The organism is Campylobacter sp. RM12654, from assembly GCF_020137585.1.
In the GTDB taxonomy this organism is placed as follows: Bacteria; Campylobacterota; Campylobacteria; order Campylobacterales; family Campylobacteraceae; genus Campylobacter_E.
Genome location: NZ_JACGAR010000005.1, coordinates 57,672 through 109,239, shown reverse-complemented (window position 1 = coordinate 109,239; position 51,568 = coordinate 57,672). Strand labels below are relative to the sequence as shown.

General features: G+C 26.9%; 50 protein-coding genes and 1 tRNA gene (1 of these 51 running past the window's edge). 26 read left to right on the top strand and 25 right to left on the bottom strand.

The window, feature by feature from the left end; all coding sequences use genetic code 11:
- Positions 1-287: 287 nt before the first annotated feature.
- Complete coding sequence (locus AVBRAN12654_RS03095) at positions 288-1,745, top strand: hypothetical protein (protein WP_214120650.1); 1,458 nt, start codon at positions 288-290, stop codon at positions 1,743-1,745.
- Between the two features lie 176 nt (positions 1,746-1,921).
- Here AVBRAN12654_RS03095 and AVBRAN12654_RS03090 read toward each other — a convergent pair whose 3' ends face one another.
- From AVBRAN12654_RS03090 to AVBRAN12654_RS03080, 3 genes are all read right to left on the bottom strand, one after another.
- Entirely contained in the window at positions 1,922-2,164 is a 243-nt protein-coding gene (locus AVBRAN12654_RS03090) for a hypothetical protein (RefSeq protein WP_239802881.1), read from the bottom strand.
- A 518-nt stretch (positions 2,165-2,682) separates the two neighbouring features.
- The gene (locus AVBRAN12654_RS03085) at positions 2,683-2,913 is read right to left on the bottom strand and encodes a hypothetical protein (RefSeq protein ID WP_336613906.1); all 231 of its coding nucleotides are present in this window, start codon (positions 2,911-2,913) and stop codon (positions 2,683-2,685) included.
- A 455-nt stretch (positions 2,914-3,368) separates the two neighbouring features.
- Complete coding sequence (locus tag AVBRAN12654_RS03080) at positions 3,369-3,692, bottom strand: hypothetical protein (RefSeq protein WP_214120439.1); 324 nt, start codon at positions 3,690-3,692, stop codon at positions 3,369-3,371.
- A gap of 294 nt (positions 3,693-3,986) precedes the next feature.
- On the opposite strand from AVBRAN12654_RS03080, the gene AVBRAN12654_RS03075 reads away from it, so the two are divergent.
- On the top strand, positions 3,987-4,436 hold the full coding sequence (locus AVBRAN12654_RS03075) for a hypothetical protein (protein WP_214120438.1): 450 nt from the start codon (positions 3,987-3,989) through the stop codon (positions 4,434-4,436).
- 29 nt (positions 4,437-4,465) lie between these two features.
- On the opposite strand, the gene AVBRAN12654_RS03070 is transcribed toward AVBRAN12654_RS03075, so the two are convergent.
- Positions 4,466-4,954 (bottom strand): hypothetical protein, encoded by a 489-nt coding sequence (locus AVBRAN12654_RS03070; RefSeq protein WP_336613905.1) that lies wholly within the window; start codon positions 4,952-4,954, stop codon positions 4,466-4,468.
- A gap of 126 nt (positions 4,955-5,080) precedes the next feature.
- Positions 5,081-5,674, bottom strand: a complete 594-nt coding sequence (gene rdgB, locus AVBRAN12654_RS03065; RefSeq protein WP_214120436.1) for an RdgB/HAM1 family non-canonical purine NTP pyrophosphatase — start codon at positions 5,672-5,674, stop codon at positions 5,081-5,083.
- A gap of 34 nt (positions 5,675-5,708) precedes the next feature.
- Between rdgB and AVBRAN12654_RS03060 the strand changes: the two genes are divergently transcribed.
- Both AVBRAN12654_RS03060 and AVBRAN12654_RS03055 read left to right on the top strand, forming a co-directional pair.
- Positions 5,709-6,851 carry an aminoacetone oxidase family FAD-binding enzyme gene (locus AVBRAN12654_RS03060; protein ID WP_336613908.1) on the top strand — a complete coding sequence of 381 codons (1,143 nt, stop codon included), beginning with the start codon at positions 5,709-5,711 and terminating at the stop codon, positions 6,849-6,851.
- Positions 6,844-7,836: a pyridoxal phosphate-dependent aminotransferase gene (locus AVBRAN12654_RS03055; protein ID WP_336613904.1), complete on the top strand. Its 993-nt coding sequence runs from the start codon at positions 6,844-6,846 to the stop codon at positions 7,834-7,836. The genes AVBRAN12654_RS03060 and AVBRAN12654_RS03055 overlap by 8 nt, the downstream gene beginning before the upstream one ends.
- Before the next feature lie 22 nt (positions 7,837-7,858).
- Here AVBRAN12654_RS03055 and ruvB read toward each other — a convergent pair whose 3' ends face one another.
- Positions 7,859-8,869: a Holliday junction branch migration DNA helicase RuvB gene (ruvB, locus tag AVBRAN12654_RS03050; RefSeq protein ID WP_214117299.1), complete on the bottom strand. Its 1,011-nt coding sequence runs from the start codon at positions 8,867-8,869 to the stop codon at positions 7,859-7,861.
- A gap of 68 nt (positions 8,870-8,937) precedes the next feature.
- Here ruvB and AVBRAN12654_RS03045 point away from each other — a divergent pair, with 68 nt between their 5' ends.
- Both AVBRAN12654_RS03045 and AVBRAN12654_RS03040 read left to right on the top strand, forming a co-directional pair.
- Positions 8,938-9,357 carry an Hpt domain-containing protein gene (locus AVBRAN12654_RS03045; RefSeq protein WP_214117301.1) on the top strand — a complete coding sequence of 140 codons (420 nt, stop codon included), beginning with the start codon at positions 8,938-8,940 and terminating at the stop codon, positions 9,355-9,357.
- Positions 9,354-10,385, top strand: a complete 1,032-nt coding sequence (locus AVBRAN12654_RS03040; RefSeq protein WP_214117303.1) for an AI-2E family transporter — start codon at positions 9,354-9,356, stop codon at positions 10,383-10,385. The genes AVBRAN12654_RS03045 and AVBRAN12654_RS03040 overlap by 4 nt, the downstream gene beginning before the upstream one ends.
- Here AVBRAN12654_RS03040 and AVBRAN12654_RS03035 read toward each other — a convergent pair.
- Positions 10,382-11,371 (bottom strand): alanine racemase, encoded by a 990-nt coding sequence (locus AVBRAN12654_RS03035; protein WP_336613903.1) that lies wholly within the window; start codon positions 11,369-11,371, stop codon positions 10,382-10,384. The genes AVBRAN12654_RS03040 and AVBRAN12654_RS03035 overlap by 4 nt on opposite strands.
- Positions 11,371-12,333: a L,D-transpeptidase family protein gene (locus AVBRAN12654_RS03030; RefSeq protein WP_214117312.1), complete on the bottom strand. Its 963-nt coding sequence runs from the start codon at positions 12,331-12,333 to the stop codon at positions 11,371-11,373. The genes AVBRAN12654_RS03035 and AVBRAN12654_RS03030 overlap by 1 nt, the downstream gene beginning before the upstream one ends.
- A gap of 144 nt (positions 12,334-12,477) precedes the next feature.
- Between AVBRAN12654_RS03030 and AVBRAN12654_RS03025 the strand changes: the two genes are divergently transcribed.
- From AVBRAN12654_RS03025 to AVBRAN12654_RS03005, 5 genes are read left to right on the top strand one after another with little or no spacing between them, the layout of a single operon-like run.
- The gene (locus AVBRAN12654_RS03025; protein ID WP_336613902.1) at positions 12,478-12,903 is read left to right on the top strand and encodes a copper chaperone PCu(A)C; all 426 of its coding nucleotides are present in this window, start codon (positions 12,478-12,480) and stop codon (positions 12,901-12,903) included.
- Entirely contained in the window at positions 12,903-13,337 is a 435-nt protein-coding gene (locus AVBRAN12654_RS03020; protein WP_214120430.1) for a hypothetical protein, read from the top strand. The genes AVBRAN12654_RS03025 and AVBRAN12654_RS03020 overlap by 1 nt, the downstream gene beginning before the upstream one ends.
- 1 nt (position 13,338) lies before the next feature.
- Complete coding sequence (locus AVBRAN12654_RS03015; protein WP_214120429.1) at positions 13,339-13,869, top strand: SCO family protein; 531 nt, start codon at positions 13,339-13,341, stop codon at positions 13,867-13,869.
- A gap of 46 nt (positions 13,870-13,915) precedes the next feature.
- A complete protein-coding gene (locus AVBRAN12654_RS03010) occupies positions 13,916-14,335 on the top strand; it encodes a hypothetical protein (protein WP_214117318.1) in 420 nt (139 codons plus the stop codon).
- Positions 14,336-14,368: 33 nt separating this feature from the next.
- Positions 14,369-15,442 (top strand): SLC13 family permease, encoded by a 1,074-nt coding sequence (locus AVBRAN12654_RS03005; protein WP_336608385.1) that lies wholly within the window; start codon positions 14,369-14,371, stop codon positions 15,440-15,442.
- Between the two features lie 11 nt (positions 15,443-15,453).
- Here the strand turns inward: AVBRAN12654_RS03005 and AVBRAN12654_RS03000 are convergent, their stop codons facing one another.
- Positions 15,454-18,021, bottom strand: coding sequence for an ATP-dependent Clp protease ATP-binding subunit (locus AVBRAN12654_RS03000; RefSeq protein WP_336613901.1), 2,568 nt, complete (start codon positions 18,019-18,021; stop codon positions 15,454-15,456).
- Between the two features lie 155 nt (positions 18,022-18,176).
- On the opposite strand from AVBRAN12654_RS03000, the gene AVBRAN12654_RS02995 reads away from it, so the two are divergent.
- The 7 genes from AVBRAN12654_RS02995 to AVBRAN12654_RS02965 all read left to right on the top strand — a co-directional run bounded on the left by AVBRAN12654_RS02995 (position 18,177) and on the right by AVBRAN12654_RS02965 (position 25,515).
- Positions 18,177-19,472, top strand: a complete 1,296-nt coding sequence (locus AVBRAN12654_RS02995) for a S41 family peptidase (RefSeq protein ID WP_442862234.1) — start codon at positions 18,177-18,179, stop codon at positions 19,470-19,472.
- Positions 19,472-20,623, top strand: coding sequence for a hypothetical protein (locus AVBRAN12654_RS02990; RefSeq protein WP_336613900.1), 1,152 nt, complete (start codon positions 19,472-19,474; stop codon positions 20,621-20,623). Before AVBRAN12654_RS02995 ends, AVBRAN12654_RS02990 begins: the two co-directional genes overlap by 1 nt.
- Entirely contained in the window at positions 20,607-21,290 is a 684-nt protein-coding gene (locus AVBRAN12654_RS02985; protein WP_336613899.1) for a lysophospholipid acyltransferase family protein, read from the top strand. The genes AVBRAN12654_RS02990 and AVBRAN12654_RS02985 overlap by 17 nt, the downstream gene beginning before the upstream one ends.
- A complete protein-coding gene (crcB, locus tag AVBRAN12654_RS02980; RefSeq protein WP_336613898.1) occupies positions 21,287-21,652 on the top strand; it encodes a fluoride efflux transporter CrcB in 366 nt (121 codons plus the stop codon). The genes AVBRAN12654_RS02985 and crcB overlap by 4 nt, the downstream gene beginning before the upstream one ends.
- Positions 21,653-21,660: 8 nt before the next feature.
- Positions 21,661-23,478, top strand: coding sequence for a molecular chaperone HtpG (gene htpG, locus AVBRAN12654_RS02975; protein ID WP_336613897.1), 1,818 nt, complete (start codon positions 21,661-21,663; stop codon positions 23,476-23,478).
- Entirely contained in the window at positions 23,478-24,566 is a 1,089-nt protein-coding gene (locus AVBRAN12654_RS02970) for a DNA adenine methylase (protein ID WP_336613896.1), read from the top strand. The genes htpG and AVBRAN12654_RS02970 overlap by 1 nt, the downstream gene beginning before the upstream one ends.
- A 277-nt stretch (positions 24,567-24,843) precedes the next feature.
- On the top strand, positions 24,844-25,515 hold the full coding sequence (locus AVBRAN12654_RS02965; protein WP_336613895.1) for a hypothetical protein: 672 nt from the start codon (positions 24,844-24,846) through the stop codon (positions 25,513-25,515).
- 33 nt (positions 25,516-25,548) lie between these two features.
- Here AVBRAN12654_RS02965 and AVBRAN12654_RS02960 read toward each other — a convergent pair whose 3' ends face one another.
- Genes AVBRAN12654_RS02960 through fliP form a run of 4 tightly spaced genes read right to left on the bottom strand, consistent with a single transcriptional unit; the run spans position 25,549 to position 31,306 of the window.
- On the bottom strand, positions 25,549-28,566 hold the full coding sequence (locus AVBRAN12654_RS02960) for an efflux RND transporter permease subunit (protein ID WP_336613894.1): 3,018 nt from the start codon (positions 28,564-28,566) through the stop codon (positions 25,549-25,551).
- Complete coding sequence (locus AVBRAN12654_RS02955; protein WP_214117332.1) at positions 28,567-29,298, bottom strand: efflux RND transporter periplasmic adaptor subunit; 732 nt, start codon at positions 29,296-29,298, stop codon at positions 28,567-28,569.
- A gap of 8 nt (positions 29,299-29,306) precedes the next feature.
- Positions 29,307-30,563 (bottom strand): TolC family protein, encoded by a 1,257-nt coding sequence (locus tag AVBRAN12654_RS02950; protein ID WP_336613893.1) that lies wholly within the window; start codon positions 30,561-30,563, stop codon positions 29,307-29,309.
- 8 nt (positions 30,564-30,571) lie between these two features.
- Positions 30,572-31,306 (bottom strand): flagellar type III secretion system pore protein FliP, encoded by a 735-nt coding sequence (fliP, locus tag AVBRAN12654_RS02945; protein ID WP_214117334.1) that lies wholly within the window; start codon positions 31,304-31,306, stop codon positions 30,572-30,574.
- 73 nt (positions 31,307-31,379) lie between these two features.
- Between fliP and glmU the strand changes: the two genes are divergently transcribed.
- The 7 genes from glmU to AVBRAN12654_RS02910 are packed head-to-tail and all read left to right on the top strand — an operon-like array spanning position 31,380 to position 37,660.
- Entirely contained in the window at positions 31,380-32,666 is a 1,287-nt protein-coding gene (glmU, locus tag AVBRAN12654_RS02940) for a bifunctional UDP-N-acetylglucosamine diphosphorylase/glucosamine-1-phosphate N-acetyltransferase GlmU (protein WP_239802981.1), read from the top strand.
- On the top strand, positions 32,666-33,829 hold the full coding sequence (gene coaBC, locus AVBRAN12654_RS02935) for a bifunctional phosphopantothenoylcysteine decarboxylase/phosphopantothenate--cysteine ligase CoaBC (protein WP_214117336.1): 1,164 nt from the start codon (positions 32,666-32,668) through the stop codon (positions 33,827-33,829). Before glmU ends, coaBC begins: the two co-directional genes overlap by 1 nt.
- Positions 33,822-34,397 carry a hypothetical protein gene (locus AVBRAN12654_RS02930; RefSeq protein WP_214117337.1) on the top strand — a complete coding sequence of 192 codons (576 nt, stop codon included), beginning with the start codon at positions 33,822-33,824 and terminating at the stop codon, positions 34,395-34,397. Before coaBC ends, AVBRAN12654_RS02930 begins: the two co-directional genes overlap by 8 nt.
- Entirely contained in the window at positions 34,394-35,065 is a 672-nt protein-coding gene (gene uppS / locus AVBRAN12654_RS02925; RefSeq protein WP_214149817.1) for a polyprenyl diphosphate synthase, read from the top strand. Before AVBRAN12654_RS02930 ends, uppS begins: the two co-directional genes overlap by 4 nt.
- Positions 35,055-35,825 (top strand): prepilin peptidase, encoded by a 771-nt coding sequence (locus AVBRAN12654_RS02920; RefSeq protein WP_336613892.1) that lies wholly within the window; start codon positions 35,055-35,057, stop codon positions 35,823-35,825. Before uppS ends, AVBRAN12654_RS02920 begins: the two co-directional genes overlap by 11 nt.
- Positions 35,804-36,829 carry an LptF/LptG family permease gene (locus tag AVBRAN12654_RS02915; RefSeq protein WP_214117340.1) on the top strand — a complete coding sequence of 342 codons (1,026 nt, stop codon included), beginning with the start codon at positions 35,804-35,806 and terminating at the stop codon, positions 36,827-36,829. Before AVBRAN12654_RS02920 ends, AVBRAN12654_RS02915 begins: the two co-directional genes overlap by 22 nt.
- On the top strand, positions 36,830-37,660 hold the full coding sequence (locus tag AVBRAN12654_RS02910) for a 1-aminocyclopropane-1-carboxylate deaminase (RefSeq protein ID WP_336613891.1): 831 nt from the start codon (positions 36,830-36,832) through the stop codon (positions 37,658-37,660). It begins immediately after the preceding gene.
- Here AVBRAN12654_RS02910 and AVBRAN12654_RS02905 read toward each other — a convergent pair.
- The 11 genes from AVBRAN12654_RS02905 to mraY all read right to left on the bottom strand — a co-directional run bounded on the left by AVBRAN12654_RS02905 (position 37,657) and on the right by mraY (position 48,797).
- A complete protein-coding gene (locus AVBRAN12654_RS02905) occupies positions 37,657-39,024 on the bottom strand; it encodes an MFS transporter (RefSeq protein ID WP_214117342.1) in 1,368 nt (455 codons plus the stop codon). The two genes, AVBRAN12654_RS02910 and AVBRAN12654_RS02905, sit on opposite strands and share 4 nt — an antisense overlap.
- A gap of 725 nt (positions 39,025-39,749) precedes the next feature.
- A complete protein-coding gene (locus tag AVBRAN12654_RS02900; protein ID WP_214117343.1) occupies positions 39,750-40,352 on the bottom strand; it encodes a hydrogenase-4 component G in 603 nt (200 codons plus the stop codon).
- Positions 40,353-40,429: 77 nt separating this feature from the next.
- Complete coding sequence (locus AVBRAN12654_RS02895) at positions 40,430-41,596, bottom strand: amidohydrolase (protein WP_336613890.1); 1,167 nt, start codon at positions 41,594-41,596, stop codon at positions 40,430-40,432.
- Positions 41,596-42,360 carry a pseudouridine synthase gene (locus AVBRAN12654_RS02890; protein WP_214120204.1) on the bottom strand — a complete coding sequence of 255 codons (765 nt, stop codon included), beginning with the start codon at positions 42,358-42,360 and terminating at the stop codon, positions 41,596-41,598. Before AVBRAN12654_RS02890 ends, AVBRAN12654_RS02895 begins: the two co-directional genes overlap by 1 nt.
- Positions 42,360-43,283 carry a KpsF/GutQ family sugar-phosphate isomerase gene (locus tag AVBRAN12654_RS02885; RefSeq protein ID WP_214117346.1) on the bottom strand — a complete coding sequence of 308 codons (924 nt, stop codon included), beginning with the start codon at positions 43,281-43,283 and terminating at the stop codon, positions 42,360-42,362. Before AVBRAN12654_RS02885 ends, AVBRAN12654_RS02890 begins: the two co-directional genes overlap by 1 nt.
- Positions 43,284-43,292: 9 nt before the next feature.
- On the bottom strand, positions 43,293-45,197 hold the full coding sequence (locus AVBRAN12654_RS02880; RefSeq protein WP_239802988.1) for a ribonuclease J: 1,905 nt from the start codon (positions 45,195-45,197) through the stop codon (positions 43,293-43,295).
- On the bottom strand, positions 45,187-45,954 hold the full coding sequence (gene rsmA / locus AVBRAN12654_RS02875) for a 16S rRNA (adenine(1518)-N(6)/adenine(1519)-N(6))-dimethyltransferase RsmA (protein ID WP_214117348.1): 768 nt from the start codon (positions 45,952-45,954) through the stop codon (positions 45,187-45,189). Before rsmA ends, AVBRAN12654_RS02880 begins: the two co-directional genes overlap by 11 nt.
- A gap of 103 nt (positions 45,955-46,057) precedes the next feature.
- Positions 46,058-46,133: transfer RNA gene (locus AVBRAN12654_RS02870), tRNA-Phe, on the bottom strand.
- 45 nt (positions 46,134-46,178) lie between these two features.
- Positions 46,179-46,565 carry a hypothetical protein gene (locus AVBRAN12654_RS02865; protein ID WP_336613889.1) on the bottom strand — a complete coding sequence of 129 codons (387 nt, stop codon included), beginning with the start codon at positions 46,563-46,565 and terminating at the stop codon, positions 46,179-46,181.
- On the bottom strand, positions 46,558-47,745 hold the full coding sequence (murD, locus tag AVBRAN12654_RS02860; protein ID WP_214120201.1) for a UDP-N-acetylmuramoyl-L-alanine--D-glutamate ligase: 1,188 nt from the start codon (positions 47,743-47,745) through the stop codon (positions 46,558-46,560). Before murD ends, AVBRAN12654_RS02865 begins: the two co-directional genes overlap by 8 nt.
- 5 nt (positions 47,746-47,750) lie before the next feature.
- Positions 47,751-48,797: a phospho-N-acetylmuramoyl-pentapeptide-transferase gene (gene mraY / locus AVBRAN12654_RS02855; protein ID WP_214117351.1), complete on the bottom strand. Its 1,047-nt coding sequence runs from the start codon at positions 48,795-48,797 to the stop codon at positions 47,751-47,753.
- A gap of 97 nt (positions 48,798-48,894) precedes the next feature.
- On the opposite strand from mraY, the gene thiD reads away from it, so the two are divergent.
- Complete coding sequence (gene thiD / locus AVBRAN12654_RS02850) at positions 48,895-49,677, top strand: bifunctional hydroxymethylpyrimidine kinase/phosphomethylpyrimidine kinase (RefSeq protein WP_214117352.1); 783 nt, start codon at positions 48,895-48,897, stop codon at positions 49,675-49,677.
- A 23-nt stretch (positions 49,678-49,700) separates the two neighbouring features.
- On the opposite strand, the gene AVBRAN12654_RS02845 is transcribed toward thiD, so the two are convergent.
- Positions 49,701-51,568: the 3' portion of a hypothetical protein gene (locus AVBRAN12654_RS02845; protein ID WP_336613888.1), read on the bottom strand. 556 nt of this gene lie beyond the right edge of the window; 1,868 of the gene's 2,424 nt are visible here — the last part of the coding sequence; the start codon falls outside the window, past its right edge — the gene reads right to left on this strand; it ends in the stop codon at positions 49,701-49,703.

Sequence of the window (51,568 nt, the reverse complement as noted above, 5' to 3'; positions counted from 1 at the left end):
TTTCTAATAATATTTTAAAATATGCAAATAATTTAAACTCACTACTAGTTTTTCCAGCTTATTATTTATTAATTGATTGTATTTGTTTTGTATTAAAAAACTTTAACAAAATATATTGTAACAATTATGATATTTAGATAAAAATAACAATAATTTCTATTTTTACATAATATACTAAAAAGTATTAAACTAAATAATATTAATTTAATTAAATATTAATAATTTTTAACTTAAAATATGAAAGAAATAGCATTGAGCTATATAATATTTTAAAAAAAGGAAGTAAAATGAAAAAAACAATTTTATTATCAAGTGTTGCACTGATGTTCTGTGCTTGTGGAAAATATGGTGGGGTTTATAATATTCCTGAAATACCACAACCTACTAATAATCAAAGTTTTTCGGAATATTTAAATAATTATGAGTATCCAAATCCTTGCTTTGGACATGGTCCTCACTCATATTGCACTAAAAAACCTATAAGAACTATTTATTCTAAAGGCAATGAAGTATTATTACAATATGACAACCTTATTCTTAATGACCAATCGCTAAATTTATATCATCATGCTTACAGATATTGTCAAGGAATTGGTGGTAAAAGTGTAATTAAAAAAGAAGTTTTTAGCTCTATGTTAAGACATAATCCGGCATTATTTAATGATGATAAGCCACAAGTTGATGAGTTTGTAAAAATAAAGGATAATTATTCGCCTTATGAGATTTCTGATGGATATTTTGAATGCAAAGCAGGGGATAAATCATTTGAAATTACAAATAAATTTGGAGAATATTCTTTTATAGATGATAGTGATAGATTTATTGGCGAGTATAGAAAAGAAATTACTGCCTTATTTGTAATTAAATTCCACACTCCACAAAACGCTCCTTATGTAAATGGAGATGATTATTATCTTTACGGAGATGAAAGAGATAATAAAGTAGCTTGGGTAAAAAGAGATGCAGGTATTGACAGAAAAACAAATGATAAGAGATTTTATTATAGAATTTTACCACTATACCATATTTGCAAAGCTAGATATAATGGGACTCCTTATATTGTAGGAGATACTACTGAAAATAAAGTAATGCTTTTAGGAGATTATTTATTAGAAAGTGTTAAATATGGCAAAGGTATAAGCGAGTTCGGGGATTATACTATATCGTGTGTTTCTAATACTAAGCCATTTACTTTTAAAAAGACATTTAATGGGGAATTAGAAAGATATGTAAATGATCCTAAAAATTCATATTCAACTTATAACAATATGCCTTCTGCTTATTATGAAGTAGTTAGTAAATCTGAAGATTTAAGTCAATATGAAAAAATTCCGTTTGAACAAAGAGGCTATATAAATAAATTAATATACAAAGCATATCCTGAAAACTATGCACAAACAAGCAGTGTTTATCATGATATATCTGCTTATATATTAAGAACTCCTAATCATTCTAATGGATATATTGGTATTGTTATGTATGATAAGGTTAATAAGACTGATGATGCTTTACATACTTACAAAATAGAAGATAATCAAAAGCGTTATATAGGATTTGTTGGTGCAAAAGATATAGAAAAGGCTAAAGAAGTAGTTGAAAAAAATTCAGATACCATACTTAAAAACTGCTCTTTAAAATTAGAAGATTTTAAAATAGGTGCATACACATTAAATTGCAAAAATAATGTTATTTTTGTAAGAAAAGGGGATAAAATCCATTTTATAAATAAAATAAAAAATAATTGATATAAACATTTTATAAAAAGCTCTAAATTCTTTTAGATTTAGAGCTTAGATAAACATATTGAACATAAAGCTAAACAATGTATCATTATAAAAAATTATAAAGAACTTATTTTTGGTCTTTAGGGAGTTTAATTGCTATTAACATAGCTACTAGAAATATACATCCTACAATTAAATTAGTTAGTATTTCCATTTTTCTCTCCTTTTTCTAATTTATCAAATTCTTTAAATTGCTCTTTTGCAATCTGTGTAGTTTTAGATACTACATATAAGCTTATAGGCACAACTAATATAACACCCCATAATGATATTATATTCTGTGTAAAATACATAACTACTGGTGCAATAATTCCAAAATTAATTATGTTTTTACTTATATCTAAGTAATATTTACCTAACTCTTTTTTATATTCTTTCATATTTTTCCTTTACGAAATTATATATTCTAAAACATTAAAAATCAACCCCAAAAGGAAAATAACATACATAATATATTATATAGTTTATTTTATTGTATATATAATACATAATTTATAATATATATTTTTGCAATAAAAACATTTTTATATATCAAAAATATCAAAGATAATCTATACAGATATAAAACAAAGACACCTATTTATCAGAAATAAAATTAAGAAGTAGAACCACATATTAGCTATTATGTAGTTCAAGGTTAGAAACCTTTATTCTTTCCAAGTAATATAATTATATACATAAAAGGTAAATATATTTTGTAGATAAAAAAGCTGATTAAATCAAGCTATAAAAGTATGCTAGGTAGATACAATTAGTATAAAACTAATGTATCTTTGATACCTAGCCAAAAAAGAAACTTATTTTTGTTCTTGTTTTTTTGTTTTTAGGTAATTTAAGGCAAAAAGACCAAACACTGATAATCCTAAACCTATTATTCCTAGAAAAATCTGTATATTTGTCATTTTAAATCCTTTCTTATATTGTCAATTAATATTCCAATAAGGAATGCTAAAAAACTGATTATAACTGAAATACTCATTGTGAGTAAATCAAAATTTGTATCAGTTTTAACTCCAAACGCTACTATTATAGCTATTATTACGCCTATGCCTAATCCATAGCAACTTCTTGATACATTTTCTAAAACAAATTTGTTTGAAAATATACATTCTTCTAAAAGTTCTTTCATATTTTACCTTTCTTAGATTAATTTAAAAATAAACCAACCCCAAAAGGAAAAATAACACCCATAATGGGAATATTATTCCCATAGGGGCAACAATTTCAGACCTAAACCACGCCGTTATCGTGGAACACAGGTGTCTGACCTACCTTTTTTGTGTTTAAAAAGCTAGTGCTATACACCAACTACAAAACTTAGCAAACGCTAATCCAGTAGCTAGTGTTACGACACTAACTTTAAAGCAAAAATACAAAATTTCATTTGCCATTTTTTTCTCCTTAAAAATAAATTTAAATAAACTCATTTTTAGGAGAATAATTACCCATTGGGGTTTTTCTCTCCAAATGGGCTTATTTAAATTCATACCCAACACGACCGAAGTCGTGTGAGTAAAAAACTCCACTATACAAGCATTGACAATGCTAAAAAATGATTGAAAATAATTTGTATGTGGAAGAAAATTATCTAGCAATAACCTCAAGTGCTGAGTTTAAGAACTCAGTTCTTTCAAGGTTATTTAAATAACAACCTATTAAATATAGGATTGTTATAAATCCTATTCCTAAAAGAAATTGCAAATTAGGGTTATTTGTAACACCTAATATTTCTTTTTCTTTGGTTGCTTTTTCATTTTTTTCTTTATATGGCACTAAAGCCATATTTTTGGGAATATGTGTGCATAACCCATTTTTATCTATTAGCCAAGCTCTAGCTTTTGCTTCAGCTCTAGCTCTTCTAATAAAGGCAATTTGTTGCCTTGTTAAATTTTTTTCAAAATTTGCCATGATTTTTCCTTTCTGGTTCCGAAAGGGGTGGCAAAAATACAATATTCCTAGAGGATATTGTATCCCCTAAGGAACATAAAATAAACAAATGGTTTTTGTTTATAGATATAATGATACCTATATGGCAAGGTTGAACCATTAAACCTAACTTCTAAGAAGTTGCCATTTTTAAAAAAAATTGAATTATTATATCATATATTAAATAACTATTGTTTTAAAAACAAATGCTTATTTTATTTTAAGTAAATTTATACTATAATTATAGTATGAAAATAATTTTATGGAGTAAAATATATGAAAAAAACTATTTGGAAAAGTGAAGTAAGATTTTTTCAATTTAGCCTTTGGTGGTTAGCGTTCATACCTTGCTTATTTGTTTTTGCTTGGAATTTAGGACTTGCTTGTATTACTGATTTTATAAAATTAGGACATATTGATTTTAGCAATATAAGTGTTATTGATAATGCTATGAATACTTGTAAATATTATTTAGCTTTTATCGGTGTTATTTATGTAATTTTATCGTTTTTTATGTTATTTTTAAATGGTCTTAGAGATAAAATTAATGGTATTGTAGATTATGTATTTACGAAATTACCTATGTGGGATAATGAGCCTTTTAATGATAGTAAAAATAATAATTTACACGATTGTGATTGGCTTGAAGATACTAATTTTATAGACGACCCAATTACAGGTATTATTTTTGAAGATCTTCCAGGAAATATTTTTCATAAAAGTTGATATACCCAACCCTTTTTGGGTTGGTAATGTTATAAATTCTTATTAATTGCAAAGTTAGTCCATTCTTTAAGCTTTTCAGCCTCGCTACCTAATACATACCTTTGGTCGCCAACTTGTAGATATTTACCATTTATATCTCCTTTTTCATAGAATACCCATTGTCCTTTTTGCTCAATTTCTGCTCTACTATGAATTAATTTATCATTTTTATCGTAAAGTCCTTCAACTCCATTTACTGATTTTAATCTCATTCCACTATCTGCTAAATTTACTATATTTGTAGTGTCTTTTACATTAGTGTTTTGAATCTTTTTATGTTGATTACTAACCTCATTTTCTCTTCTTTCTACTCTTTTTTCTATTGGTTTAGTATCAACCATTTGAGTTTTATCTTCAACATTATCAATACCTGCTCCTAATTGATTATTTAAAGCTTTAGTATCTTGACTAAATGCACTTTGATTACCTATCTCACTCATTCTATTAGTTAAATAGCTTAATCTTTCTTTAAAGCTCATATATTTACTATTAAACTATAGTGTCAATTATAGATACATTTTATAATATAGTTTTTTAAATTAAATATGAAATTATTTCATTCTTTTAGTTTTTCAATTTATTAATTAATAAAAATTAATAAGAATTTAAAAAATCTTTTTTAATTCTTCTAAAGCCTTAAATCTGTGGCTAATTTTATTTTTTTCATCTTGACTAAGCTCTGCAAAAGTCTTACTTAATCCTAAAGGAATAAACATACTATCATAGCCAAAACCATTATTACCGCTTTCTATTTTACTAATCGTTCCATCGCAAACGCCTTTTGCAAATTCTATCTTTGAATTAGTGATTAAGCATAAAACGCAAACAAAACTAGCCTTACTAAAATCAACTCCAATTTTTGTTAATTCAAGGCGTAATTTTTCTCTATTTTTAGCATCTTTTTCATCACTAAAATCATTTGCGTATCTAGCAGAAAAAATGCCTGGAGCATTATCTAAAGCCTCAACGCAAAGACCACTATCATCAGCTAATACTGCATAATTTTTCTTATCTTCTTCGCTTAATTTATCCCACAATGCTTTTGCTTTAATTTTTGCATTTTGTTTAAAGCTATTTCCATTTTCAATAGGATTAAAATCACTAACAAAATCACTTGCTAAATAAAGCTCACAATTTGTTAATAATTCTTTAAATTCTTTTAATTTACCACTATTTGAACTCGCAATTATTATTTTCATTATCTATCCTTTATAATTTTTAGTATTATAAGTAATAAAAATACCAAAAGGACAAACCATTAAAGATTTAATAATTATTGGAGCTGGAGCAGCGGGATTATTTTTGGCTGCTAATTTGAAAAAAAATGCTTTAATTTTAGAGCAAAATAACGCCGTTGCTAAAAAACTTTTAATAAGTGGTGGTGGCAAATGCAATGTAACGAATGAAAATATCAATATTAAATCGTATTTATGCGATGATTATGATAAATTAAAGCAAAGTTTAGATGAGTTTAGCTATCAAGATAATCTTAATTTTTTTAAAGGAATTAAGTTTAATAAAATTAGAAATAAGCAGTTTTTTGCTCCTAATTCTTCATTAATCCTTGATAGATTATTAAGTCAAAATAAATCAAAAATTATACTAAATACTAAAGTTTTAGGCTTAGAAAAGGCAAATAATTCTTATAAAATCATCACAAATAAAGGCGAGTTTTTAGCTAAAAATGTAGTAATTGCTACTGGTGGAATTTCTTTTGCTACTTTAGGAGTAAGCGATATTGCATTAAAAGTTGCAAAAGAATTTCAAATAGGATTTAGCGAGTTTTTACCTGCTTTAGTGCCACTTACTTTACAAAAAGATGAGTTTTTTATGAAAAATCTTAGTGGAATTAGCATTGAAGTTTGCATTAATGATATTTTTAAAGGTTCTATGTTATTTACCCATAAAAGTATTAGCGGCCCTGTGGTTTTGAGTGCTTCATTGTTTTGGACTAAAGGCAAAATCAAAATTAATTTTCTAAATGATTTTAAAATAGATTTTAGTAGTTTAAAGCAAGCTAGCACGCATTTGCCTTTACCTAAAGCTTTTATTAAAGAATACTTAAATGCAAATAATTTAAGCGATAAAGCAATGAATAAATATAATTTAGAAGAAAAAGAGATTATAAATAAATTATATAATTATGAGTTCGCACCAGCAGGAAATCTAGGCTTTAATAAAGCAGAAATTTGTAAAGGTGGAATTAACCTAAAAAGCCTAAATGAGCATTATGAAAGCTTAGGAAATAAAGGTTTATTTTTCATAGGTGAATGTTTAAATGTAGCAGGGATTTTAGGCGGATTTAATATACATTTTGCATTTGCTAGTGCAAAAAAATTGGCAAATTATTTAAACAAGGAGTTAAAAGATGATTGATTTATCAAATAATGAAAATACCTTAATAAAACACGATTTTAAAAGCATTATGAATGATTATGATTTAATGTGTAAATACCCTTGCGATAGCGAGTATTTGCTAAAAGAAGAACTAGCCAAAAAGCATAATGTAAAATCAAATAACATAAGCTTAGGTTGTGGCTCAAGCGATATTATTTATAGAACAATTTGTGCTTTAAATACAAGAGCAAAAAGCGAAAATAAAGAGCTTAATTTAATAGTTCCTATGCCAACATTTGATTTGGTTTTAAGCATTGCAAAAGCTTTAAAAGTAAAAATCACTTATATTTATTTAAAAGATGATTTTATCCTAAATGTAAATGATATAAAGCCATTAAAAAACTCATATAATTTAATTTACATTACCAATCCAAACAACCCAAGTGCAAAAGAGCTTAGCCAAAATGATTTAGAATATTTATGCTCAATTTGTAAGGATAATACTTATATGATTTTAGATGAAGCTTATGCTGAATACAATGCTAATTTTATAAGTATTAAAAAATGTCAAAAAAATATAATAATTACTAGAACCTTTTCTAAAATCTATGCTCTAGCAGGACTTAGAATAGGATATGCTATTGCTGAAAATAAATTGCTTTCTTTTATTGATGAGTTTATTTTAATAGACAATATCAATGCTTATGCTTTATTTTGTGCTATAAATGCTTTAAAAGATGAAGAATTTGTAAATAAAGCAAGAGCTATGACCTTAGAAAATAAGGCTAAATTAGAGCAGGTTTTAAATGAATTGGATATTTTTTATTTTAAATCTAATGCTAATTTTATTTTACATAAAATAAAAAGTGAAAATTATCATAATTTTATGCTAGAAAACGGCGTTAAAGTAGGTAGAAAAATACATAATTACCCTTTATTTAACAGAATTAGTGTAGGAAATATTGAAGAATTAAATGTATTTTTTAAAGCCTTAAAATTAGCAAAAGAAAAAGATTTAGTGTAAAAATAAATTAAGAATTTAATTCTTAATTTATATCAAATAAAGAAGGTGTATAACCACTTAATTTTAAAAGCGAATAAGCTTTAGTGGTTGCTACTCTTCCTTTTGCACTTTTTTCTATGTAATTATTTGCTATCAAATAAGGCTCGATTACATCTTCAATAGTTCTTTCATCTTCGCTTAAAGCTGCTGCAATAGTATTTAAGCCCACTGCTTTTTTAGCCTTGCATAAAAACTCAAGATAATTTAAATCACACTCATCAAGACCTAATTCATTTACGCCTAAACTCTCAAGCGCTAATTTAGCTCTTTTTAAAGTGATTTTTGTTTCATTATTTACTATGGCAAAATCCCTAACTCTTTTAAGAAGTCTAAGGGCAATTCTTGGGGTGCTTCTGCATCTTTTAGCTATTTCTTTACTAGCGTCGTTATCACAGGTAATATCAAGTTTTAAAGCAGCTTTGCTAATAATTAAGGCAAGTTCATCAGGGGTATAAAACTCTAGCCTACAATTAATCCCAAATCTATCCCTAAGCGGAGTTGAAATTCCACCGCTTTTAGTAGTAGCAGCAATTAAGCAAAACTTAGCTAAATCAATTTTAACGGTTTGAGCTGCAGGGCCACTTCCTATTATAATATCAAGACGAAAGTCCTCCATCGCTGGATATAAAACTTCTTCAATAGCAGGGCTTAAGCGATGAATTTCATCAATAAATAATATATCTCCATCTTCAAGATTTGTAAGAATTGCAGCTAAATCTCCGCTTTTTTCTATCATAGGGGCTGCTGTTGTTTTAATATTTACTCCCATTTCATTTGCAATTATATTTGCTAAAGTGGTTTTTCCAAGACCTGCAGGGCCAAAAAATAAAGTATGATCAAGCGGGGCATTTCTTAACTTTGCTGATTTTATAAATACTTTTAAATTCTCTTTAGTTTTGTTTTGACCTACATATTCATCAAAAGTGCTTGGTCTTAGGCTAATTTCATATTTGCTATCATCTTTAAATTGTTCAATTTCAACTATTCTTTCCATTTTTTACCTTAAATAATGTTTGTAAATAATTTGTATAATCTTAGCAAAATATAAAAACGAGTGATTACATGAATAAAAATTTAGGACTTTTAGGGCAATTAGAATTAGAATTTGATTTTGATATCGTTGATGATTTTATGACCCATTTTAATATTTTTTGCGATTCTTTAGAGCCTGTTATTATCGCACTTGAAGATGAAGATAAATATAAAAATAAAGTAAATGAGCTTTTTAGAATGTTTCATAATATGAAAAGCGCTAGTGGTTTTTTAAAAATTAATCAATTCGTAAATATTTGTAAAATTGTTGAAGATGTCTTAGATGAAGCTAGAGATATGAGAGGTCCTGCTAGCGATGAATTAGTAGATTGGCTACTTTTTGTAACTGACCAATTTATGATATACAAAAGAGATTTTAACGATAATAATCCTTATCTATCAGCTTTAAATCCAAAAATTATTCACCTACCACAAAGGCTAAATAAATGAATGCTAAATATTTTATAACAGCTATTGTTTTATTGGTTTTATGTTGTTTGCTTTATTTATTTAAACCTTTTTTATTAACTATTGCAATTGCTGTTTTAATGGCAGTTGCTACTGCAAATCTTCATCATAAAATATTCGTAAAAACAAAAAGAAAATATGTAGCTCCAATTATCTTAACAACTATGATGTCTTTATTATTTTTTGCTCCACTTGCATACACTAGCTTTTCTTTAGCAAGTTCAATTAAAGACTTAGATATAGCTCAAATTCAAACAACAATTACAAAATTAAAATCAGCAGAATTTAATTTGCCAAGCAATTTAGACTACATAGAGCCAAAAGTAAAAGAAGCTTTAAATGAAATAGATTTAAATAATGTAGGTAAAAATATATTAAATTATGCTTCAAATTTTACAAAATCAGGTGTTAAATTCTTTACTGAACTTATATTAATAATAATATTTTATTTCTTCGCAAATTATTACGGAGTAGAACTTGTAGGATTTTTTAGAAAACTTATGCCGCTTAAAAAAAGTGAATTTGAAAATGTATTAGGCGAAGTATCTAATGTAATGAGCGTTGTGTTTTATTCTGTAATTATTACTGCTGTTTTTGAAGGTTTATTATTTGCAGTATTTTTAATGTATTTTGGATATAACGGACTTTTAATGGGTATTTTGTATGCAATATCTTCGCTAATTCCATTAATAGGCGGTGCTTTACTTTGGGTTCCTGTTAGTTTGTATGAATACTCTCACGGCAATACAGCAAATGCTATAATAATTGCGCTTTATTCAATTATTATGATTTCTATTATTGCAGATACTTTTGTAAAACCATTAATAATTAGATGGATTAATGAAAAATTGTTAAAAACACCAGCAAATGTAAATGAGCTTTTGATATTTTTTGCAATGATTGCTGGTATTTCTACATTTGGCTTTTGGGGAGTTATATTAGGGCCTGCTATTTTGGCTTTATTTTTATCAGTTGTAAAACTTTATGTATTAATTATAGAAAAGCATTAAATTATTATTTTTTTAATGCTTGGATTTAATCTAACTAAAGCTTCATAAACATTAGTATTAAAATAATTTGCGTATTTTAAAGCATCGTTAAATACGCAGATATTTTCTTTATTAGTATCTTCAATACTAAAGCTATCCATTGAGATTTTGCCTAAAACTTGTTCGTTATTTGCTAATTTAAATTCTTTTAAACCTTTATAATATAAAAGCCCATCTCCATATCCTAAATCATAATTAGCAACTTTTAAATCCTTATTAGATACAAAAATCTCATCATATCCAATACTATCTCCAGCACTAATAATTCTTGAGCTAATTTTTTCAGCCCAAAGACTTAAAACCGGCTTTAAATTAGCCTTTACATCGCAATATCCAAATTGTGCTAAGCCTACTCTAGCGGCCTTATCGTATTCATTTTCATCTAAAAATAAAGTGCTAGAATTTGCAGAGTGAAAAAACACTTCATCAGAATAATTATTCTTTATAAACTCGCACATTTTTATATAAAGTGGTTTTTGATTTTTAATATTATTTGGACTTGAATAATGAGTGAAAGCTGATACTAATTTCAGCTTTTTTTCTTTAATAATTTTTAGAGCTAATTCTAAATTGTTTTCACATATTCCACTTCTATGCATATTAGTATCAAGTTTTAAAGCGACTTTATCTTCATTATTTAAATAATCAAAATAACTCAAATCATTAATCGCTAAAATATAATTATCGCAAGCTTTATAATGCTTTGGAATTTGAGATAGTATTAATATATTTTTAAATTTATTTTGAATAACACTAGCTTCATTTATGTTTTTTACTGCGACATTTTTAATACCAAATTCTAAAGCCAAATCACTAATTATATTAATATCGTGCCCGTAAGCATTGTCCTTTAAAATAATGATTAATTTATCAATGCTACTAACTTTTTTTAAGCACTCATTTAAATTATAAAAATAATTTGCTTTATTAATTGTGATAAATGCCATTATTGCTCCGTTAAGATTGACATTTTTCCATTTACTAATTCAATATATAAAACTTTTTCGCCATTAAAAGTATAACTTGAAGTAGCATAATTTTCATAAAAAGTAATCTTAAATATTTTTCTTTGCTCTAAATTAGGATAAGGAATTATATTTATATCTTTAAATTGTATTGTTTTATCCTGCTTTCTACTAAAAATTGCCTTTTTTTGCTCCTTAAAAGCAGATATTTTCGTGCCATCATATTTAATAAACTCATCACTATAATAACTAAGATATGTTTTATAATCATTGTTAGTCCAAGCATTTTTCCAATCAAATAAATTAGCCAATATTAAAGCAATTTCATCAGCATTTGTGCTAACAACGCCTTTTTCATTAATTAATACATATATTTTTTTATTATTTACAATGCCATTAAAATCTAGCAAAACATCATTAGTCATTACAACACAACCCTTAGTCTTATAAGCATCATATCTTACATCGCCTTCAAGTGGAAAACCATGAATCCAAATTCCAGAGCCTGTTTTTTTACGAACTTTATCATATAAATTAGGATAGTTTAAAACAAAAGCATAAGGTCCATAATAATTATCAGGTGGAACCATTTTGTTTAAAACCTGATAAGCTCCAATAGGGGTTTTTAAGTCCCCTTCTCTTTCTTTATTACCCATAAGACCTGTTATTACACTTTGCTCGAATTTAGGTGTTAATTTGTTGTTTTTTTCTTCAAATAAAACTAATTTTTGTTTATCTTTATCAACTACTACCACCATAGCATCATCGCTATAGTATCCATATTTTAAATCAAGTCCTTGCAATTGAGTTTGCCAAAACTTAACATCACTAAGTCCAGCTTCAAGTTTATTTTCAACTGCACCTATGCCATCTTTTAAATAAATTTGTAATAAATTGTCTGAATATAAATAAATTGATAATAATAAAATTATGATTTTTTTCACTATTAGCTCCTATAAAAGTTAAGGACTAATTATAAAAAGTAATTTTAAAGCTAAGTTAATACCAAAAATGTTTTTTTGATTATTGCTTTCATTAAGAAAAATTTATTTATAATCCTTATCGTTTTTATTAAAAAGGAGAATTCAATGAAAAAGATATTATTAGCGTTAAGTTTAAGTGCAAGTTTATTTGCAAACAATATAGAAATAAGTGAGCCTTATGTTAAAATTACCCCACCAAATGCAAAAAATTCAGCTATTTTTATGAGTATTAAAAACAACTCAAATGAAGATATAAAATTAGTTGATGCTAAATGTGATTTTGCAAAAAATACAGAAATCCACACTCATATTCACGAAGATGGTATGATGAAAATGATTAGAATACAAGACGCAACAATCAAGGCAAATGATACTTTAGAACTAAAACCAAAAAGCTATCATATTATGCTAATGGATATTAAAGATAGCATTAAAGAAGATACTAAACTTAATTTAGAACTAAGCTTTAGTAATGGCGAAAAAGTTGAATTAAAAGACATTCCAGCAAAATCAATAATTCATGCTCATTAATGAAAAAATTAATATTTTTATTAGTAATAATTGCTATTTTTGCAAGTTTGTTTTATTTTTATCCAAATTCTAAAAAAAGGGAGTTAATCACTACATTAACTCCACTTAGTTGCGATTTAAATGTAAGTGAGTGTGAAGTAGATTATAAAGGTAAAAAAATCATATTTGATTTAAGTCCAAAACCGCTAAAAACCTTAGAAGAAACAAAAGTAATTATTAAAAATTTAGAAGATTTTCCCAAATTAAATGCAAGACTTTATGGGCTTAATATGTATATGGGAGATATTGTAGGAGAATTTGAAAAGATTGATAATACTTATATTGGAGATATTGTTTTTAGTGCTTGTACTGAAAATACTATGAGATATAGATTAGAATTATTTAATGACAATAAAAGCCTTGATTTATCTATAGATTTTGATGTTAGGAGATAGTATGAAAAAGCTAATTATTTTTATTTTTTTAGGATTAATCTTAACTGCTTGTTTTAATAATAAATATGATTTTAATTTAAAAGGAGTAGGTGATAAAACTTATACCCTTAAAGATTTTAAAGGAGATAATTTATTAATTTACTTTGGCTACACATTGTGTGCTGATATATGCCCTACTTCTTTAGCTATTGCCACTAAAGCTTTGAATGAATTAAATAGAAATGATATAAAAATATTATTTATTAGTCTTGACCCTAAAAGAGATACGGCAAATGATATAAATGAATATGTGCAATATTTTTATAAAAACTCACTAGGACTTGTGCCTAGCGAAGATGAGCTTAAAAGAATTTCAAAAAACTATGGGGTAAAATATGAGTATATTTATCAAGATAGTGCTGCTGAATACACCGTAGCCCATAGCTCAAGTTTTTATATAATTGATAAAGATGGTAATTTCAAAGGAGAAATAAGCAATTTAACAAATGCGAATGTTAAGAAAAAAATTAGCGAATTTTTAGGTAATAATTAACTATTTACTTTTACAATTCGGTTTTTAAATATATAAAGGAGAAATAATGGCTACTAAAAAAACTAGCGAAAAAGAAACAAAGCAAACAGCTAAAAAAACTACTGCTAAAAAAGAAACGGCTAAAAAAGAAGTAAGTAAAAAAGAAACTTCTAAAGAAGTAGCAAAAAAACCAACTGCAACAAAAGCTGAAAAAGTAGAAAAAGAAGTAGTTGAAGATAAAGCTGTTAAATCTAAATCAAAGGAAACTACATTGTCTAACGAAGTAAGTAAAGTTGAAGAATTACAAAATGAAATTGAAAAATTAAAAGCTGAACTTGGTATTATGAAACAATTCAACAATAATCGTGATAAAAACTCAAGCGATAAAATCTTTATGGAACTTGAAAAATTAAAAGAGATTATTTATGGTTTAGAAGATAGAATTGAAGAGCTTGAATATCAAGTAAGCGAAAAAGACGATTATTAATATTCATTCCGTTTTTCGGAATGAATTAAACTTATGCTATTTACATTTATTCTTTCATTAATTAGTTTTGTTGTTTTAATTATTTTTAAAGGTATTAATTTTACTTATTTAAATTCTTTATATGATTTTATAAGTTTTAAGACACTTGCCCTACTTTCTATGTTTATAGCTGTTAATAAATCCTTAGAATTAATAGGAGCATTTAAGCTACTTGCCTTTTATGTATTAAACAAAATTACCAAATTAAAAACCATAGCAATTTTACTAATACTAATATGTTTTTTTAGCTCTATGTTAGTTACTAATGATGTAGCGTTGCTTTGTTTTGTGCCTTTTAGTATTTATTTATTAAAAGAATTAAAAGCGAAAAAATTTACTATGCAAATCATAATATTACAAACAATAGCAGCAAATCTTGGCTCAATGCTAACCCCATTTGGAAATCCACAAAATTTATTTATATTCACATATTTTCATTTAGATTTTTTAAGCTTTTTTAAAAGCACTTATATTTACTGCTTTATATCTTTAATATTATTATTTATTTTTACCATAAATATTAAAAACAAAAACATAAAACTAAAAAATCTTATAAAAACTCAAATAAATCAAAAATTATTTATCCAAAACCTAGCATTATTTTTCATATCAATTTTATGTGTTAGTGATATTTTAAATATATTTTTAGGCTTTTTTATAGTTTTTATAAGCTTATTTATTAGCAATAAAAACGCAATTTTTAAAGCTGATTTTTCTCTTATTATAATTTTTATAAATCTTTTTATATTTGTAAAAAATATAAGTTATTTTATAAGTATTAAAGAATTTGATATTTTTTATCTAAGTATATTTTTATCTTGGATTATTAGCAATGTTCCTGCTTGTGTGTTTTTAGCTAGTTTTACAAATGATTATAAAGAATTATTATTAGGGGTAAATATTGGCTCATTAGGGACTTTAATAGCTTCTATGGCGAGTTTAATTTCTTATAAATACTATATTAATTCTTATAAAAATAAAGCTTTTAAATACATAATCAATTTTACTTGGATAAATATTGTATTTTTAATAATTTTAGTAGTTTTTAAAGAATTATCCCGAATTTAATCGGGATAAAATTATTTCGTATTAAATATAAATTCCTTATCAAAATCAACTTCTACAAAAGATTTCAAATTCCCTTGTAAAATAAGCTCACTAAGTCTTGAATCAATTTCTTGATATATAGTTCTTTTTAAGGCTCTAGCACCATATTCATCACTATATCCTAGATTTAAAATTTCTAATCTTGCATTCTCACTAATACTAAAGCCAATTCCAAGTTCAGCTAATTTATTGCTAGTATTTTTAAGCAAAATATCAACAATTTGTAAGCATAAATCTTTATTTAAAGCATTAAATCCTACTATTTCATCAAGTCTATTTACAAATTCAGGTTTAAAGTATTTTAATAATTCTTTATTTATTAATTTATTTCTTTCTTTTTCATTTTTAATATCTACAAATTTAGCTGCTCCAATATTACTTGTAAATATTATTAAAGTGTTTTTAAAATCAACCCTAAAGCCTTTATTATCACTCAAAGCTCCTTCATCTAACATATTTAAAAATATATTAAATATCTCAGGATGAGCCTTTTCTATCTCATCAAAAAGTAACACCGAATAAGGTCTATTTTTAACAGCTTCTGTTAATTGTCCGCCTTCATCACTTCCTACATAACCAACCGCAGAACCTATTAAATTGCTTACTCTATAACTTTCAGCATATTCATTCATATCAAAACGAATTAAAGCCTTTTCATCATCAAAAAGCTCTTTTGCAATTGCTTTTGCTAATTCAGTTTTACCAACTCCTGTAGGCCCTAAGAATAAAAAGCTTCCTATAGGACGATTGCTATCACTAAGCCCTGCTTTATTTGCCCTTACTGCACGAGCTAGAGCTTTTATAGCTTTATCTTGTCCTACTACACGAGTTTGTAAATTATTTTCAAGATTTAAGTATTTTTCACTCTCATTGCTTAGTAATTTACTAACCTTTATTCCTGTCATTTTTGCCAAAATTAAAGCGACTTGCTCATCATCAACTTCGTTTTTAAGTAAAGTTCCACTTTGTTTTAACTCTTGCCAATTTGCTTTAGCATTCTCAAGCTCGTTTTTAACTTGTGGGATTTTTCCGTATTCAATCTCTCCTGCTTTTTGATAATCACCTTTATTTTTTGCAATATTTGCTTCATTTTGCAAATTATTAATCTCGTTCATTTTCTTTGAAATTTCAGCAAATACTCTTTGCTCGTTTTCAAATTTCATTCTTAATTTTCTTTCTTCTTCGCTAAATTCACTTAATTCATTTTCAATTTCTTTTAATCTTTCTTTATTTTTTTCTTCGCCTTCCATTAATAAAGCTTCTTTTTCAACTCTTAATCTAACGATATTATTTTTTACATTTCTTAAAGCACTTGGCTCACTTTCAATTTGCATTTTAAGTTCAGCCGCAGCTTCATCTATTAAATCTATTGCTTTATCAGGCAAAAATCTTCCTTGAATATAACGATTACTAAGCTTAACAGCAGCTACTAAAGCTTTATCATTAATACTTACATTATGATGAGCGCTTAATCTTTCTTTAAGACCCCTAAGCATTGCTATTGCATCATTTACGCTTGGTTCATTCACAATTATGCTTTGAAATCTTCTTTGCATTGCAGCATCTTTTTCAAAATATTTTTTATATTCTTTTAAAGTGGTTGCACCAATGGTTTTAAACTCGCCCCTACTTAAAGCAGGTTTAAGTATATTAGCAGCATCCATACTTCCTTCACTTGCACCTGCACCTAATATTGTATGAATTTCATCAATAAAAATTATGATATTAGGATTTGCTTTTACACTTTCAATTATATTTTTAAGTCTTTCTTCAAATTCCCCGCGGTATTTTGCTCCTGCAACAAGTGCTGCTAAATCAAGACTTAATATTTGTTTATTAGCTAAAGAGCTTGGCACTTGTTTATTAGCAATTGCTTGAGCTAGAGCTTCTACTATAGCTGTTTTACCAACTCCTGGCTCACCTAATAAAATAGGATTATTTTTGCTTTTTCTAATTAAGATTTGCATAAGCCTTTCTAATTCATTATCCCTTCCTGTAATTGGGTCAAGTTTGCCTGATTTTGCTAATTCAACTAGATTTGTGGTGTATTTTTCTAATTCTTTATTGCTTATGTCATCTTGCTCTTTTTCGCTAATTTTTCTATCGCCTCTTAAAGCATTTAATTCGCTTTTTAATACAAGTAAATCTAAATAATCTTTTAATAACTCACAAATTCCACCCTTATCACACTCACTAATTATCCACATATCAGTGCTTAAGTAGCTATCACCTTTACTTAAAGCAAATCCAATAGCCTTTTCAAGTGAAGTTAAAAGTGCATTGCTAGGTTTTACATTATTAGCATTTACTCCATCGCTTTTTACTAAATTATCAGCCTTGCTTTTTAGCATTAGTGAAATTGCGGTTTTATCTATTGATAATTTATTAAATACTTGATTAAGAATAGAACTTGAATCATTAGCAATAGCCCATAAAATATGAAATGGTTCTATATTTGGATTTTTATTAAATACACATAAGCTTACTGCTTGACTTAAAGTTTCATTAAATTGATTTGTTAATTTATCTTGAATATTCATATTATCTCCTTTAATTGATATGGTTCGCATTATATTACTTTAGTCTATTATTGTCAAGTATAAAATTAAATTTATCACTTAAATATCTTAAGTGCTAAGTTTTTTATTTAAAAATACACATAATTGCTTACTTGTATTTAAAAAATTGCGTTAAAATCACAGCTTTAATCTTAAATCTTATTGGAGCTATCGTGAATTTTAATAAAAAGATATTTTTGTGTGTTGCACTTGGAATTTCGTTGTTTGCAAAAACTGATGAAGAAGCTGAAAGACAAGCATTTTCAAAGCTTATTAAAACTTTTAGAATGATTGAAGCAAATTATGTTGATGAAATCAGTATAGAGCAACTTGTGGATAAATCTTTAGAAGGATTATTGAGTAATCTTGACGCACATTCAGCATTTTTAAATGAAAAGAATTTCAAATCTTTACAAGAAAGCACAAACGGAGAATTTGGCGGTCTTGGAATGACTTTATCAATTAAAGATAATGCAATAACCGTTATTGCACCGATTGAAGGAACACCTGCTGATAAAATTGGTATAAAATCAGGCGATGTTATTTTAAAAATTGAAAATGAAAGCACGATAGGAATGAATCTTGATGACGCAGTTTCTAAAATGCGTGGCAAACCAAATACTAAGATTAATATTACAATATATAGAAAAGGCGAGAAAAAGCCACTAGATTTTACGATAACAAGAGATATTATAAAAGTTGAAAGCGTTTATACTAAAAAAATAGAAAATACAGACTTTTTATACATTAGAATTACAAGTTTTGATAGAAATGTTGTAAGTAAAGTAAAAGACGCATTAGCTATTAATAAGGATATTAAAGGGATAGTAATTGATTTAAGAAACAATCCAGGTGGTTTATTAAACCAAGCTACAGATTTATTGAATTTATTTATTGATAAAGGTATTTTAGTATCTCAAAAAGGAAGAGATGAAAGTGCTAAAATAGATACTTTAGCAATTAAAGGTGCTGCAATAAATACAAAAATACCTATTAGTATAATTGTAAATGGTGGAAGTGCAAGTGCAAGCGAAATCGTAAGTGGAGCTATGCAAGATAGAAAAAGAGCGATTATTGTTGGTGAGAAGACTTTTGGTAAAGGAAGTGTTCAAATGATTAGAGAAATCAATGATAAAGAAGGTATAAAACTAACAATCGCAAAATACTACCTACCAAGTGGAAGAACAATTCAAGCAGTAGGAGTTACTCCTGATATTATCGTGTATCCTGGTAAGGTAAATACTGAAGATAGTGGCTTTAGTATAAAAGAAAGTGAACTTAAAAAACACCTAGAAAATGAATTAGAAAAAATTGATGGTAAAAAAGAAAACAAAACCGATAAAAATACACTAACTCAAGAGCAAATCAATGAAGATTCTCAATTAAAATCAGCAATTGACGCTTTAAAAATCTTAGTAATTAAAGGAAATTAATGAAAAAAATAATCTTTTTGATATTTGCTAGTATTTTATTTGCAGCTCCATCAAAAGAATTAAGTGTAATGGACGCTCAAGTTTATACAAACCTTAATCAAAATAATGAAGATGCAAATAGTTTTACTAGCGATATTAAAGAAGAATTTAATGATAAAGTAGAACTTGCTATTAATGCTAATTTTTCAAAAAATTCTGTAAAAACTAAAGAAGTTTTTTATATAGATATAACAATTAATTCTAATTACAAAACAAATTTTACTCCGCAAATTAATTTTGAAAAAAGCATTGATATGCAACAATTAAATAAAGATATTAAATTTAATAGCGAAAATGGAATTTATACTACTCGTGTTTATTTTCAAGCAAATACAGCAAATGCTAAACTAAACTCAATTGATGCTAAGTTATTTAGAAATACTCAAGAAGTAGGAAATGCTAAAATAAGCCTAGATAATTTAAAAATTGAAGAATTAAAATTTAATAAAGATTATGTAGAGTTAGTTGCAAGTAATTTAAAAATTACGAATTTAAAATGCACTGAATATGATGAAACTAGCGTTATATGTGGAATGGACGCAAAAGCAAATAACACTAATTTTAATAATTTTTCTTTAAAAACTGCAAAATCACAAAGCATTACAAATGTCGGAAAAGACTATGAAAATGCAAAATGCTCAATTGCTTTAATTTTTCCTAATAATATGAAAAATTTCTCTTTTTCATATTATGACCCATTAGAAAATAAATTCATAGAATATTCTAATAAAATCATAGTAGAATCTGAAGAAATAAGCACTCAAACAGACTTAAATCCAATAACAAAAGAAATTAATTTTTATTTACAAATTGGAAGCTTAATCTTAGCTGTAATTTGTCTCATAATTGTAGTAATTTTTAAAAGGTTTTTTTCTTTAATAGCACTTGCTATAGTTTTTGTAGCTTTTAGCTTTATTGATGGTGGGAATTTTAGTAGTGCTAAATTAAAATCAGGTGCAAGTGTTAGAATTTTACCAACTAATAATTCAACTATTTTTTATAAAAATACTGACATAAAAGAAGTAAAAATCATAACCAAAAAAGACAATTTTGTAAAAATAGCACTTGATGAAAATACAAGTGGTTGGGTAAAAAATGAAGATATTGAATAAAATCTTAAGTATTTTTCTAGCAATAATCATAGCAATCAGCATTGCTTTTGTAATTGTTTTAATGTTTATTTTCCCTAAAAAAAATTGGGTTATTAGAAAAACTTGGGCAAAATTTATCCGTAAATTGTGCTGTTATAAAATAGAAATAAAAGGCGATTTTAATCCTAATGCAAGAATGATTATCCTAAATCATCGCTCAATGCTAGATATTATCGCACTTGAAGATGTATATCCATACGATTTAGCTTGGATTGCAAAAAAACAGATTGAAGAATTATTTTTCTTTGGAAATATCATAAAATTACCTAAAATGATTTCAATAGATAGAGAAAACGCAAGAGATTTTGTAAGAGTTATAAATGAAGCAAACGATAGATTAAATAATAATAGAAACATATCTATGTTTCCTGAAGGAACTAGAAGTGATGGTTATGAGTTATTAAGATTTAAAAAAGGCGCTTCAATGCTAGCTACTAAGTTAGATGTTTTAGTTCAACCTGTTGTAATTATTGGTTCAAAAGAGATTTTAGATAGTAAAAGAATAACAATTCACTTAGGTAAAAAACTTACAATAATACCTTTACAACCATTAAAAGCTAATGAATTAGATAATGCAAAAGACTTAATGCAAGAAGCAATTAATGAATATTTCAAGGCTAATAAGTGAATATTTTAATGGTTGCTTTAGGTGGGGCTATTGGTGCTGTTTTAAGATATATTTTAAGCACTTTTATAAATCGTAATTTTGATTTTAAATTCTTTATAGCTGGGACATTAATCGTTAATTTAATCGGTTGTTTTTTAATAGGATTATTTTATGCACTAGCTAAAAATTACGATAGTTTAAGTGAGATAAGATTATTAATAGTAGTAGGATTTTTGGGTGCTTTTACTACTTTTTCATCAATTACTTATGAGAGCATAACATTATTAAAATCATTAGGCTTCGTTGCCTTTAGTGCAAATATTATTTTAAATGTAGTATTTGGACTAATAGCAACTTATATTGCTTTAAATTTTTTTAAATAGGAGAAAATATGGAATTTAAAACCGAAGTAAATCAATTACTTAATTTAATGATTCATTCACTTTACTCAAATAAAGAAATATTTTTAAGAGAGCTTATATCAAACTCAAGCGACGCTATAGATAAGCTAAATTTCTTAAGCCTTAGCGATGAAGCTTATAAAGGAATTAGCTTTAATCCTAGTATTAAAATTAACATTAATAAAGACGCTAAATTGTTAATCATAGAAGATAACGGCATAGGTATGGACGAAGCTGATTTAAATAATAATTTAGGCACAATTGCTTCAAGTGGAACTAAGAAATTCTTAGAAAATTTAAGTGAAGATGCTAAGAAAAATAGCGATTTGATAGGTCAATTTGGTGTTGGATTTTATTCAGCATTTATGGTTGCAAATAAAATTGAAGTTTATACTAAAAAAGCCTTAAGCAATGATTCGTTTTTATGGAGTTCTGATACAAATGGTTATGAAATCACTAAAACAAATAAAGATAGTTTTGGCACAAAAATAGTTCTACATTTAAAAGATGATGAGTTTTTAAACACTCACACTATTGAAAACCTAGTTAGTAAGTATTCAAATCATATTTCTTATCCAATTTTCTTAGAAAAAGAGATAAGTGTTGGCGAAGGAGAAAACGCTAAAACTGAATTAAAATTCGAGCAAATCAATAAAGCAAAAGCTTTATGGAGAGAAAACAAAGCTAGTCTTAAAAAAGAAGATTATATAAAATTCTACGAAGGCATAAGTTATGATAGCAAAGAGCCGATTTTATATGTTCATACCAAAAGCGAAGGTGGTTCTTTAGAATATTCAAGCTTATTTTTTATCCCTGCAAATGCTCCACACGATTTATATAGAGTAGATTATGAAAAAGGTATAAAACTTTATGTAAAAAGAGTATTAATTAGCGAAAAAGAAGAGATTTTACCAAGTTACTTAAGATTTATTAAAGGTGTGCTTGATGTTGAGGATTTACCTTTAAATGTAAGCCGTGAGATACTACAAGAAAATGTAATTTTAAGAAAAATAAAAGAAATCAGCACTAAAAAGATTTTAGGTGAATTAGAAAAATTACAAAAAAATGATGCTAATAAATATGATGAGTTTTATAAATTATTTGGTGCTGTATTAAAAGAAGCATTGTTTGACCCAAGTGCAAACAAAGATGAGATTTTAACATTATGTAAATTTGATAATAGTCAAAACGATACTCAAATCACACTTGATGAATATTGTGCTAATTTAGGCGAAAATAAAACTATTTATTATCTAATCGGTGAAAATAAAGAATTATTAAAACACTCACCTTTACTTGAAAGCTACAAAAAAAATGGCATAAATGTATTGCTTTTAAGCGACAAGATTGACCCAATTGTAATTCCTATGGTTCATAAATATAAAGATTTTGATTTAAAAGCTATAAACGAAGTTGATGAAATCAAAAAAGATGAATTAAACGAAGAGCAAAAAGGCTTTTGTGAAAAACTAAGCAAAATATTAGAAAATGATGTAAAAGAAGTAGTTTTATCTAATTCTTTAGAAAGCTCATTATCAAGCTTAGTTTATGATACTAAAGACCAAGAATATATGATGGCTAAAATGATGGCTCAATTTAGCGGAGAAAAAATGAATGCTAAAGGTGTTTTACAACTAAATGCAAAACACGAATTAGTAGCAAAACTAATAAACGAAAATAACGAAGATAGCCTTAAAAATCTAGCATTTATAGCTTATGGCACCGCAGCACTTGCTCAAGGCTTAGAATTTGCTAAGGTTAGTGAGTTTAACGAAGCTGTTATAAATCTAGCTAAAAAAGCGTTTTAATGCAAGAAAACAAAGCCTATTTAAGCGAACAAATAATTACTTATTTAGGCAATAAACGCTCATTATTAGGCTTTATTGAAAAAGGCGTAAAATATGCAAAAACCGAGCTTAAAAAAGATAAATTAAGCTCGGTTGATTTGTTTAGTGGTAGTGGCATTGTCGCAAGATTTTTAAAACAACACTCAAGCTATTTAATAGCAAATGATTTAGAAAGCTATAGTAAAACAATCAACGAATGCTATTTATCAAATATTGATAATAATTTTTATAAAGAGCTTGAAATAGAGCATAAAAAACTAAAAGAGCAAATCATTAATAATTTTAATGAAAACGGCTTTATAAGAGAGCTTTACTCTCCTAAAGATGAGCTCAATATCACTCAAAATGATAGAGCTTTTTATACAAATTATAATGCTAGTTATATTGATACGGCAAGATTATTACTAGAAAATCACAAATATAAAAAATACTTTTTAGCACCACTTTTATACGAAGCTAGTGTAAAAGTAAATACAAGTGGTGTTTTTAAAGGCTTTTACAAGAATAAAAATGGCATAGGACAATGGGGTGGAAGTGGCAAAAATGCTCTTAGTAGAATTACTGCCAATATTGAATTAGCAATGCCTATTTTTTCAAACCATAATGTGCCTTTTAATGTGTTTTGGCAAGACGCAAATGTTTTAGCAAATGAGCTTGATTGTGATTTATGCTATATTGACCCACCTTACAATCAACACCCTTATGGCTCAAATTATTTTATGCTAAATCTAATTACAAATTATATTAAACCACAAGATATTTCTAAGGTTTCAGGTATTACAAAGGATTGGAATAAAAGCGTTTATAATTCTAAAAAAACAGCTAGCGAAAGCTTTTTTGAGCTAATAAAAAATCTAAAAGCAAAAATAATTTTAATCTCATATAACAACGAAGGTATAATAAGTGAAGATGAATTTAAAAACACTCTTTTAAAATTTGGTAGCTTAAATATATTAGAGCAAAAATATAATACCTTTAGAGCAAGTAGAAATCTAAATAATCGTAAAATCCATGTAAAAGAGATTTTATATATCCTTAAAAAAATATAAAAATAATATATGATTTAATATGCTTAATCACAAAAACTACCTAAAGCCTTATTTTTATCTACAAAATATACTACTTATAATAAAGACTTAAAATTATCATAAATATTTATATTTTCTTAAAAGAATTTAAAATTGTATCTTATAAATCAAAAAAGCTTTATTATTTAATAAAAATACTAATTAATAAAAATTATTATTTATATTATCCATAGATATAATATTTAAAATATAATTACCTATGCAAATATTATTTGTATAAATTATTTAAGGAGTTTTTATGAAAAAAATCATTTTTTCTTTACTTTGTTGTAGCAATTTATTAATATCTCAAACTTTTATAGAATTTAACACTCTAGGTGCAAGTATTAAAGACAAAAATAATATTTTTGACAATGATTTATCTAGCACCTTAAACGCAAGTGTATATTTATATAAAATGGATAATTATGATAATGATTTTGTAGGTGGAATAGATTTTAGCCATTTTAATATATATTCAAGGTTTTTTATAGGCAACCAAGGAAGCAAAACTGATATTGATTTATATATTTTCACAGCTTTAGGTGGATATGGATTTTATAATGATATTTACAATATATCGCTTTCTTTATTAGGCGGTGTAGGATATGAAAAGGCTAACTATAATTTAAGTAGTGATATTATAAAAAACGCTAATTTTAATAAGAATTTAAAATCAAATCTATTAATGCTAGGAATTGCTGCTAAATCATATTTAGACAGCAATTTAATACTTGGAATGAGATTATTTGCCAAACACTACACAAACAATAATATAAAAGAAAAATCAGTCCTATCAGGAGATATATCATTAGGTTATAGTATTTCAAGACAACTTAATGGATTTTATACTCAAGTAAAAATAGGTTATGATAATAATTTAGTAGGTAAAGGTGTTAATTTTGGAATAGGATTAGGCTATTCATTTTAAAACTTAGGTTTTTTATCCAAAAGATAAAAAACCTTAAATTAAATCTCTTTTATAAATTCTTTTTAACTTTCTATCTAATTTATAGCACACTTCATAAATTGCAGGAATAGCAAAAAGTGTTAATATAGTTGAACTAATAAGACCACTAATTACTGCAACTGCCATAGGAGAATTGCTCTCATAACCAGCTCCGTGTGAAATAGCTAAAGGTAGCATTGCAAAAATCATAGCAATCGTAGTCATTAATATCGCTCTAATTCTACTTTTACCAGCTATTTTAAGAGCTTCTTTAACCCCTATTCCACTATCACATAATTTATTTGCAACATCAATTAATAAAATTGCGTTTTTGCCAACCATTCCAAATAATAAAATAAGAGCAACCAAAACAAATAAAGAAAATGTATTGCCTGTCAAATAAAGACCAATACAAGCTCCTGCAAACGCAAGCGGCATTGTAATCATTATTACAAATGGAACAATAAAGCTTTCGTAAAGAGCTGCTAATACTAAATAAATTAATAAAAACGACAAAATCATAACCATAATAAAACCAATAATCGTTTCTTCTAAAAGGTCAATAAAACCAGTAAATGTATATCTTAATCCAGTATTTTGCATAATTTTACTCATATTAGTTTCTAGTTTTGTTTTTACCTCATCTAAAGAAACTCTATCAACTCCTGCAGTAATTTTTACAGAACGAGTTTTATTAAGTCTATTGATACTACTGCTATCCTTAATTAGTTTGATATTTACTACATTTAATAAACTAATTACATTATTATCCATAGTTCTTATTTGTATTTTTTCAAGTGATTTCATATCTTCTTTAGATACTTTTTCAAGTTGAATAAATATATCTTTACTATCTTTTAAACCATCTAAAACCCCAACATTAGCGTGAGCAAAAGAAGTTTGGATTATCCCTGCTAATTCTTGGGTATTTACATTTAATTTTCTTGCTTTTTCTTTATCTATATAAATAGCTAAAACATCTGCATAAGCATCAATATCATCACTAATATCAACAACACCTTTTAATTCACTTAAAATATTTTTCGCTCTTCTACTAGCACTTACTAAAGAAGAAAAATCATCACCCAATAATACAAATTGAACTGGCTCATCAATACCTGCACCTTCAAATTTAGGTATTTCTAAAACTTTGATTTTAAATTCTTTTAAACTCAAACTATCTCTTAGATTAGATACTACTTCTTTTTGTCTTTCGGTTCTTTCATTTAAAGGTTTTAGCTTAACATATATTTTAGATTTTTTTCTATCTTTTGCATCATCGTAGCCTACTAATAAATAAGCATAATCTACATTTTTATTTTCTTTAATTTGCTTTAAGACTTCTAAAGATTTAGCTTCCATAACTTCTATTGATAAATCTTTTTTAGATTCTATTTGAACTTGTAGTTCGCTATCATCTTCCATAGGTAAGAAATCAAGTCCTATTTTAGGTGCTAAAGAAAAAGATAAAGCACATAAAATTAAAATAATACCTATAAAAATCTTTTTATATTCTAATATAGTATCAAGTGTATTTTCATACCAACTTTCTAATTTAATAAAATATTTTTCTGTTCTATCGTGAAATTTACTCTCGTTGGTATTTAAAAACCTAGCACTAATGGTTGGGACTAAAAATACACAAACTAAAAACGATATAATTACTCCAAAGGCAACACTCATTCCTAATGTATTAAAAAACAAACCAGAAATACTATTCATAAACGAAATCGGAATAAACACGCATAATAAAACTATACTGATACTAAATACAGAAAAAGCAATATCCTTAATACCTTCATAGCTTGCATATAAAGCATTTTTCTCTGCCTTAATTTTTTTACTAATATTTTCAATTACAACTATTGCATCATCTACGAATATACCAATAGATAAAGTAAGTGCTATTAATGTCAAGCGATTTAAATCGTATCCAAATAAATCTATTAGAAAAAAACTTGAAATAATTGAAGTAGGAATTGCAATGCTAGCAATAATAGTAGCACTAATATTTCTTAAAAATAAAAATACTATTAAAATTGTTAAAATCACCCCTAAACACATATCAAATACAACTTGATTTATATGCTTTGTAATATTTTCTGATTTATCATAAACAACTTCAAATTCTATATTTTTATGATAATCTTGAATACCTATTAAGGCTTGTTTAATATTTTTAGCAACTTCTAAGCTATTTTGACCTGTGATTTTTTTAAGCTCTACTAAAACCCCATTATCTCCATTAAAATGAGCATAACTATCTTTTAAAGTATATCCTATACTAATATCTGCTACATCTTTTAAAAATACTCCTGGAGCTATTCTTAATTGCTCTAATTCTTCTATACTATTTGAGTCGAAATAACCTTTAATAGTTATATTTTTAGCTTCATTTTCAATACTTCCTAAAAAAGTTTTAAAATTCTGCATTTTTATTAGTTTTGCTACATCTAAAGAATTAATATGGTATTTATTTAATTCATCTAAATTTAAATCTATTTTTATGTTATTTTTTAAATAACCTACCATTTTAACTTCTCCAACGCCCTTTATACGCTGGAAATCACCTTCTATATCATCTTCAATAATTTGCATCAAAGCCTTATCATCTAATTGCTTAGATGAAATAAAAATACTCATAACCGCACCTGCATCAGATGAGACTTTTTCAACGCTAGGTGGATATTCTAATTTTATTTTTGATATTTTTTCACGAATATCATTTACTGCTATTTCTAAATCTTTACCTAGTTCAAATTCTACGACTATTACGCTTAGATTATTAAAACTTTTTGAACTAATTCTTTTTATCTGGCTAACACCTGAAATTTGATTTTCTAACTTTTTAGTAATTTGAGATTCTACATAGCTTAAATCAGCATTTGCAAATGTAGTGATTTTAACAAGTGGAATATCAACATTAGGATATAAATTAATAGGCATTGTAAAAATTGATATAACACCAAAAATCAATAACCCTAAAAAAGTCATCAAAATAGTAACAGGTCTATTAATTGCAATTTTTAACATTTATTTATCCGTAATAATATAACCATCTCCAAATGAACCAATTTGTATATCATTTGCTAAGACTTCTGCATAAATTTTTCTAGTTTTTATATCTATATTTGGATATACCTTACTAATTACACCCTTCATATTTAAACCATTTATACTATATTCATAAGTATTACCTACTTTAACCTTATCAGAATACTTTTCATCAAAACTTAAAAGTAATTTAACTTCAGGGTAACTATCTAAAATTAATAAAGGTTGATTAGGACTTGCTACGCCTTCTCCAACTTCAATATATTTTGCCGTAATTACTCCATCAAAAGGAGCTTTTAATTTTTTTTGATTTATTAAAGTTTCATATTTTTTACTAGACATTCTTGCTGATTTTAGTCTTTGTTCTGCTTCGCTTTTTTTAAAATTAATTTCATCTAAAATTTGTTCATTCAATACTGATTTTACTTGCTCGTATCTTTTAAGAGTGCTAATTGCTAAAGTTAAAGCTTCATTTGCTAATTTTTGTTGAACATTTGATTCTTCTAATCCAACTTGCTCAATTGAACTATCAAGTTCTAATAAAATATCACCTTTTTTCACGCTTTTACCTACATCTACATTAATCTTATTTACAATTCCAAAAGACTGCAATGACAATTTAGCACTTTTTTGAGCAACCACATCAAAACTAGCATAAATAGAATCTGCAAATAAATTAAGACTAATTAACAAAAATAATAATTTTTTCAACATTTCTCCTATAAATCAATTACAAAATCTTTAATAATGATACCTTTAGCAAGTAATAATTCTGCCTTAGATATTTCAAATTTAGCTTTACTTAAGCTAAGCTTCGCCAAAGCTCCTTGCATAGTTTCTAAAGAATTTAAATATTCAACATATCCAACAAGTCCAGCTTCATATTTTTTAGCAATACTCTCATAAGCAATTTTGCTAGCATTTAAAAGCTTTTCATTAGCATTTATTTCTTCTTGTATAGATGCAATTTTTTGAATTAATAGTTTTTCCTTTTCACTAACTGATTTTTTGCTATATATATTCATTTCTTTAGCAGCTAAATTACTAAGTTTTGCACTCTCATAAGCTTTTTTATCAGCTCCAAAAGAAAAAACATTCCAAGATAAACCTAGCATAAATATATTTGAAAACATTTTTTCTTTTACTCTTTCTTTTACTATCATATCAAACGGAGCATATAAAGAATAATTGAAATTATTTTTTGAAAATCCCACAATATTTTTTACAAAAATAGTAGGTTTAAATGGTGCTAATGATAAATCCTTATTAAGCTCGCTCATCTCTTCTTTTAAAGAATTTATTTTAATATCATAAGATTTATTAGCACTATCTTCATAAATAATAGCACTGCCTTTTGTAGGAATAAAATTATTATTAGTTATCAAATAAATATTACTTAATATCTCATCTTTTTGATAATATAAAGAACTTAATTCACTTTTATTTGATTCAACTTTTGCATTAAAGATTTCTAATTCATCCTTAGGTCTTAAACCTACTTTATTAAGACTTTTTAGTCTATCTAAACTTGCATTTAAATATTTTAAATTCTGCTCTTTATATTCAATATTTTCCATTAAAGCTAAATAAGAATAATATAAACTTACTAAATTAAATTCCAATTCATTTTTAGCCTTTTCTAATTCAATTTGACTTAATTCGTGATTTTTTTTCGCAAGATTTATATTAGAATTTCTTTTACCATCATAAATTAAAGCATCTATTGCTACACTTACATTTGTTAAATTATTTGGATTTATTATATATCTATCATAATCAAAACTAACAAATCCAACTTGTAAAGTAGCACTAGGATAGTATTTGTATTTTACGCTTTTTGCACTTTCTTCTTTGCTTAAAGTTTCATAATTTTTAGCTTTTAACTGCTCATTATTCTCAATACTTTCTAGCATAGTTTTTAAGCTAGTTGCATTCAGCAAACTAAGACTTAATAAAATTAAAGATAATTTTTTCATATTTTTTCCTATGTAAAACTTTTAACCAAATTACCAATTAATAAATTCCAACCATCGACTAAGACAAAAATTAGAATTTTAAATGGTAAAGATATCATAACCGGCGGCAACATCATCATACCCATAGCCATTAATACTGATGATACAACCATATCAATTACTAAAAAAGGTAAGTATAGCAAAAATCCTATCTCAAATGCAGTTTTTAATTCACTAATCATAAAAGCAGGAACTAAAGTTACTAAATCTACATCATCAATACTCTTAGGATTATCAATATTTCTTAAGCGATAAAATAGTGCTAAATCCTTTTCTCTAGTATTTTTAAGCATAAATTCTTTAAACGGCTTAACACTTAATGCAAATGCTTCTTCATAACCTATTTTTTCTTCTAAATAAGGCTTAATTCCTGTTTCATAAGATTTATTAGCAGCTGGTTGCATTATAAAAAAAGTTATCACAAGTGCTAAAGATATTAAAATTGTATTAGGCGGCATTGCTTGTGTTCCCATAGCTTGTCTCATAAACGAAAACACTATAACTAATCTTAAAAACGAAGTGCATACAAATATAATACTAGGAGCTAAAGCCAATATAGTTAAAACTATGACTACATTTAAAGTAGTTACTAATTGGCTAGGCGTTTCTGGTGCGCTTAGATTTAGATTTAATGTAGGAACGCTAAGTGGAGTATCAGCATAAATAAACACTGAAAACAATAATAAAAGCAATAGTTTTTTCACTAATTTCCTTAAATAGTTTTTAAAAATGTTATCCAAAACTTGCTAACATTTTCTTAAAATCTAAAGGAAAAATATGAAATTAAGCATAGTAATACTAGCAGCTGGTTTTGGCACTAGAATGAATAGTAATTTAGCAAAACCTTTGCATACAATTTGTGGGAAATCTTTAATTAAAATTATTATTGAAAATGCTTTGCAACTTAGTGATGATATAACTTTGATTTTACACCATCAAGCAGACGCTATAAAAGAGCATTTAAAAGATTATTCTAATTTAAAATATATATATCAAGATATGCAAAATCATAAAGGCACAGGCGGGGCTTTAATAAATTATGAGCCAAAATACGAAGAAGCGTTGATTTTAAATGCTGATATGCCTTTAATCACACAAAATAGTCTAAAAATTATAGCTAATACAAATTCTAAAATAGTTTTAAGCACTTTTAATAAATATAGTGCTAATTCTTACGGAAGAGTGATTAAAGAAAACGACAAAATAAGTAAAATTGTAGAAACAAAAGATGCAAACAATGAAGAATTAAAATGCACTTTGTGTAATGCTGGAATTTATAAAATAAGTAAAGATATATTAAAAACTTACATTCCTAAGCTAAACAACAACAACGCTCAAAAAGAATATTATCTAACTGATATTATCAAAATGGCTATAGATGATAAAATAAGCGTTAGTGAATGCACCTTTGATGAGATTGAGTTTTTAGGCATTAATAATAAATTAGATTTAGAACAAGCCGAGCAAATTATGCAAAAAAGAATAAAAGATGAATTGCTTATAAATGGCGTTGTTATGCATAATAAAGATAGTATTTTCATAGAGCTTGATACACAAATTAGCAATGATTGTGAGATTGAAAGCGGAGTTGTGATTAAGGCAAATTCTATTATAAAAAGCTCAAAAATCTTAGCAAATAGCGTTATAGAAAATAGTGAGATAATTAATTCAAGCATAGGGCCAATGGCTAGAATTCGTCCAAAATGCGTTATTAAAGATAGTAAAATCGGTAATTTCGTAGAATGCAAAAATGCAAAATTAGAAAATGTAAAAGCTGGGCATTTAGCTTATTTAGGAGATTGCGAGATTAGTAGTGGTGTAAATATTGGCTGTGGTGTGATAATTTGTAATTACGATGGCAAAAACAAACACCTAAGCAAAATCGGTAAAAATGTCTTCATAGGCTCAAACTCAAACCTAATAGCACCAATTAACATACCTAGCGATACTTTAATTGCAGCAGGTAGCACGATTAGCAATAAAGACGCTGCTAAATTAAAAGCAAAAGATTTATTTATAGAACGTAATAAAGGCGTGATTTTTAATAATTTTAAGGATTTTTAATGAAAGTATTATTATGTGTTAGTGGAAGTATTAGCTTTTATAAAAGCTTTGAATTAATTTCTATGTTTAAAGAAGAAGGAATTAAAGTAAAAGCTTTATTAAGTGATGGGGCTTTGAAATTCGTCAATAAATTAGCTTATGAAGCATTATGTGAAAGTGTTTTAACAAGTGAGAATGAAAGCTGGGAAAATGATAAAAATCACATAATGTTTTCAAAAGATTGTGATGCTGTTGTATTTGCTCCTGCTAGTGTTAATTCAATAAATAAACTAGCTAATGGAGTTTGTGATAATGTATTTTTAAGCACCTTAATTGCTTCAAACAAACCACTAATAATAGCACCTGCAGCAAATACTAATATGTATTTAGCAAGTCAAACACAAAAAAGCTTAGAATATTTAAAGAGTTTAGGTGTAAAAATAGTAAAGCCAATTAGCAAAACCTTAGCTTGTAAAGAATTTGGCATAGGAGCTTTAGCTAATACAAAAGATATTTTTCTAGCAACTTTAAGAGAAATTTATAAAGATAAATTCTATATGGGAAAAAATATTTTAATAACAGGTGGCGGCACTCGTGAGAGCATTGATTTGGTAAGAAATATAGGAAATTATTCAAGTGGAACTATGTCAGATGCACTAGCTAAACAAGCTTATTTAAGGGGTGCAAATGTGGTGTATTTAAAGGCTAGATGTGATGAGATTAAAAATGAAAATTTCACACAATTAAGCTACGATACAAGTGCTGAATTAAAAGCCTTAATGCAAGATTATAAAGAATTTGATTATTTATTTATGTGTGCTGCGGTTAGTGATTTTATCCCTATCAAACAAGAAAGAAAAATAAAAAGAGATGAATTTGATGAAGAATTTAATATCAAAATAAGACCTAATGATGATTTATTAGCTACTTTTAATTTTTCGGGTAAAAAAATCGGCTTTAAGCTAGAGTGTGATGAAAAGACTGCCTATGATAATGCAAAAAAAGCTTTAGTAAATAAAGGTTTAAGCTTATTATGTCTTAATATTTTAGGAGAACATACTCAATTTGGCTCAAGTAAAAACGAAATATTTTTCTGTGATTATTCAGGCATTAGCGAAGGGTATTTTGATACTAAAGAAAACTTAGCAAAAATTATTTTTGATAGAGTAAAAGCTGATGTTTAATGATGTTTTGCCAATTAAATTTAAAGTAATTGATAAATTAATGTTTAATCGCTACAAATTATTAATTGGTAAAAAAGAATTAACCACAAAATCAAACATTAATTTAGAGCCAAATACTTATTATTTAGCTGAAATTTATGATAGTTTAGTCTTTAAAAATCTTCAAGCTGATAAGGTTTTTGCCTATATTGATTATGATTGTTTTGAGTTATTAAAAATCGCTTTTAGAGATGATTTTAAATACACGCTAATTAATTCATTAATCCAAACAAATCAAAAATCAGATTATGAATGCTATAAAACAATGCTTTTTGCTTTGAATGAAGATATTTTATATTTACCTTGTTTGCTTGAAGGAAAACCTATATTAATTGAATATAGAAAGAAAAAAAATGAATTAGCAATTTATTATGATGTTTTTGCTAAATTAAGCCTTTTTTTAAATGATAATAAAATATTAACTAGCTTTTCTAAGGTTCAAAAAATCTGCTTTGAATATTCGCAAAATGTAGAATTGACTACTTATAAAGATGATTTTTTTAGCCTTAGTTATAAAGGAAATTTATGAACGAGTTAAATCATTTAGCAATCATTATGGATGGTAATGGTAGATGGGCTAAAAATCAAGGTTTATTAAGAAGTTTCGGGCATAAAGCAGGTGCAAAAACTATTGAAAGATTGGTAAAAGCTTGTATTGAAGAAGGCGTTTTAGAGCTTAGTTTGTTTGCATTTTCTACCGAAAATTGGAAAAGACCTAAAGAAGAAATTGAGTTTATTTTCAAACTACTTAAAGAATACTTATCTAGTGAATTAAACAATTTTATAAAAAACGAAATTAGATTTAAAAGCTTTGGAGATATTAGTGTTCTTGATGTAGATACTAAGAATTTAATTAATGAGTTTGAAGAAAAAACTAAAAATTACTCAAGAATTATTTTTAATCTAGGCATAAATTACGGCGGAAAAGATGAGATTTTAAGAGCTTTTAAAAAATTAAAAGCAAGTGATGAAGAAATAGATGAAAATAATTTTAATAAATATTTAGATATTAAAAACAATGTTGATTTATTGATTAGAACTGGCGGACATTTTAGGATTTCAAATTTCTTACTTTGGCAATGTGCTTATGCAGAGTTTGTTTTTACCCCTACTTTGTTTCCTGATTTTAAAGAAGATGAATTAAAAGAAATTATTAAAAATTATAGAATTTGTAAAAGGAATTTCGGTGGAGTTTAGTATTTTAGTTTTTATATTTGGGCTTGTTTTTGGCTCGTTTTTAAATGTATTGATTTTAAGACTACCTGAGAGAAAAAGTGTTTTTTATCCGCCAAGTTCTTGTGGAAGCTGTAATAACAAATTGAAATTCTATCACAATATCCCTATTATTTCTTGGCTAGTTTTAGGTGGTAAATGTGGGTTTTGTAAAAGTAAAATAAGCATTCAGTATCCATTAATTGAGCTAATTGTTGGCTTTATATTTTTATATTGCATAGATATTAGTAGTTTAGAAAATCTTGCTTATTCTATTTGCTTAGCATTATCATTTAGCTTATTATTTGCACTTTGCATTATTGATGTTCGCTACCTTGCTGTGCCTAGCTTTACTTTAATGCTAACTTTGATTTTTGCTCTAATTTATACTCATTCAATAAGCAGTTTTAAAGATGCTTTAATATTTTCAGGTGGTGCGTATTTGCTAAAATCTTTAATAGAGAGCATAATGAATGCAAAAGCAAAAAGCGATGATGAATGTATTCAAGTAATGGGCGAAGCTGATATTGAAATAATGGCATTAATTGGAGCGTTATTAGGAATTAAACTTGGTTTTGTAGCTATATTTTTAGGAGCTGTTGTGAGTTTGCCTGTTTTTATGTATCTAAGAATAAAAGGCAAGGAAAACATACAAGTTCCTTTCATACCATTTTTAAGCATAGGACTTGCTTTAGTATGGTTTTTCCCTAGCGTTGGGCAATTTTGTTTAGATTATGTGCAATGATTAAAAAATATTTATTTAGACAATTCATAGGCTCTTTTTTATCAATATTTTTAACGCTATTTTTAGTAAGCTCTATCATTGTCTTATTTCAAATAGCAAAAATTACTTCTTATATAGAATTAAGCTTATATGAATTATTTAAATTATATTCTCTTATGAGTGTAAAACTCATCATTTTTACTACTCCTATTAGCTTTTTTATTACATGTTTTATGTGTATTCTAAGATTATCTAAAGAAAACGAAATAATTATGCTTTTTTCTCTAGGATTAAACCCTAGAAAAATAGCTAATTTTATTAGCTTTTTAGCCTTTATAGTAAGTTTGGTTTTATTAGTAATTAGCATAGTTTTAATGCCGCTTAGTTTTTCTTTATATGATAATTTTATTGATTATAAAAAAGCCTTTTCTAAAATTAATCTTAAAAATGCTAATTTTGGTCAAAAATTAGGAGATTATATATATTTTGCAGATGAATTAGAGAATGGAATTTATAAAAATATTGTTTTATATTTGCCAAAAACAAATTCTAAAAACGAACAAATATTATTAGCCAATCAAGGAACAATCCTAAACGAAGATAATAAAATCACATTTAATTTAGACAATGTAATGCTATATAATTTCAAGCAAAATACAGAAATCGCAAAGATTAAAAACCTTAGCTTTAGCACCTTAATTAATTCAAAAATTACTAATATTCAATCATTTAAAGACTATTGGAAAGATTATAAAACCCCTTCAAAATCAAAAGAATTAGTAATTTATGTCCTACTTAGCCTACTTCCTATTGCAAGTGTTCATTACGCACTAGCATTTAGCATTATTAGCTCAAGGTATGAAAAAAGCCACGAGTATTTAGCTATGCTTGTGTTTTTGATAATTTATCTAGTTCCTATGATGATGTTTTTAAATTATCATTTTTATACTATTACTTTTGTATTTTTCACTTCGCTAATAATTTCTAAGATTTGCTTTAGGAAAAAGATTTTATCAAGGTATTAAATGTTTTCAACTCTTAAGATTTTTAATAAAAATATTATTATTTTAAGAGATGATTTATTAGGCGAAATTAACGGCAATAAAGCAAGAAAATTAGATATATTTAAAGACTTAAAACTCCCTTATAAACACATAATCTGCTATGGCTCAAGTCAATCAAATGCTATGCAAGCACTAGCACTCTGGACTAAAAATAATAATTATAATTTTTCTTTTGTCTGTGCTAGAAGATGCGAAATTAGTGGGAATTTAAAAAGTGCATTAGAAAATAATGCTGTGATTTATTATGCGAATAATCCTAAAGAATTTGCAAAAACTTTGCATAAAAATGATAATAATAGCTTTTTAATTAGCGAAGGTGTTTGTGAAGATTATGCTAGATTTGGCTTTTATAAAATGGCAAAAGAAATAGCAAAAATTGTAAATGAATTAGATTGTGATGTGGTATTAGCAAGTGGGACTTATACAAGTGCGATTTATCTTGAAAAATATCTAAGCACACTTTCAAATGCTAGAGTTTTTACAGCATCTTGCGTAAATGCTAATGAATATTTTGTAAAACAAATAAACAAACTTAATCCAAATTCCAAGCTAAAATTATTAAAAACTGTTAGAAAATATCATTTTGCAAATCTTTATGAAGAGCTATTTATATTAACAAAAAATATTAGCGATATTGAGTTTGATTTGCTTTATGATAGCGTTTGCTTAAAGGCAATTTATGAAAACCTTGATGAACTAAAAGAAAATATCTTATACATTCATCAAGGCGGATTAATTGGTTCTAAGAATTTAGAACTTCGTTATAATAAAAAATATAATCTCATAAATTAAAATTTCTTATTCTTAGCACCAAAGTGGCAAAGTAAAGAAAACACAATACACATAATACAAGCAAATAAAAGCATATATAAACCTGCATTCCAACCAAAAGCATCAACCATAGCACCTAAAAGCATAGTTCCTAAAGAAGCTCCTACGACATAGCTCATAAACCCACGAAGACCAACGCAAGAACCTACAGCAAAAGCAGGAACAACTTCCATAGTTTGAACACTTGCTAAAAATTGTGGCACATATACTAAACACCCAGCTGCTGCTGCAAAAAATATAGTGTAGTAAATATTATCGCTCGTAAAATATCCAATAATCATAAAAAATATTATACAAACAGCAAGAATTGCAGGTGGCATTCTATATCCTTTAAATAATCTATCAGATATAATTCCTGCTAACATTGTTGATGGAATTGCAGCCCATTCAAAGAATAAAAACGCTGTATGCATTTGCTCTTTACTAAAGCCTTTTACAGATAAAAGATAAATAGGAAGCCAATTTATCAACCCAAATCTAATCATATAAACAAAAGTATCCATCCAAGCAACATACCAAGCATTAGGATTTTTTAGAACATATTTAACAAATATTTCTTTACTACTTAAATCAGTAGTTGAAGCTGAGTTTTTAATATCTTCTTCATAGCCTCTTAATTTATTAATCTCGTTTAATTCTTTTAACCCTTCATTTTTAGGATTACCCTTAACAGCGTATAAAACATAAACACTAATTAACAAGGCTAAAATTGCTGGGACATAAAAGTGATTTACTTTCCAATAAGTAGCATTAAAATCAGCCGCAGCAATCCCTAATACAGGAGATAATATTAAAACAGATTTAGAAATAATTGGAGCTACCAAACCCCCTCCAATATTATGGCTTATATTCCAAATAGCAGTATAAATTCCTCTTTCCTTTTTAGGATACCAATTAGCAAGAGTAATAAAACTAGGTCCAACGCCCATTCCTTGAAAAACTCCAAGTGCAATAACAGCACCTACATAAGCATATAAAGCATTGCAAAAGCCTAATAATACATTAATTAACGCACATAAAATAAGACCTAAAGCCATATATCTTTTTGGGTCAGCCTTATCACTTAAAGCACTCATAACGCCTTTACTAATACCATAAGCAATTAGCATAGAACCAGTAATTAAACCTATATCAGAATTATTTACTGCTAAATCAGTCTTAATTAATGGAGTAGATAGGGTAATATTGTTTCTTACTAAATAATATCCCATATAACCAACAAACACACCACTTAATGAAAGTTTTCTATACTTATAATAAGTGCTTAGCAACTCATCATCTTTAATCACCCTATCCTTTTTGACAGGTCTTAAAAAAGAAATCATCTTTAATCCTTTAAATAAAATAATAGTAATTTTATTTAAAGTTGTTTTAAAATAGTATTAATTATTGAGCTATATAAAGAATAATTTTTATTTTTACAATATTAATGAATATATAGCGATAAACCTGAAAGCATTGCTATAGTTTTTAACACAATAATACTTTTATAATATGCAAGTATTGATAACATAAAAATATGTAATAGAGTAGAACATTTTTTATTTTTTATGTAATAGAGTAGAACATTTTTTATCTACTATATTACATATTATTGTTGGATACAAAGAGTTTTATGTAATACATTGATGGTTTAAAGAAAAGTTTATTATATATTATGAATAACCAAAATTTTAAAGATTATGGAATTTATTTATAAAAATTATATAAATGAATTTAATAGCATAGAGCCTAGTATTAAAGAATTACTTAAGAGAGAAAAATTATAAAATGTTTAATCAATACATAGCAAAATCTTATAAAAATAAATTATTTTCATAATATATATTTTAATTATTTTACTTTGTAATTAATGTTTTATGATGTATAAATTATAAGTGCAAAATATAATGATTTTACTTTATTATAAAAGCTAAAATTAATTGATTAAATTATCTAATTAGTATGAAAATTTTTTATTTTAAATTGTCTTAATATAAGAATATTTGTTTTTAAGAATTTGAAATTATTTTTATTTATAAATATTAAATGCCTAAAAATAGGCATTTAATTAAGCTTTTATATCTACTACATTGCCGCCTAATTCAGCTATTTTATCATCTATAGCTTTTACAGCGCGTTCAATTGTAGCATTCGCAATATCAGCATATCCTTTGCTAAAACCACCTAAAGTCTTATCGGCGTCTTTAAAACCACGCATAATTCCTTCACGACCTGCTTTTAGCTTTTCAATATCATCTCCAGCACCAGCTAGAACAAAACCAGCTATTCTATCGCCAGTTTGCTTACTACCCCAATAGCCATCTTCGCTAATTAATTCTTTAGCTTTTGCAGGAGTTAAGTTTTGTAAATTCTCAAAACCATCACCTAATTTACCTAAAGTTCCAAGAAAAGTATTAAGTTGCATTTCATTTTTTGAAAAACTAAATATGCTTCCTTGAGTATTAAATTGAGAAAAGCTAATTTGCATACTTTGTGCTATATAAGCATTTGTAATATCCTTACCACTAATACTGCTTAAATCCCTATCTCCTAAGTCAATGCCTATATTTTTTAAATTATCTTTTATAGCATTTCTTGCATCATCTTGAGTTTTTACACTTTTTGGTAAGCCACTCGTAAAACCTGAATTACTAACAGAACCTACATTCATAATCTTCTCCTTTTAAATATAGTCTTTTTTATATCGGCTAAATAATAAATTTATTTAATTTTTTAATAAAAATAAATTTATTTTAAATAATTTAATACTAAATTTGCAAAATACTTACTAGCTAGTAGCAATACTTCATCGTTGAAATTATATTCTGGATGATGAAGATTTGCACTATCTCCGTTATTTATAAAAGCATATGTTCCTTTAACCTCATCTAAAAATGCAGAAAAGTCTTCACTACCCATTAAATGCGGGTGTTCAAACTCGCATTCATCTTCACCAAAACTCTCAATCGCAGCAAGTCTTGCTAACTCGTGTGCTTCATCGTTATTGATAGTAGCTTTTATATTTTCAGCTCTTTTTACTATAGCTTTTATATTAAAAGCATTTGCTAAGTTTGTTGCTAATTCTTTAATTCTTGTATCAATAAATTCAAGCTCTTGATTGCTAAGACCTCTTACATTTATCATAACACTAGCTTCATTTGGGATTATATTAAATGCTTTTGTAGTCCCTGCTAGAAAGCCTGTAACATTTACAATGCTATCTTTTAATTCTAAAGATTTAAAAGTATATAAAGCATTTACAAAATTATTTGCAACGCTTATTGGGTCTTTGCATAAATGTGGAGCCGATGCGTGTCCGCCTAAGCCTATAAAATCTACTTTATAAGCACTTACACCTGCCATCATTACGCCTTTTTTCATAAAGAATTTCTTATTTTCATAGCCTTTCATCTGTGAAATTGGCATATTATGAATTCCATAAATATAATCAACCTTAAAGCGTTCTAAAACTCCATCTTTTATCATTCTCATAGCACCGCTTAGCATTTCATTATCACAACATTCTTCAGCAGGTTGAAAAAATAAATTAAGAGTTCCATTAAAATTAGCACTTGCTAAATACTTAGCAGCCATTAATAATCCTGCCGTATGCCCATCGTGTCCGCAAGCGTGCATACAGCCATTCTTACTAGCATAATCAAGTCCTGTGCATTCTTCTATACTAAGTGCATCCATATCAGCTCTAAGACCTATGCTTTTAGTAGAATTTCCTTTCTTTAATACTCCTACAACACCCGTTTTTCCTATGCCTTCATAAACTTCATAACCAAATTCTTTTAGTTTATTTGCAACTAATTTTGCGGTATTAAACTCATTAAATCCTAGCTCTGGATTTGCGTGTATGATATGTCTTAAATCTTTAAATTCCTGATACAAATTCTCTAAATCTTTCATTAATAATACACCTTATTTTCTTTTAAAAAGCTTCTTAAATCTTCGTATTCGCTATTGGTTAAAAATCTATATTTTTTAGGCTTTAATACACCCAAATCAACCCTACCAAAAGCAACCCTTTTAAGTTCCACTACTTCTAAATCAAATTCAGCAAAAAAGCGTCTTAATTCTCTATTTTTGCCTTCATCAATAATAACTCTTAGTTTTGTATATCCACCACTACTTCCAAAAATCTCATATTCTAAAAAAGGCTTTAGACTAAGATTTGTGATTTTGCTTTTTGGGTGTGCTCCTTTTAAGCTATTTACAATCTCAAGTCCATTTTCCATAGCATTGATTACATCTTTACTTATAGTGCCTTTAATTTTTAAGTAATATTCACGCTCTAAGTTACTTTGCATTAAAAAATCAGCTATTACAGGACTATCTACTAATAAAAGTATGCCCGTTGATGAAAAATCTAATCTTCCAACAGGATTAAAATGTCTAAAATCTCTTGGCAAATTATCATATATCAAGGCTCTTCCACGCTCATCTTTATGGCTTACTAATTCGCCTTTATCTTTATGATATACGATGACGCTAAATTCACTTTTTTTATAAATTCTTTTACCTTTTACAAAGACCTTATCATCAATTCCAACTTCACTCCAGTCTTCTAAGCAAACTTTGTTATTAATCTTTACTAAGCCTTCTTTTATTAGTTTATCAGCTTCTTTTCTTGAATACTTGCTATTGTGTGCTATAAATTTATTAAGTCTCATCACTCATCCAATAATTGTAATAATCCTATTATTTTTTCATTCTCAAGAACTACTAAAATTGATATTTTGTTTTCTTTCATATAAGAAAACGCCTTATGTGCTAAAACTGATTTTTCTATGGTTTTAGGATTTTTACTAGCATATTCTAAGGCTAATTGCTCTAAAGAAAAATCATCCTTAGCCATAGCTCTTCTTAAATCCCCATCACTTAAAAATCCAACTAATTTTTCATTATCAACTAATAAAGCACAACCAAAACTTGCCTTACTCATACAAATAATAGCGTCTTTTAAACTAGCATTTTTGCTTATTATCGGTAGATTGTTTTTATGCATTAAATCACTAACTTTTACATAATACTTTTTACCTAATGCTCCACCTGGATGATTTATACCAAAATCACTAACACTAAAATCTTTTAAATTAATAACACAAGCTAAAAGCGCATCAGCTAAAGCTAGAGTTAGAGTAGTTGAGCTAGTAGGTGCTGGTAGATTTGTGATTGCTTCATTGCAATTTGTAGCAATATTGAAACTACAAGCATTTGCTAATGGAGAATTGCTTTGAGAAATGCTAATTAAAGTAGCGTTTCTATCATTTAAAAATGGTAATATTTTTAACACTTCTTCGCTTTTACCACTAAAAGAAATTAAAATCACCACATCATCTTTACAAATATTTCCTAAATCTCCGTGCATTAACTCACTAGCATGAATAAAAAATGACCTTACCCCACAACTAGCAAACGAAGCTGCAATTTTGCGTCCAACGATACCACTTTTACCAACTCCAACAATGATTAAATTCCCTTTGCATTCACTAATTATCTTAGCAACTTCACAAAAACTCTCATCTAAAGAATTTGACGCTTCTTCTAAAGCGAAGGCTTCTCGCTTTAGAATGTTTTTTGCAATTTCTAGCATATTTTATCCTTAATGAATATTTAATAATAAATACGGATATTTTTTATATTTTTTGAAAAAATACTTCTTAAGTGCATTTCTTAGTGCTGGTTCAAATGCCTTTTTATCCTTTAATAAAGTATCTTTTGCATCAGCTATAAATAATTTAATATAATTGCTAACATCAGTTGCAAAATCTTGAGCTAGTTTATTTGATACTAAACCAAAATTGATTATATGTGCGTGATTTAGTGTCCTTGCACCCATATTAATATGAAGATTAAGCTGCACTATTCCATGCTCTGCAAGATTTTTTCTAGTATTTAATAAATCATCATGCACTTCTCTATCTACTTGATTATCTATATAAGTTTTACCTGTTTTAACGGTTTTTAATCTTCTTAATTTATTCCAGCTAATCTCCATTTGATCGCCGTTATTTAATAAATATATATTTTTTTCATTCACACCACAAGCAATTGCACTAGCTTTGTGCTTACTAATATGAGAATACTCTCCATGCACAGGCAAGAAATATTTAGGTTTTACAAGTCTTAAGATTAGCTTTTGCTCTTCACTTGCTGCATGACCGCTTACATGAATTTCGCTAAATTCTTGATAAGCAACACTTGCTCCATGACGCATTAATAAATCAATTACACCTGATACACTTGCTTCATTACCAGGAATTGCTTTAGCGCTTATAATTACTTGATCATTAGGCTTAATTTTTACATGTTTGTGTTCGCTTGTAGCCATTCTATATAATGCACTCATACTCTCACCTTGTGAGCCTGTAGTTACTATTAATATCTCTTCATCAGGATATTTATCAAGCTCATCAGCACTTATAAAAATCTTTTTATCAAATTTTAAATATCCAAGCTCAATTGCTGTAAATAGATTTCTTTCCATAGAACGACCTATAATACAAACTTTTCTATTATATACAAGTGCGTGTGTGATTGCTTGATGGATTCTGTGAATGTTTGAGCTAAATGTGCTCATAATCACACGACCTTTGCATCTTGAATAAATCAAATCAAAAGTCCCACCAACGGTGCTTTCACTCTTAGTTACACCTTCGCGGTAACTATTAGTACTATCGCTAAATAAACATAAAACACCTTTTTCGCCATAATAAGCTAAACGATGTAAATCACTAGCATAACCATCTATTGGAGTATGGTCAATCTTAAAATCTCCCGTATGAATAATAGTTCCAGCAGGAGTATTTATAGCTAATGCACAGCTATCTATAATACTATGAGTTATATGCATAAACTCAACTTTAAAAGAGCCAATTTCATAAATTTGTCTTTTTGTAATTGGTCTAAATAATTTGCATTTATCTTTAAGCCCGTGTTCGCTAAATTTATTTGAAATCATTCCAAGTGGAAGCGGCGTAGCATAAATCGGAAAATCAAATTCTTTATAAAAATAAGGCATTGCTCCAATATGATCTTCGTGAGCGTGAGTGATAAGAACAGCTTTTACTTTATCTTTTATCTTTCTAATATAAGAAAAATCAGGAACTACAATATCAACACCTAAAGTATCAGCATCAGGAAAGCTCATTCCAACATCAATGATAATAGCTTCATCTTCATACTCAATTACGCTCATATTTCCACCAATAGCACCAAGTCCGCCTAATGGAGTAAATTTAACACTTGCATTACCTTTGTAATTTATCCAAGGATATAGCCTTTTTTCTTGAGCTTTTTCGTTTTCTTTCATTGATTCAGCTAAGGCTTTTTGCCAATCTAAATCACCTTTTAAAGAAGCTGGTAAGATTTTTTTCTTACGCTTTTTTTTCTTTTTAGCTTTTTTATCGTCAATTTCTTCTTCTAATTCTTCTAAAAGTTCATCTTCGTTTTCAGCGTTTTCATAACTTCTTGCTACTTTTGTTTTTTCTAAATCTTCAATATTCATTTTCATCCTTTAGTAATTTAAAAAGTTCTAAGAATGATTTAACAGATATTTCATGAGCTCTTTTGTTTTCATCAATTTCTAGCTTATCTAATGCTTGTTTTACCTTTGTTTTATTTGAAAATGAACTAAGCATTTTTTTTCTTGGTTGATTAAAGGCTATCTTGATAAAAGAATTAAAAGCTTTTAAATCTTTTTTATCCAACAAACTAGGCTTTTTAATAAGCTTAATTACACTAGAATTTACTTTTGGCATAGGAGTGAATGCACTAGGTGGCACTTCACAAACATTAACTTTATCACAAAGTAAATCCGTAATAACACTTAAAGCACAATAATCAATACCAAAAAATCTATCTGCTAATTCTTTTTGAATCATCACAAGCATACCTATGCAGTTATCATCAAATAAAGCATTTATAATAATTTGCGAACTAATATAATACGGCAAATTAGCACATATAAAATAAGGCTCATCGCTAATTTTTACATTCATAACATCAGCATTTATTAGCGTAAAATCTCCACTTAAAATCTCTTTATTAAAACGCTCGTTTAAAATAGGAATTAAACTATCATCTATTTCAAAACTTGTTAATTTAAAACCGCTTTTAAGTATTGGAGCAGTTAAATCACCTAAGCCAGGCCCAATTTCAATTAATTTTGCTTTTAAATCTTTGGGTATCGCTTGGATGATCTGCTGTTTTACTAACTCATCTTTTAAAAAATTTTGTCCGAATTTCTTTTTTGCCTTAATCATTTGGGGAGTATATGAAAAAATATTTAATGTATAGAAAAATTATTTTGAAATTCCTATTTCAAATTCTCAAACAAAAAAATAATAAAAAGTGGGAAATTTAAAATGGTGGTTAGAGGCAGAATCGAACTGCCGACACGCAGATTTTCAGTCTGCTGCTCTACCGACTGAGCTATCCAACCACCGAAGTAAAGCCGTTATTATATATGATAATTCTTAAATTATGCTTAAATTTTTTCTAATGCGAAAATTTGTTGTTTTAAAAACGAATAATTAAGTATTGAAAGTATAAAAACTACAATACTAGCAATACTTAAAAATGAAATTCCTATTTCAAATTCTTGAAAAAATAAAATTACTAATAAGCAAATCATTACTAAAAAACTAAGACTTATCGCTTTTATTTGTCTTTTTTTAGCCTTATCAAAATTATTTTCATTTTGATTTTTAAATAAAATCACTCTATCAATAGCAACTACAAAATAAGTATTTTCGCAATTTTTTAATTCATCTTGGATTATAAATTCTTTATTTTTATAAAGTAATTTATTATTTTTCACACTATACTCACTTGTAATTAAAGCACTTTTTGCAAGTCTTAAAAAGCTAAACATCTAAATCTTTCATATATTTTATAAACAAATCCCCACGCTCAGCATAAGAACTAAACTCATCTAAACTAGCACACGCAGGACTTAATAATGCTATTTCTTTAGTTGTTAAATCTTTATAAATCATACTTACAGCTTCTTTTAGATTGGTTCTAATTGGGTTTAATCCGTGCTTTTTAGCAATATCGCTAAAATCGCTCTTACCTATTAAATAAAGCTTTATATTTTTATCTAATTTTGAGAAAAACTCATTTAAATCTTGACCTTTAGCATCTCCACCAGCAATTAAATGTAAAGGCTCTTTAAAACTATTAATAGCAGCAAGTGCAGCTGAAATATTAGTAGCCTTGCTATCATCAATCCAAATTCTATTTTTACTATCTTTAAAAATCTCAACTCTATGACGACCAATTTTAAACTTAGATATTTTTTCATATTCAATTTTGCCACTAATAATCTTACAAGCAGCCAACGCTAAACACGCATCTAATAAAAACGGCTCATTGTAATTTAATCTAACTAAATCAATATCAAAAAGTTTAGCTAAATCACTAGAATTCTCATAAAAATATTTAATACAATTTGCACTCTTTAAATACTCTTCATATTTTTTAGGCACAATAATACTTGCTGTTTTATTCATTCTAAAAATTAAATCAAGTTTTGCTTTTTCATAATTATTAAAGCTTCCATGCCAAGAAATATGATCATCACAAATAGGTAATAATACATAAAGCTCAGGTCTTGCAACCTTAGTATAATGAAGGGCAAAAGAGCTCATCTCAAGGACAACTAAAGGTGCTTTAAGATTCATTAATGCAATTGGTTTTCCTATATTTGCTCCTGCTTCAATATTAAGCAAATAAGAAATCATTTCCGTTGTAGTAGTCTTACCATTAGTCCCACTAACCCAAATACTAAGCCCTAAAGCTTCGTTATAAAAATCAATCTCACTTGTTAAATTCTTAGCACTTTTACATAAAATATGATTAGGTGCAATTCCAGGACTAACTACTTCTATGCTACTTTTATCAGGATTAAAATAGCTTGTAGGTAAAAGCTTATTACCAAATTCATCTTCACTACAAACGCTAAATTTATCATCATATATATACCATTCACCCTTTTTATAAGTGCTTGTAATTGCCTTAGCAACATTTCCATATCCAAACATTGATAACATAAAACTCACCTTAATTTAATAGTAATTAACGCTAAAACATTGCAAATAAATGCAATTAGCCAAAATCTAACTATGATTTTATTTTCACTCCAACCAATTTGCTCAAAATGATGATGAATTGGAGCCATTTTGAAAATCCTTTTATGAAATATTTTAAAACTTCCAACTTGTAAAATAACGCTAATAGTCTCAAGAACAAAAACAAAACCTATTAAAATTAATAAAATCTCATTTTTTGAAATTATCGCTAAATATCCAACAATAGCTCCTAATGTAAGAGAACCGCTATCTCCCATAAATACTTGTGCTGGATGGCAGTTATACCATAAAAATCCTAGTAAAGCACCAATTAATGCAAGTGCAATCACAACACATTCTTCACTCCCACTTACTCTAGGTAACAATAAATAATTAGCATAAACAGCATTTGAGCTAAGATATAAAAACACTGATAATGTAAATAGTGAAAACACACTAGGCACACAAGCAAGCCCATCAAGTCCATCAGTTAGATTAATAGCATTTGAGCTAGAAATTAACACCAATACCCAAAATAATAAAGCAAAATACTTCATATCAATTATAGGATATTTATAAAATGGGACAAAAAGTTCTGTGCTAAAATTCCCATATATCATAATAGGTAATATTGTTATTAAAGATGCAATTAACATTAAAATCATTTTAGAGCGTGGTTTTAACCCAGCCTTATTTGCCTTTTTTAATACCTTGCCTAAATCATCAATTATTCCAATAGCACCAAAACAAACAATACACAAAATCGCACTAAAACTATAAACATTAAATGTAGTAAAAACAAGACTAGATAATAAAGCAGCACAAATAAAAACAACCCCACCCATTGTAGGAGTATTAGATTTTTTTTGATGATTTAGTGGTGCATCACTTAAAATTGGCTGATTAGCCCCTACACTCTTTGCCCAAGAAATAAAAAGTGGCATAATAATTAATGTAATAATAAACGATAATAAAAACGCTAAAAAAGCCCTAACGCTAATGTAAGAAAATAAGTTTATATCAAGGTTAAACATTTTTGTTCCTAATAAATTTATAAAAAAGGCAAATATTATAATAAAATTATAAATTTTTAGAGTATTATTTCTCTTTTAACCAATATAAGGAGTTTATATGTTAAATCCAGTTCTAACAATTGCAGGAAGTGATTGCAGTGGTGGTAGCGGACTTGAAGCTGATTTAAAAACCTTTACTATGCATAAAACTTTTGGAATGGCAGTAGTTTTAGGAGTATATGCTGTAAATACTCAAGGAGTTTATGGTGCTTGTGTTATGAATGAAGATATTGTATCGGCTCAATTTGATGCAGTATTTAAAGATATTCCACCAAAAGCACTAAAAACAGGATTAATGGGGGATGCTAATTTAATAAGATTAACTATTGAAAAATTTAAAGAATATAAACCTAAAAATATAGTAATTGACCCTGTTATGTTTGCTAAAAGTGGTTTTAGATTAATAGGAGATGAAGATTTTAAGCTTTATGTAAATGAGTTTATCAAATTCGCTGATATTTTAACGCCTAACAAATTAGAAGCCGAACTTTTATGTGGATTTGAGATTAATTCTAAAGAAAAACTAAAAGATGCTGCTAAAAAATTAATAGACTTAGGTGCTAAAAGCGTGATTGCTAAAGGTGGAAAATATTTTGATTTAGCGATAGATTATTTTTATGATGGAAAAGACTTTTACGAGCTTTACGGCAAACCTTTAAATACCACAAACGATCACGGAGCAGGATGCACTTTAAGTGCTTCTATAGCTGCTAATTTAGCTAATGGACTTTCTAAACTACAAGCTGTAAAAGATGCTAAATTATATACACAAAATGCAATGGAATTTGCTCCAAACTTAGGAAGTGGCAGAGGCCCATTAAATCATATGTTTAATTTATAAAAAGGCAAAATATATAATTTTGCCTAAAACTTATATCCAAAACCAATCTTAAAAAAATAAGAATTAAATTCTTTAAAAAACTGCTTACTTAAATCAATATCCAAACTTAAACTATCATTTAATAAATACTTAGTTTGTATTCCAAGCTCAAAACTATTAAGATTTTTGAAATATAGATTTTCTTTAGAATATCCATCACTTATAATAAGCAATTTATCCTTGCTTAAGCTTTTAAAATAATTACTATTTAGCGAAAATGCAAAATCATTGTTAAGGTATTCTAAAGCAAAACCTAATTTTAAAAAGCAATTATTTTGCCTTTTAAATAAAGCTTTTATATATTCATTTTTATATTTTGTCTTTGGTAAGTATTCAAAAACAAAAGCAATATTTGGCTTATATACAAAATAATTTTCATAACTTAATCCAAATTCTACTTTTGAATTAACGCTAAAATAATCTTTATTTATAATCCCTAAATCATCAAGATTTATCGCAACTTCGTGCTCATTGTATTTAAAATCAGTATTTATATAAAAATTATCAAAATTAAAATTAGCATAAAATCCGCCACCATAGATTTTATGATTTTTGCTTTCATTATTTAAGCTATATAAAAATAATCCTAAATTATTATAAAAATAATTATATTCATTAGATTTATTTATTTTTATTAGATTTAGCCAATAATTTATATCATTTATATCCCCACTTAAATACTCATAATCTAAATAATCAAACCTTTTGCTATCAAAATTTAATCTTGAAATAGAATAATTTAATAAGTCTTCTTTATAGAATTTATTTTTTATATTATTAATTAGCTTTTTATCCACACCAATTTTTGCAATATCAGGATTTTTTGCTGTAATTTTATTTATTGCATTATTTTCTAAATTGTTTTTATATTTATCATCAAATAATTCATTAATATCGCTAATATTTAAAGAGTTAAAATCCCCTATCCCAAGCAAAAAAGCTCCATTTTGCTCTTTTTTTACTATTACTTCTTTATCAAAACCAAAAACACTAAAGCCTTTTATAGTATATACAGCAAAATCTTTACTTAAATCCTTACTACTCCTTGCTAAAAGTAAAGGAAAAAATCCTAAATTATTTTGATAATTTACAATTTTTATATCATTATTTACGCCTTTTATCTCTTCATCAACGACAATAGCCCCACTAAAACCATCATTAAAATAAAGAACAAAATTATTATTATTAGCTTCTAGTGTTTTAGCTCTAAAACCACCATAAATTGATGAAGAATTTAAAATCAAATTATCAAAAATCATATTTTTTGAATTAATTGTAGAATTATTGATTTTCGCATTTTTTACTTTTAATTCTTCATTAGCTAAATTACTATAAGCAATCTCAATATCCCCACCTAAAATATCAGCATTAATAGCAGATGCGTTAGCATAAAAATACGCATTATCGCTTTGAGTAATGGTATTATTAAAAGTAGATTTATAACTTGTAAAAAATCCACTATTATTTATCTTTTCAAAACTAGAATAAATACTATCTACATTTAAAGTATTTTCTAATTGATTTTTAAACTTAAAATTGCTTCCTACTAAATCGCCATTATTAATAACCCTATCATTAAAGGTAATATCATTTCCTATAACCCAGCCATTAATATCATTATCTAATTCTTTATTAAAAGTAGTAATATCACCTAAAATCATACCATCATTATAAGTATTTGCAAAAGTTAAATTCTCTCCAGAAATAGTGCTATTTTGATTATTTTTTAGATTGTTTTTAAATTCTAAAAAATCCCCATTGATAGTATCATTATTGATTACTTCGCCAATAAATTCTACATTATTTACATCCATAACAGCATTATTAATCACTTCATTAAAACTAGCTTTAT

What these genes read in the sequence shown, in the direction of transcription:
- AVBRAN12654_RS03025 (WP_336613902.1), top strand. Translation starts at nt 12,478, where the DNA reads ATGAAAAAGATATTATTAGCGTTAAGTTTAAGTGCAAGTTTATTTGCA.
- AVBRAN12654_RS03085 (WP_336613906.1), bottom strand. Translation starts at nt 2,913, where the DNA reads ATGAAAGAACTTTTAGAAGAATGTATATTTTCAAACAAATTTGTTTTA.
- AVBRAN12654_RS03075 (WP_214120438.1), top strand. Translation starts at nt 3,987, where the DNA reads ATGAAAAAAACTATTTGGAAAAGTGAAGTAAGATTTTTTCAATTTAGC.
- AVBRAN12654_RS02890 (WP_214120204.1), bottom strand. Translation starts at nt 42,360, where the DNA reads ATGAGACTTAATAAATTTATAGCACACAATAGCAAGTATTCAAGAAAA.
- rdgB (WP_214120436.1), bottom strand. Translation starts at nt 5,674, where the DNA reads ATGAAAATAATAATTGCGAGTTCAAATAGTGGTAAATTAAAAGAATTT.
- AVBRAN12654_RS03005 (WP_336608385.1), top strand. Translation starts at nt 14,369, where the DNA reads ATGCTATTTACATTTATTCTTTCATTAATTAGTTTTGTTGTTTTAATT.
- murD (WP_214120201.1), bottom strand. Translation starts at nt 47,745, where the DNA reads ATGTTATCAATGTTTGGATATGGAAATGTTGCTAAGGCAATTACAAGC.
- htpG (WP_336613897.1), top strand. Translation starts at nt 21,661, where the DNA reads ATGGAATTTAAAACCGAAGTAAATCAATTACTTAATTTAATGATTCAT.
- glmU (WP_239802981.1), top strand. Translation starts at nt 31,380, where the DNA reads ATGAAATTAAGCATAGTAATACTAGCAGCTGGTTTTGGCACTAGAATG.
- AVBRAN12654_RS02965 (WP_336613895.1), top strand. Translation starts at nt 24,844, where the DNA reads ATGAAAAAAATCATTTTTTCTTTACTTTGTTGTAGCAATTTATTAATA.
- AVBRAN12654_RS02910 (WP_336613891.1), top strand. Translation starts at nt 36,830, where the DNA reads ATGTTTTCAACTCTTAAGATTTTTAATAAAAATATTATTATTTTAAGA.
- AVBRAN12654_RS02905 (WP_214117342.1), bottom strand. Translation starts at nt 39,024, where the DNA reads ATGATTTCTTTTTTAAGACCTGTCAAAAAGGATAGGGTGATTAAAGAT.
- AVBRAN12654_RS02900 (WP_214117343.1), bottom strand. Translation starts at nt 40,352, where the DNA reads ATGAATGTAGGTTCTGTTAGTAATTCAGGTTTTACGAGTGGCTTACCA.
- AVBRAN12654_RS03080 (WP_214120439.1), bottom strand. Translation starts at nt 3,692, where the DNA reads ATGGCAAATTTTGAAAAAAATTTAACAAGGCAACAAATTGCCTTTATT.
- AVBRAN12654_RS03070 (WP_336613905.1), bottom strand. Translation starts at nt 4,954, where the DNA reads ATGAGCTTTAAAGAAAGATTAAGCTATTTAACTAATAGAATGAGTGAG.
- AVBRAN12654_RS03055 (WP_336613904.1), top strand. Translation starts at nt 6,844, where the DNA reads ATGATTGATTTATCAAATAATGAAAATACCTTAATAAAACACGATTTT.
- AVBRAN12654_RS03000 (WP_336613901.1), bottom strand. Translation starts at nt 18,021, where the DNA reads ATGAATATTCAAGATAAATTAACAAATCAATTTAATGAAACTTTAAGT.
- AVBRAN12654_RS02865 (WP_336613889.1), bottom strand. Translation starts at nt 46,565, where the DNA reads ATGTTTAGCTTTTTAAGACTTGCAAAAAGTGCTTTAATTACAAGTGAG.
- AVBRAN12654_RS03090 (WP_239802881.1), bottom strand. Translation starts at nt 2,164, where the DNA reads ATGAAAGAATATAAAAAAGAGTTAGGTAAATATTACTTAGATATAAGT.
- AVBRAN12654_RS03010 (WP_214117318.1), top strand. Translation starts at nt 13,916, where the DNA reads ATGGCTACTAAAAAAACTAGCGAAAAAGAAACAAAGCAAACAGCTAAA.
- AVBRAN12654_RS03040 (WP_214117303.1), top strand. Translation starts at nt 9,354, where the DNA reads ATGAATGCTAAATATTTTATAACAGCTATTGTTTTATTGGTTTTATGT.
- mraY (WP_214117351.1), bottom strand. Translation starts at nt 48,797, where the DNA reads ATGTTTAACCTTGATATAAACTTATTTTCTTACATTAGCGTTAGGGCT.
- AVBRAN12654_RS03020 (WP_214120430.1), top strand. Translation starts at nt 12,903, where the DNA reads ATGAAAAAATTAATATTTTTATTAGTAATAATTGCTATTTTTGCAAGT.
- rsmA (WP_214117348.1), bottom strand. Translation starts at nt 45,954, where the DNA reads ATGATTAAGGCAAAAAAGAAATTCGGACAAAATTTTTTAAAAGATGAG.
- AVBRAN12654_RS02990 (WP_336613900.1), top strand. Translation starts at nt 19,472, where the DNA reads ATGAAAAAAATAATCTTTTTGATATTTGCTAGTATTTTATTTGCAGCT.
- AVBRAN12654_RS03045 (WP_214117301.1), top strand. Translation starts at nt 8,938, where the DNA reads ATGAATAAAAATTTAGGACTTTTAGGGCAATTAGAATTAGAATTTGAT.
- AVBRAN12654_RS02885 (WP_214117346.1), bottom strand. Translation starts at nt 43,283, where the DNA reads ATGCTAGAAATTGCAAAAAACATTCTAAAGCGAGAAGCCTTCGCTTTA.
- ruvB (WP_214117299.1), bottom strand. Translation starts at nt 8,869, where the DNA reads ATGGAAAGAATAGTTGAAATTGAACAATTTAAAGATGATAGCAAATAT.
- AVBRAN12654_RS02895 (WP_336613890.1), bottom strand. Translation starts at nt 41,596, where the DNA reads ATGAAAGATTTAGAGAATTTGTATCAGGAATTTAAAGATTTAAGACAT.
- uppS (WP_214149817.1), top strand. Translation starts at nt 34,394, where the DNA reads ATGAACGAGTTAAATCATTTAGCAATCATTATGGATGGTAATGGTAGA.
- AVBRAN12654_RS02970 (WP_336613896.1), top strand. Translation starts at nt 23,478, where the DNA reads ATGCAAGAAAACAAAGCCTATTTAAGCGAACAAATAATTACTTATTTA.
- coaBC (WP_214117336.1), top strand. Translation starts at nt 32,666, where the DNA reads ATGAAAGTATTATTATGTGTTAGTGGAAGTATTAGCTTTTATAAAAGC.
- AVBRAN12654_RS03095 (WP_214120650.1), top strand. Translation starts at nt 288, where the DNA reads ATGAAAAAAACAATTTTATTATCAAGTGTTGCACTGATGTTCTGTGCT.
- AVBRAN12654_RS02930 (WP_214117337.1), top strand. Translation starts at nt 33,822, where the DNA reads ATGTTTAATGATGTTTTGCCAATTAAATTTAAAGTAATTGATAAATTA.
- AVBRAN12654_RS02880 (WP_239802988.1), bottom strand. Translation starts at nt 45,197, where the DNA reads ATGAATATTGAAGATTTAGAAAAAACAAAAGTAGCAAGAAGTTATGAA.
- AVBRAN12654_RS03015 (WP_214120429.1), top strand. Translation starts at nt 13,339, where the DNA reads ATGAAAAAGCTAATTATTTTTATTTTTTTAGGATTAATCTTAACTGCT.
- AVBRAN12654_RS03035 (WP_336613903.1), bottom strand. Translation starts at nt 11,371, where the DNA reads ATGGCATTTATCACAATTAATAAAGCAAATTATTTTTATAATTTAAAT.
- AVBRAN12654_RS02960 (WP_336613894.1), bottom strand. Translation starts at nt 28,566, where the DNA reads ATGTTAAAAATTGCAATTAATAGACCTGTTACTATTTTGATGACTTTT.
- AVBRAN12654_RS02985 (WP_336613899.1), top strand. Translation starts at nt 20,607, where the DNA reads ATGAAGATATTGAATAAAATCTTAAGTATTTTTCTAGCAATAATCATA.
- AVBRAN12654_RS02950 (WP_336613893.1), bottom strand. Translation starts at nt 30,563, where the DNA reads ATGAAAAAATTATCTTTAATTTTATTAAGTCTTAGTTTGCTGAATGCA.
- thiD (WP_214117352.1), top strand. Translation starts at nt 48,895, where the DNA reads ATGTTAAATCCAGTTCTAACAATTGCAGGAAGTGATTGCAGTGGTGGT.